Below are 41,065 nucleotides of genomic sequence, written 5' to 3'. Positions count from 1 at the left end.
TGATTTTTTGTTCAGTGCCATCAACACTGTGAACGATTAAGGTGTCAGTAACTGACTCACCTGTTTTAAGGCCTTGAATCGCTGTCTGAGAATTGTCAGCTGTGTAGGTCCAGTGACCTAATTCATTGATTGATAGAGTGCCAAATTGACCTTGTAGGCTTTCAGCGGTGAACTGCGCTTGATTGTTGTCTACATCTGTTACGGTTAACGTCCCGTCAACGCGGAGTTGTCCACCGTGAACGTCTTTATCTTCAGTTAGCTGTGCTGTTGAAGCACCCGCAATCACCGCTTTGTCGTCAGTACCACTGATGGTGACAGTGATTTTTTGCTCAGTGCCATCAACACTGTGAACTAACACTGTATCGGTAACTGACTCACCGGTTTTTAAACCTTGAATGGCTGTTTGTGAGTTATCAGCGGTGTAGGTCCAGTGACCTAATTCATTGATTGATAAAGTGCCGAATTGACCTTGTAGTGAGGTGGCTTGGAATTGATTTTGACCATTATCCACATCAGTAACAGTGAGGGCGCCATCGACGCGAAGCTGCCCACCATGCACGTCTTTATCTTCAGTTAAGCTGGCGGTTGAGGTACCCGCAATCACCGCTTTGTCGTCAGTGCCGTTAATGGTCACAGTGATTTTTTGCTCAGTGCCGTCAATACTGTGAACGATTAAGGTATCGGTAACTGACTCACCGGTTTTTAAACCTTGAATGGCTGTTTGTGAGTTATCAGCGGTGTAAGTCCAGTGACCTAATTCATTGATTGATAGAGTACCAAACTGACCTTGTAATGAGGTGGCTTGGAATTGATTTTGACCGTTATCTACATCAGTAACAGTGAGGGCGCCATCAACTCGGAGCTGACCTGAATGAACATCTTTATCTTCGGTTAAGCTGGCGGTTGAGGTGCCCGCAATCACCGCTTTATCATCCGTGCCATTAATGGTGACAGTGACTTTCTGCTCAGTGCCATCAATGGAATGAACTATGAGAGTATCCGTTAATGATTCGCCTGTTTTCAGGCCTTGAATAGTCGGCTGCGAGTTATCAGCGGTGTAAGTCCAATGGCCTAAACTATTGATACTCAGAGTACCAAATTGACCTTGTTGCACTGTGGCCTGGAGTTGGTTTTGTCCTGAATCTACATCGGTTACGGTGAGGGCGCCATCGACATGCAGTTGTCCTTGATGGACGTCTTTATCTTCGGTTAGATTAGCCGATGAAACGCCACCAATTTGAGCGGTTTCATTGCTACCGTTAATACTAATGGTAACTTGTTTGGATACTGGGGTGCCTGAGCTATCAGTTGCTGTGACTGTGAAAGTTTCAACTGCTACTTCTCCCTGATGTAGGGCTAAAGTCGTTGCTGAATGATTATCTAGAACGTATTGCCATTCTCCAGATTTTGAATCAATGACTAGCTGGCCAAATTGACCTATTCCATTTGAGGCCGACCAAGTGATGCTATCGCCATTATCTGGGTCGGTAGCTATGAGGTTGCCTGAAACGGTATCAATTGAACCTAACTCATTGAGACTAGCATGATGTATACCTGAAATTTGCGGTAAATCGTTACTACCTTCAACCTCTACAGCAATGACCGAGCTCACTTTATTGCCTTGGCTGTCCGTTGCCGAAATGACAAATTGTTCTGTTTGATGAGTCCCTTCAGATAATGCATTTGTTTGCTGGTTATTATTATCAAGTTGGTAATGCCATTCGCCAGTTAACTGGTTTAACGTTAACTCACCATATTTACCTTGAGCATTGTCTGTACTCCACAACACTTGGTTAGCATCAGTGCCTGTAGCTTGCATTACGCCACTCGCAGTATTCACTGCATTATCTTCTTTTAATTGTGGTGCTGATTGTTGACTTGCTATTTCTATTGGGGTTTCATTCGTGCCAGTGCCAGTGCCAGTGCCAGTGCCAGTGCCAGTAGAGGGAGGGGTAATGTCAGGTGTTGGGGTACCTTTTAGTGTCTCAATCACTTCATGTGTTGCAGTTTGTGGTGTGATTACATTTGATACTGAATGAGATGATGAATTAATGGTAAAAGCAGTCTGAAAGTTTTGTTCAGGTAACGAAATTTGAGATGTTCTAAATTGGCTTATGTCTTGGGTTGTGACATTACCATTATGAAAATGTGCACCCGCTGCTAGTCCTGTTGTTTGAGTTGAACCTGTTTCTACAATAAGCTTATTTAATGGCTGCTGCTGACTCGGTTCTATCGGGTTGCTATCAGCGATTTGACTGGCATTTTTAAGTGTTGAGCTTGTTAACTGTTGTGGCGTTGTGGATGTTTTTAAAACGTCTTGCTGAGTAGCTTCTGGATTAGCTTCTGGATTAGTAGCTGCATGAGTAAAATCTGCTTCAGTTGCTTTATCATCCTCAGATGCATTCGCTATATTCGTCTGCCAAGACTTGTCAGCTACCAGATCATTTTGTCTATTTGGGGTTATGTTCCCCGTATCTCGAGATTCTTTTGCCCGCAACTTTTTAGCATCATTATCAATTTTCTTTATTGCTTGCTGGATTTTATTTTCGGGCAGATCTTTTTTGAGTTTATTTTTTTCATTTGGCTTATTTTTATTATCTTTATTATCCGTGCTCATGGGATGCTCCTACCATTTATCTTTCGCCAAATGCTTCGTTAATGTTGGTGAACACTGGTTTCCATAAGTACTGGAAGACACTTTTTTCACCTGTCACAATATCTGCTTCGCCAGTCATTCCAGGAATTAATGCAAAACTATCGGGATTATCCAAAAAGTAGGGCTTATCAATGGCAAGCTGCACTTTATAAAATACACCGCCTTTTTCATCTTTATCTGTGCTTGGTGAAATACGTTTTACGATTCCATCTAACGCGCCATAACGGCTGTAATCAAACGCATCGATTTTGATTCTTGCTGATTGACCAACATGGACAAAGCCGATATCTCTTGGTGACAGCTTAATTTCCATCATACCCGTTTTGGTCATGGGAACAATTACAGCCACAGTCCCACCTGGTTGAATGACGCTGCCAGTTGAAGATGTTGGGATTGATTGAATGATGCCGTCAACAGGCGCGGTTACGGTGTTTTGAGATACCAGTGAGCTGGATGATTTAAGCCTTGCTGTGACACCTAATAATTCAGCTTGGGTGTCAGTACGTTTTTCACCGACTTCTTTTAATAATGAAGCCTGTCTTTGTTTGAGTTGTTGCTGCAGATTTAGCAGGTTCTTGGTGAGAACTTGTTGTTTGCTTTCCATCGCCTTTAGCTCTCGCATGTAAGAATCAAGCTTTTGCTGTGATTCTAAAATGCGTAACTTTGAAACGGCTTGCTCTTCTGTTACTGACAACATCATTTTTAACGTTTGTTCTGCGGTTTGGATTTGATCGCTAAGGGGAGGTATTTCAGTTTTCAAACCATCCAATTCCGCTTGAGATTTGGCTATTTCAGATTCTGATAGCTGCTCAATTGCCACTCGTTCATCGATCATGCGATTAAGCGAAGACTGATGCAGCTTAACCAGTTGCGGGTACTCATAGGCGAACTCATCAAAATTGGCATCGCGAGCATCAATGAAGGCTTCGTAACGTTCAATTCGCATCATTAAGTTAGCACGTTTACTGGATAGTTCTTCCTCAGCTGACAAGCTGTCTATTGAGACAAAGCTTGCCAAAATATCACCTTGTTTAACAACGTCACCTTCTTCGACTACGACAGAAGCAATAGTGCCACCAGCACGGCTTTGAATAACCTGCCTATGGCCTAACGGCACCACTTGTCCTTTGGATTTTGAAATTTCTTCTACGCTGGTAAAAACAGACCAAACCAACATGATTAAAATTGAGCCGGTGATCAATAAGATGATATTTCGAATTAATTTACGCTCAGCAGGGGCTTCAATTGCTTCTGCAAATTCATGTTCTGGCCAGACTCGATTAGCTAGTTGACGATTATCCATTGGTTGGAGACTCCTGCATGACGGTGTTAGTGGCATCTGGCGTTTGAGGTGCTTGGTCTGGAATTGGGCCTGCATAAACCACAGCGCCTTTATCAAGAATAATGACCTTGTCAGCGTGTTTAATTAAATCTTGATCGTGGCTAGTAAACATTACGGTTGATTGTCCTTTTAAGTTTAATAAGGTCTTTATCAACTGCTGTTTTGATTCTGGATTTCGATGAGGTAATGGTTCATCAAGCAATAACAATGGCGATTGTTTTATCAGTGCGCGGGCAAGGTTGATGTAACTCCCTTCGATAGCGGAAAGCATGGCGTTATTCTCACCGAGTAAATCAACCGATAAGTCATTATTGATGCTATTAAAAAAGCTGGCCCCACCAGCGGCAATTATTGCGGTTTTAATTTCATCATCGGTAGCATCTGGTTTCGCTATCCGAATATTTTCAGCTAAAGTCCCTGGGAAAATATCAGGTTGTGATGGGCTATAAGCCACCCAATGCCTAAATATTTCAGTGTCATATTGTTTTAAATTTTTCCCATTCACGGTGACAAATCCAGCTTGTGCTTCCAACACGCCTAAGGCGCTCAGTAGCAAGGTTGATTTACCACAGGCATTGGGCCCTATAACGGCAACTAATTCACCGGGTTCTATGTCTACATTCACACCTGATAGTGCCGGCTCTCCTTCAGCTTTATATCTCAGGGTTAAATGCTGAAATGAAATTGCTGGTGCTTGAGTGTTATCAGGGGTGTCTAAGCGTAATTCTGATTGTTCCGTTGTTGCCTGCATGAACCGATCAAACTGTTTTACGGCAACATCCATCATGGTGAATTTTTGTTGAGATGAAAATGCCAGTTGTGCAGGGCCTGTAATCCGCCAAATCATCATCACACAGGCAATTAATGCACCGGAGGAAATCGTTTGATTTAGTACTAAAAATATTCCCGTAAACACTGTGATGAGTGCAGTGAATAAACTCAGTGAATGAGCAATGGCTGCATTTAGGCCATTTCGTTTAGCATAAAGAAAATTCTGGCGACTATTTTCACGGCATTGACGAATAAATTTTGTTTGCCAGCCTTCAGTATCACCAGCCGCTTTGAGTTGCAGTAGATTTTTCGCTAGTTCGCTTAGGGTATTTTGATACTCGCCACTAATTGTTGGCGAGGCTGCCTGAACATAGCGGCTGACGACTTTCATCACCAAGTAATACAGCATCAACATGCCAATCGGCACTAACACTAACCATCCACTTAAAAACATAATCGCCAGCAGGGCAATAATAGTGAAGGGCAGGTCGACTAAGCCGCCGCCTCCAGGGCCAGATAAGAGCATTCTGACTTTTTCTGCATTACGCATTCTAGCGATATGATTTGAAATGCCGACGCGTGACAGTACCATTAACGGCATGTGTAATAGTCGATAAAAGGTTATCTGGGAAAGGTCTCTAGCAAATCGATTACTGGTGGTGGCAAGAATTTGCGCCCGCGCTAAGCGGGTTGATACTAATACGCCAACAGCAAGCGCTCCACCTAAGGCTATGCTGGGGAGTATGGAGGGTGTTTGACCACCAATGACTCGGTCATATACTGCCATGGTAAACAGAGGTACTGCTAACCCTGTAACACTGGACAGTAAACTCAGCCAGAAAACGGGACGATACCATTTAGTTCTCTTACTCATGTGAGCGGCGAATGCTTGAACACTCTTTTTACTACGAGGTAAGGCATCAATAACAAATAGGTATGCATCATCTGTTAGCTGAGTCATATCGACCGTTTGCCAATGATTATTCTCTAGTTTTTCGAACTGATGTCCCTGTCTTCTTGCTATAAAGGCATTGTCTTTCGCTGGGACAACCAAGAAAGGGTAGATGGTTAAATGCAGGGTACTATCTGACGGTTTAATAACAGAGAAACCAATTTGATGCTTTTTTAATAACCGAGACACCGCCAGAGTATTGAGATCGTTTTCAGTGTCACTGGCAACGTTACTGGCTTGAGTGTAAAGACCTAATTGTTGGAACAGCTCCACCAGTAATGGCTTTAGTTCTAAAGTCTTCATAGGATCACCTCCTGTGAATCACTATTATCCACGTGCGGCGATTTATTAGTTTTTTTAGGCTGAGCATGTCCCTCAATTGTGACAACTTCATCACTAATTTTACCGATTTCAGGGTAGTGGGATGCCGCTACAATGGTCATTTGTTGTTTCAGTTGGGCCAATAAAGTGAGTAGTTTATTTTGGGCATCGGCATCAAGTGAAATCATCGGCTCATCCAATAGCAATATCGACGGTTTTTGGACTATCGCTCTGACTATTGCAATGAGTTTAATTGCCCCTTTATTTAGCATTTGGTTGTCATTTTCACCGACTGAAGTTTGATAACCATTGGGCAATTCGGCAATTTTAGCCGTTAAGCCTAAACTGTCAGCAATTGCCATTGCTTGTGGTTCATACTCTGCTCGGAACATCGTCATATTCTCAAGTAAACTACCTGCAAATAAGGTTGGCCAAGGGGCAACATAGTTAACGGATTGTCGAAATTCTTTACTGTCGTGTGCATGAAGTAAAACCCCATCAATGGCGACTTCACCTGTATTTATCTTTTGAAATCCAGCAATGATACTGAGTAAGTGGCTAGCATGACTCAGGGGATTTGATTGCAGGGTAACTAAGGTTTTAGGGAGGATCTCTAAATTCAACTGTTGAATGACAGTGCCTAAATTACTGCTATCGACTTTTTGAAACCTAATAGGGCCGTTAGGGATTTTTTGTTGATAGATTTTTTCAGCACTAAACGCTTCGGCTGGAATGGCGGTCAAATCATCTACGTGTGACATCGCCGTTTTGGCACTCACAAGTCGAGAACGAAGGCTAATAATTGCACTTAATGGTGCGATGGCGCGACCCGCTAATATTGAACATGCAGCCAGTCCACCCGTTGTAAGCGAACCGTTAAGGACTTCTAAACAACCTAGCATCACTAATATTAGTGTTGTTCCTTGCGATGCTGCTTGGATGACTTCTTGTAACTTAGCTGATAACCAATCGACTTGTTGCTGTTGTGCTAGTCGCTGGTGGTTTATTTTATTATAAATACTGGCTAATCGGTCTTCTAAAGATAGGGCCTTGGCTGTGGTTAGCCCTGATAACACCAGTATCAACATTCGGGTTCGTTCAGCATCTGAAAGAGCGAGATCCTCAGTGGCTATGGCGAGTTTTTTGCCAATGACATAAACCAGAGCGCCAACAAGTACCCAGACGACTATCGGAATGAATACCAGCGGGCCACCAATATAGGCAACCAATGCAAGAAAAATGAGCACAAATGGAAAATCCATGAGTGCCACAATTGCTTGCCCTGAATAGAGCTCCCGCATACTCGCAATACTGGCTAAACCATTAGTGACTTTACCTGTTCCCATGGATTCAACATGGTGATAGTCCGCTTGCATGAGCTTGTTAACCACCTTGGTTGTGGTTTCTAATTCAAAATTGGCTGCTGATGCTGCAAGTAGCCAACTGCGGCCATATCTGAGTAATAATTCCAGTAAAATCGCAATCGCCACACCAGAAACAAGAATAGTGGCAGTACCATAACCTTGATTTGGCAGAATACGATCGTAGATTTGTAGCATGGTGAATGGCAGCGCAAGCGACAATAAATTGATAAATGTCGATGACAATAATAGCTCGGGAAAGGCTTTATTCCTGGAAAATAAACTGAAGTTTTCCTGCATACAAAAAATGTCCTTTTTATCGCAATGCGTAACGACTAAGCAATCAATAAACCAATGATTTAAGCGTAGCTTGTTTTAGTCAGCTTTCCTTACCTTAATTTAACTTAACTTAAACATTAAGCAATTAATATAACATCTTGGGGGTAAATTGATTTTTAATCAGATGCAGCTAGTTTGCTCGAAATGGCGGCATTATTACGAGGGATAAGAGAATGAGTTTGCATGAGGTACGCGTGGAGTATGTAAAGGGAGGCCGCTTATTAAAATTAATGCAAAGATAATAAAAAACCATGAGTAATAACTCATGGTTTTTAGCTGAAATGTAGACCTATCTAGACTCGATATATTCTTAAGGTTGTTGGCGAGTTGGCGCTAAGACAATTTCTCGTACACAAACATTTTGCGGCATTTCAAAGGCAAATACAGCCGCATCAGCAACTGCTGTAGGCTCGATAACGCCGCCCATGAACTCTTTCCATTCTTGGTAGCCGGCTTTAATATCTTCATCGGTTGTGTGGCTAAGCAGGGCCGTTTCAACAGCGCCTGGAGCGATAGTCACCATTCGCACATCATCCATCGCCACTTCTTCGCGGATATTTTCAGTTAGCGCATGCACAGCAAACTTACTGGCACAATATGCTGCATGGTTAGGGAATGTTTTACGACCCGCTATAGAGCTTACGTTGATAATAGTGCCTGTTTTACGGACTTTCATATCAGCAAGCACAGCGTGAATACCATTAAGCACGCCCATCACATTGATGTTGAGCATTTGGCTCCACTGGGCAGGATCTTGTACATCTGCTTGACCAAGTAGCATTACGCCAGCGTTATTGACTAAACAGCCAACAGGGCCAAACTTTGCTTCAGCAGTCGCAATCGCTGTTTTCATCGCTGCAGCATCAGTAACATCAACGCTAACAGATAAGCTGTTGGGCAGGTTAAGTGCTTGCATTGGTTCAACGCGACGAGCAAGTAAAAGTAGTGGGTGACCTTTAGCGCTAAATGCATTCGCCATAGCGGCGCCAATACCTGATGATGCGCCAGTAATGACAACAAGTGATTTCATGATTTTTACCTCGTTCGTTAAGTTGTGTCCATTATAGGTAATGGCTCATTGTTGATATATAATCCACAAAGAACATCATTGTTTACCTGTGGCTCCTAATAACTTGTTGATGACCACAAACTAAAATAGACATTATTATGAACTTAGACATAAATTTGATTGATATCAGAGCCTTTGTGGTGATTGCTGAGCAAGGTAACTTTACTCAAGCTGCACAGGTCTTAGGCTGCTCACGTTCGCATTTATCAAAGCAATTATTAAGTTTAGAAAAATTTCTTGGTGTTAGCCTAATTATTAGAACCACCAGAACCCAAAGACTGACAGAGCAAGGTCAGCAATTGCTGTTGCAATGCCAGCAAGCGTTAGCGCAAATCGATCAGGTGGTGGCAATGACATTAGACAGCGCTGAAACATTACAGGGCAATATTCACATTAATTGCGTTGGCGGGGTGATTGGTGAAGATATTTTAGTGGCCTTGGTGAATGATTTTATTAAACAGTATCCTGAAATTACCATCGATCTTGATTTTAGTAGCCAGCGGGTTGATTTAATCGAGGGCCATTTTGATATTGTATTTCGCATGGGCGAACTGGCAGATTCAAGCTTGGTGGCCAGAAAGCTGATGGATATCGAAAACCGCACTTTAGTCGCCCCTGAATACTTAGCGAAATATGGTCAACCGCAGCATCCAAGCGAGCTTAATAATCACCTGTGTATTACTGGCTCGATCAGCCATTGGCGCTTTGGCCATAGGCAAGATGCTCAAGCTGTAGACGTTGCCATTAAGGGCGGTTTTAAGTGTAAAAATGGCCGCGCTATGAAAGCCAGCGCCTTAGCAGGAAATGGCATTGTGCGATTACCTTATTTATATTGCGCTAATGAAATTGCAGCGGGTCAATTAGTGAATGTGTTTAATGATTGGCATATTCCCGACACGCCTTTTTATATGCTTTACCATAAAGATAAATTCCAACCAGAAAGGCTGAAAAAATTTATTCAATTCACCATGGAAAATTTTAAGCGCTATCTACCTGATTCATAAAATAACATTTAAAAAACGGCTGATTAAATTCATCTATGCCGTAAAAGTCTAACGGGATTGAAGCCTATTTTTAATTTTTTCGACTATCTTTATTAGATAATTAAAAATGAAAATGGTGAATGATGAGATCCTTAGCGCTGCTATTGTTTTTACTGCTGTTTGCGATAAATACGCAAGCGGGTCAGCTTTATTTTGAAGCTCGCAGTGATAGCATGGGCGGTACAGGTGTAGCCTCATCAAGCCGTATCGGCGCAAGTTTTATTAATCCCGCTTTACTGGCTATTTACGCCCCAAAAACCAATGAGTTCTCCTTACTGTTACCGGTTGTGGCTGCTGAAGTGGATGATAGCGACAATATGCTTGATAAGTTTGACTCACTACAAGACAGTTTTGATGACTTAGAAACGGCCATAAACGGCAATGATACTGATGATATTGCTGGTTTTCGTGATGATTTAGTTATTAATTTAAATGCCCTCAACGGCACTAACGCCTCGGTATCAGCCGCAATTGGCGCAGCATTAGTATTGCCAACTCAAACCGTGCCAATGGCGCTATTTTCCAAAAGTCACCTTGACGCTATGGGCGTTGCTGATATTGCTCAAGGTGATATTGATATGCTGACTAATCTCGATCCCGCCAACCCTCCTGCAGATCTCACTGACTTAGACTCTCAAGGCATTGTATTAGCCGCCGGAGTCACAGATTTTGGGGTGGCGTTAAGCTTTCCACTATCTATAGTTAACATGCCTGTAAAAGTTGGGATTTCACCTAAGTTTCAACGCATTGATACCTATCATTACAGTGCCAGTGCCAATAACTTTGATGTCGATGATTTTGATGATGATAAATATCGAAATGATGACAGCTTATTTAACCTTGATCTTGGGGTGGCTATTGAGCCAACAGAAAGCTTAACCTTAGGGCTGTCTGCTCGTAATTTATTCAGTAAAAAAATAACCACAGTTGAAGCTCAAGGACGGACATTTGAATACCAAATTGAGCCGTTAGTCACAGTGGGAGCTGCTTATGATTGGTCCAGAGTCACCTTAACCACGGATATTGATCTGGTGGAGCAAAGCCGTTTTAGCGAGTTTGATGCGGTGCAGTATTGGCGAGTGGGCGGTGAAGTTAAAGCCACTGACTGGCTGTTTTTACGCATGGGCTACCGCCATGACTTAAAAGATAATAGCGTAGATATTTACTCTTTCGGCACCGGCTTTGCCATCGGCCAAGCCTTTAAGCTGGATATGAGCGGCAGCTATGGTGATGATGCCATTGGCGCTGTGCTGCAAACTTCTTATCACTTTTAAGCGTTATCATTTTTAGCTGTCATCATTGTTGCATTTATATCTGCCACAAAAAGATGATCGACTAGCCTGCTGATAATTCAATTAACGACTTAAGGGTTAGCAATAATGCACTTAAGCTACATAACACCATAGTGGCGATGCGAGTCTTATTTTTATCAACCTTATTGGTTAGCTTTCCTGCGGCAATATTTCCGAGTATGACAGATGGCAATAGCATCAATGACAACCACAGATGCTTTTCTTCCACTAAGCCTGCAAGCATTAAAATAATCAGTGCGATCATTGAGCTGAAAACAAAAAAGATCGATAGCGCGGCTCTAAACTTCGGCGCATCTTTACCGGCTAATAAAATCGCTAATGGTGGCCCACCAATGGCGGCAATATTTCCAAATACCCCCGACAAGACACCTGCAATAAATAGCGAAAGCCGATTTACTGGCGCTGTGATCTTAAAAATACTCAGCAACACCGCTGCGCCGACAATAAAGGCAATGGCTAACCCCAGTACTGCTTGGGGGGCAAACAGTAATAAACCTGCGCCCATAAAGCCACCAGGTATTCGCCCCAGCAGCGCATATTGCAGCCCATTAAACTCCAGTTGAGTACGTTCACGCAATAAGGTCAATAAGGCGATGGAAAAACCCATCATAATCACAGGGGCTGGGACTAATTGTGGGTCGATGATATAGAGAAGTGGACTGGCAACAACCGCAAGCCCAAAACCGATAAGGCCTTGGGTTAATGCGCCTAGAAAAATGATAACCGATGCAAGCATCAAGGTCTGCGGATCGATAAATTCCATTGTCGACTCTTTAGGCGCAATACTGCAACTCACTCTCAGCTTGAGAGCTCGATGCGTTAAATGACGAGCAGTGTTTGATTAATTGAGCAGGCTTATGCTTTAGCGCAAGTACTTTAGCGCAAGTACTTTAGCGCAAGTACTTTAGCGCAAGTACTTCAGCGCTAGTCGCTAGCTTGACTTAATCAAGATCTTCCCACTCAATTCCCATGGCATCCATCAAAGCTTTTGCTTCAGATGGGATGCTATCAGGCCCTTCTTTTGATAAGTCACCGTCATTTGGCAGTGGTTGTCCAGTGTAGGCATGCAAAAATGCTTCACACAGTAGTTCACTATTGGTTGCATGACGTAAGTTATTAACCTGGCGGCGGGTACGTTCATCAGTCAATACTTTTAAAACTTTTAAAGGTATGGATACCGTGATTTTTTTAACTTGTTCATTTTTTTTGCCATGTTCGGCATATGGGCTGATATAGTCGCCATTCCATTCAGTCATTAACTCACCTTTATACGATAGATTCGTGGCAGATTTTAACCGCTAAATAATAACAGTCAAATTATTGCGGTTATTCTATAACGAATGGAAATAGATTTCTTTATGTTTAGACGTCTAAACGGCTGATTTGTATTGACGATGTGACTTAGCTTAGGTACATTTAGCCATCTAGACATCTCTTTAGTGTGTATTCTTTAGGAGTTTACAATGAGCAAACATCGCGCAGCTACGCTAGCAGTACGCCAAGGTATCGAGTCAGATACCCAATACGGCGCTGTAGTCCCGCCGATTTATCTATCAACAAACTATTCTTTTGATGGCCATAAAAACCCTAGAGAGTTTGATTATAGTCGTTCAGGAAACCCGACGCGCTGCGTGTTAGGTGAAGCCATTGCCAAACTTGAACATGGCGCTACTGGGGTGGTTACTTGTACCGGTATGGCTGCGATTACCTTGGTCACTAGTTTATTAGGCCCCGATGATTTACTGATTGTGCCTCACGATTGTTATGGCGGTAGTTACCGTTTGTTCACAAATCTTGCCAACAAAGGCCAATTTAAATTACTGGTGATTGATCAAACAGATGAGCAAGCACTCAGTGATGCGATTGCTCAGAAACCTAAAATGGTGTGGTTAGAAACGCCGTCAAACCCATTATTACGTGTTGTTGATATCAAAGCTATTGCTGAGCAAAGCCATAAAGTCGATGCCTTAGTTGTGGTTGATAACACCTTTTTATCGCCAATTTTGCAACAGCCATTAGAGCTAGGCGCTGATATCGTCATGCATTCCACCACCAAATATATCAATGGTCATAGTGACGTTGTAGGTGGCGCTGTGGTGGCAAAAGACCCTGAACTGGGTGAGTTACTACACTGGTGGTCAAACACCTTAGGGCTAACAGGCTCGGCTTTTGATAGTTACCTAACCTTACGTGGCATTCGTACTTTAGCTGTACGTATTCGCGAGCATCAAAAAAATGCTGAGCAAGTTATTGACGTACTTCAGGCCAGCAATCTTGTCGAAAAAGTGTATTATCCAGGCTTAAAAGACCACCCAGGTCACGATATTGCAGCTAAGCAACAACAAGGCTTCGGCGCTATGTTAAGTTTCGAACTTAAAGGTGGTGAAGCAGAAGTGGTCGCCTTTTTAAATGCACTGTCTATTTTCAGTGTTGCTGAAAGCTTAGGCGGAGTGGAAAGCTTAGTTGCCGTACCTGCAACCATGACCCATAGAGCAATGGCGCCTGCAGCACGGTATGAAGCTGGCATTAAAGATACTTTACTGCGACTATCTGTCGGGATTGAAGATGCTGAAGACTTGGTTGCCGATATTGAAGTAGGCTTAGCTGCTGTCGCTGCGCTTTAAGTTAATCTCCCTTGGCTATATTCATGTAGTCAGGCTGGTATATGTTGTTTAAGGAGTGAAAAATGGCCCGCAGTCATTTACATAAATTTGGTGGTTCAAGTCTTGCTGATGCAGATTGCTATCGCCGCGTTGCCCATATTTTACTGACTCATGGCAACAGTGATGATTTAGTCGTTGTTTCAGCTGCGGGTAAAAGTACTAACTTTTTATATAAATTACTCTCCTTAAGAGAAAACGGTGACTTGTGGCAAGAAGAGCTACAAGTACTGGTGAGCTATCAGCAAAACCTGATTGAGCAACTTCTCTCAAACGAACAAGCGCGCGATTTACGTGAGCGCCTATCAACCGATAAATCGCAATTAGTCAGTTTATTGTCCCTTGAAGAGCGCAATGAATTTCAGCTCAATCATGTATTAAGCTTTGGTGAGCGTTGGTCAGCACGATTAATGGCAGCCTTATTAAGAGAGTCTGGCGTTGCTGCCGCGAATATTGATGCCTGCTCACTGCTGGTGGCTGATGAAGGGCCTGTGCCGAATATTCGTCTTGATGAGTCCCGCGAAAAAGTCCAAAAGCTGCTGGATGCTAATCCAAATACACGCTTAGTGATCACCGGCTTTATCTGCGCCAACAGTAAAGGGGATACATTATTACTTGGCCGCAATGGCTCAGATTACAGCGCCACCTTAATTGCCAGCTTAGCGGACATTGAACGAGTGACTATTTGGACCGATGTTGAAGGGGTATTTAACGCTGATCCGAATAAAATTAATGATGCCAAATTACTTGAAAGCATGTCACTTGCTGAAGCCGATCGTTTAGCTAAACTCGGCTCGCCAGTACTGCACAGCCGAACTTTACAGCCCTTATTTGATACTAATGTTAGTCTCGCGGTGCGCTCAAGTTACGCATCACATACTGACTTTACCCTTATTGCGCCCCAAAGTTCGTCAGCTAGCGCTCCAGTGGTTACCAGTTTAAATGAAGTGGTGCTGTTTCGCTTTAAGCAGCAAGCGCTAATTCAAACCACACTCAAATTACTTGAGCAAGCCGGTATTGCGCCGCTAGCATATTGGTGCTCTGCCCATCATAAAGTTGAACTGGCATTCACTGCTGAAAACCAAAAGCAGGTACAAGCGTTACTGGAGCTACATAGTCATGAGCTATTAATTAGCGATATCCATGCTCATACTGATTTAGGTTTAGTCGCTTTGGTTAGTGCTGATGCAGAGCACTACCGCCGCAGCTTTGCCCGATTATTAAGTCGCGATGCCAAACCCCTGTATCAAGATGGTTTGAGTTTAGTGACCTTAGTGCCTAAATCTCAGGTTAATTTACTCACCCAAAAAGTACACCGACGCTGCGCAGGCCCGCGATTGCGTATTGGGGTATTATTGCTTGGGGTCGGTAATATTGGTGAAGCCTGGATTGATTTATTTCAGCGCTCATCCACCATGCTTAACCGTGAACTAGAAGCCAATGTGCAACTTGTGGGTTTAGTGAGTTCAAAAGAGGCGCTCATTTGCCAGCAAGGAATAGATGCCAATAACTGGCAAGATGACTTTGATACCACAGCAACAACATGGGACTACCCTAGTTTATTTGAGCAGCTTGAGCTGCTCGACTGCGATGAGCTGGTGGCCTTGGATATCAGTGCTAGCGCCAGCTTAACCTTACAATACCCAGAGTTTTTCGCTCGAGGGATTCATATGGTGAGCGCCAATAAACTTGCAGGCTCAGGGCCGTTACCTTTTTACCGTGAGCTTAAGCAGCAGCTAAGTAACCGGCGTTTATTTTGGCGTTACAATGCCAGTTGCGGCGCTGGCTTACCAGTACAGCATGCCCTAAACGATTTACGCAATAGTGGCGACAATATCGAAGCTGTTGGCGGTATTTTTTCAGGTACTTTATGTTGGCTGTTTGAGCATTACGATGGGCAAAAATCTTTTTCTGAACTCGTGGTTGAAGCCCGCGGATTAGGCATTACAGAGCCAGATCCTCGAGATGATTTATCTGGCCGAGATATGCAGCGAAAGTTACTTATTCTGGCCCGTGAAATTGGCTTTGAGATTGAGCTTGATGCCATTGAATTAAATTCATTAGTGCCAGCTGAATTAGCCGACTTGTCGTTAGATGACTTTTTAGCGCGCATTGGCGAGTTAGATGAGTTTATGTTGCAGCAATATAGTGCAGCCTTTGAGCAAAATAAAGTCTTAAGGTATGTGGCATCTTTAGATAAAGTCGATGGCAAAATGCATGCTGAAGTAGGCATTCAATGGGTCGACTCGAACCATCCCTATGCCAGTTTAACCCCTGGAGATAATGTGTTTGTCATCCGCAGCACTTTTTATCAGGGCAATCCGTTAATTATTCGCGGCCCAGGTGCTGGCCGAGAAGTTACCGCAGCAGCTGTGCAGTCTGACTTAGTACAAATCTGTAAGGATTTACTGCAGGAGTGATCCTTAAGCGTGAGTTAAACGACGATTAACTTGGTTGAAAGATTAACTTTAAAGGCCTATTCCCTAACGGAATAGGCCTTTTTTATTGTCATAAAATAGCGCTAAAAGCATAAGCTCAGAGTTAACTTCACTCCCAGTTGATTTGCTGATGATTAATCGACAACGACCTTTTCATTATCAGTCTTTAGCCTGCAAATATTCGCTGTCTGTTCTTTGGTAAGCGTATTTGGGTTACTTTTTCTTTGGTGGAGAGTATTCAATTAAGTCACATAAAGTGGATCTGATGGACTACATTTATTATTCCAGTAGCTAAACATCATCCAAGGAGAGGGCGGTATATGAAATTCCTTTTACAAGTCATCACGATAATAGCAATAGGGGCAAGTCGTAACTTGGCTATTGCCGATATTCCTGCTCAATCTCCCAAAGAGTTATTGCAAACCGTACCCACACAGGCGCAAGTTTGTTTAACTTGCCATGGTGTTAATGGTGAGGGTTTAGGTGTTATAGGGCCTAGGTTGGCGGGTTTATCCAGTGAGTATATCGCCTCGCAGCTGGTTAATTTTCAAATGGGTAATCGACAAAGTCCCACAATGTCGGCGATGGCTGCGACAGTACAAGGTGATGCTATCCAAGTCGTTGCTGATTTCTTTGCCGCTAAAACAGTAGCTGAGATCCCATTGCAATACCGCGGTGACAAGGTTGAGATAACTGATACGGCGGAAAAATTGGCTTATCAGGGAGATTGGGGCCGCGATATACCTGCCTGTACTAGCTGTCATGGACCTTCAGGCATTGGCGCAGCCAACTTCCCTCGACTTGCAGGCCAAGAACCTAGCTATTTAAAAAACCAACTATTGGCTTGGCAAAATGGTACTAGAAAAGGTGATGTCGATAATATGATGGCTAATATTGCCGCTAAGCTGACTGCTGATGAAATTGACGCATTGTCAGCGTACTTTTCAGCTTTAAAACCTCTGGTTCAAAATGCTGCTGCTCAACAGCCTTTGGCACAAAAATAAGGACATACCATGAAACTGTTTAATTATTTAGTCGCAGGTGTGTTTATCAGTTCAGTTAGCGCTGCAGAATTACCCGATAGGCAAGCTCAGATCCCCGCTATAGCAAAAGATCCCGCAGCGCAGTATCTGCAACCTAGCGATTTATCAGCTATTCCAGAGGGTGAGTTTGGCGACAAAGTACGTTTGGGCTATCAGATATTTGTTAATACTCAGCAATTAAGAGATAAATATGTCGGCAATGAGCTTAATTGCGTTAATTGTCATATGAACGCAGGTAATAAAGCCAATGCTTCACCGCTATGGGCTGCCTATATGGCTTATCCCGCTTATCGAAAGAAAAATGACAAAGTGAATAGCTACCAGGAACGGATTCAAGGTTGCTTTACTTATTCAATGAATGGTACAGCCCCCGCATCAGGCAGTAAGGAACTTGTGGCTATCTCAGCTTATTCTTATTGGCTAGCCATGAGCGGTTTACTGAGTCAATTTAATCTCGATAGCAAAGTAGCAGAGTTGAGTGATGTAGAACTGGTAAAAGGTGGCAATAGAGAAGAGTTCCCAATTCCAGCTGCAGTGAAAGCTAAATGGGATCAAAAAGCCTTAACTTCACTTGCTGGCCGAGGTTTTCCCAAGTTAGAAGCGCCAGAACAAGCTTATTCAACTGAGCGAGGCGAAATAGTTTATCAAACCCATTGTCAGGCTTGTCATGGCGTTGATGGTCAAGGCATTAAAATGGCTAATGTGAGCGCTTTACCGCCATTATGGGGGCCGCAAAGCTACAACTGGGGCGCAGGGATGCATAGAGTGAACACTGCAGCTAATTTTATCTATGAGAATATGCCGCTGGGTAAAAGTATTCAGCTAACAGTGCAGCAGGCTTGGGATGTGGCAGCTTTTGTTAATGCCCATGAAAGGCCGCAAGATCCGCGTTTTAAAGGAGACCTGCCACAAACCCAAAAAAGTTATCATCAACATGATGGTTTTTATGGCAAGCAGCAGCTTGGTAATGTTTTAGGCGCCGAAGCTTATCCAAATTTTCCTGTTAATAAGTAGGACTTTAACCAGTTTCAAGCTTATGCTTTTAAGCTACAATCGTTAAGGCATAGCCTTATCTCATAAAGCATTTTATGGAAATTAAACCAGTTAACGAAACAAAGTGAACCAGATGAAAGATGTAGAAATATACTCACCAAACCAAGCAAATGAACCATTAGTATCTGAGGCACAAGACGCGATTTTTGAGCCATTAGCGTGCCCCGTTTGCCAGCAGGTTAATCAATGCGCGGTTAGTGCGGGTAAACCGATTGAAGACTGCTGGTGTTTAAGCGCTTCAGCTAAAGCTGTGATCAGTGACAAGCTGCGCACAGAGTTAAAGGGCAAAGCCTGCGTCTGTCAAAGCTGCTATCAAAAACTGTCCCAGTGAAGGCCTTAATGACTGCTTATTCAGGGTGTTTAGGCTAGGTTGTAATGGTTCAATAAGATTTAAGCGCTAATTTAGTTAGCGCTTTTTTTATAATTAAATTAATTTAATTGGCTGATAAAAAACTGTTATTTGCTGATTTGTTCGGTTTGAATCGTACCGATGTTTCCAATTTAGTGCCAATGAAGGTAATCTGAAATTCACGCACTGATGTATTAGTAGTGTGAACGCAGTAACCGTAAAAATAACGTTTAGTGATAACGATTAATAATAACTATAAATATTTAACTCATTATGAGGTTTTCAATGGAAGGATTAACGGCATTTATTAATGCAGTAAACAGCATCGTTTGGGGCGTACCCATGTTGGTGATGATTTTAGGAGTGGGATTATTTTTATCTATCGGATTAAAATTAATGCCAATCCTAAAATTAGGCACTGGTTTTAAACTGCTGTGGTCGGGTCGAGCAACCGACAGTGATAGCACTGATAAAGGTGAAATTAGTCCTTTTAATGCGCTAATGACATCGCTCTCAGCCACCATAGGAACAGGTAATATTGCTGGTGTGGCTACCGCTATTTTTATTGGTGGGCCAGGGGCATTATTTTGGATGTGGTGCACCGCATTAGTGGGTATGGCGACCAAATTTGCCGAAGCGGTATTGGCAGTTAAGTATCGTGAAAAAGACAGTAATGGCAATCACGTCGGTGGACCGATGTATTACATTAAAAATGGCTTAGGCAGCAAATGGGCCTGGTTAGGGACAGCGTTTGCGATACTGGGCTCTATTGCCGGTTTTGGGATCGGTAATACCGTGCAAACTAACTCAGTGGCAGATGCCATGAGTGCTAACTTTGGCGTGCCGAGCTGGGTTACTGGTTTAGTCTTAATGGTACTCGTCGGTGCAGTACTCATGGGCGGTATTAAACGTATTGCAGAAGTTGCTGGTAAACTCGTGCCGTTAATGACCCTGTTTTATATTGCCGCGGGTTTAGCTGTTTTAGTGGTATATGCAGACCAAATTCCTGCAGCATTTGAATTAATTATTCACAGTGCGTTTAACCCAGTTGCTGCTCAAGGCGGTTTTGCTGGCGCAGCTGTTTGGGCTGCGATTCGTTTTGGTGTCGCCCGTGGTGTGTTCTCCAATGAAGCGGGCTTAGGTAGTGCGCCCATTGCTCACGCTGCAGCGCAAACCAATGATCCGGTAAAGCAAGGCTTAGTGGCCATGCTAGGTACATTCATTGATACCATCATTGTGTGCTCTATTACTGGTTTAGCGATTATTGTTTCCGGTGCTTGGACATCAGGTGAGAACGGCGCAGCACTAACTTCATATGCATTTTCACATGCACTGCCCATGGGTAATTATATTGTGGCGGTAGCACTTGCTGTGTTTGCCTTCACGACTATTCTAGGGTGGAGTTTTTATAGTGAGAAGTGTGTTCAATACTTGCTTGGCGATAAAGCGGTAAAACCATTTCGTTTAATATGGACCCTTGTGGTACCCATAGGCGCCGTGAGTTCATTAGAGTTTATTTGGCTGTTGGCTGACACGCTTAATGCAATGATGGCCATTCCTAACTTAATTGCGCTAGTCCTATTAAGTCCTGTGGTCTTTGGTTTAACCCGCGAGTATTTTGCCAAGCAAAAAGCTAAGGCATTAGAGAGCTAATAACGCTGTTGATGAATGATGAAGGCATACACGGGGAGTGTATGCCTTTACTGAGAAGGAATATTATCGATGAAACTTTCAAACCAAATATTTCCATTGAGTTTTTTGCTTATGGCTCGTCGGTGGCTGTAATGGTATCTCTATAAGAACCAATGCTGATAAATATATTACTAATCAAGCGATTGCCTCAACGGTTGAAATCTATCAGCCTAGTGAATTGTATAACCATGACAATGAACCGCTAGGTGAGGTGGTGACGACTTATTGCGCTAACAAACCTGAAGTAATAGAGGTTGGTGTCCCCAGTATCAGCATGCTGAAAAAAGAATTAAAAGTGCAAACCCAACAAAGGGGCGGTAATGCACTCATTATCACAGACTGCGGCAAAAAGATTTACCCAGCCTGTTCAATTTATTTAGAGTGCAATGGTCTTGCATACTTATTAAAGTCTTAATCTTAAAGTGAAGCTTTAAGCTTATAAAAACTATTGGCCTGATGAGCCCGGACAAGGAACTGGGTTAAAAGAAGTCATCTTCCCCTAAGCTTTTTCGCAATTCAGCTTGTTCTAGATAATCATCTAAGCGCCGCTTAACCTGCCTTTTACGTTCAATAATTTCAGCGGAGCGTTGATTTTTTGGTGAAACCATTGCCTCGATTTCAGTATCATTTGGGATAGTCTCAGTAATATTAGCCATCACTTTATCCTCACATGGGTGGTACTCGTAAAGCATAATTAATGGCTTTACATAAACGGTAATCACAGCCTGAACGGCTTGAAACCGTGAGCACAATATTGCTACTTTATTGCTGAGCAATAATTTGCTAGGCAGCAGAAAAATAACCTCATAATTTGAATGTAGCAGCTAATAAAAAAAATGCGCACTTCTGTGGTGAGGATTTTGAGGCTCAGAGCAATAAAAAACGCCACCCTAAGGTGACGTTTTTTGATTTTTTAATAATTTAGATTAAATAGCTAACATCATTTAATACTTTTGATGGTTATAGATCGAAGCTATATGAGTAACCAAGAACAATTTTAGCATCATCATCTTCTAAATCAGTATCTGTTGCCATGAACGAGATAGTACCGAAATCAGTATCAGTGCTTAGTGATACGTTGTACTCAGAATAGCTATCAGTGCCGTACCAGCTGGTGATTACATCACCGTTTGAGTAACCATAATGGAAACCCAGTGACACTTTTTCAGTTAATGGGAAAGTCAGGTTAGCTTGAGCATACATCATATCTTTTGAATCTAATGGGCTTTCAGCAATATCATCACCGCCATTGACTGTGTAAGAGTATGCGACATCTAACCATTTCCACGCGAGACCAACTGTTACTTCACCAAAATCAACACTGCCCGGTGAATCTGGGTAAGCGTAATAAAGGTAGTTAATGTCGTAGCTTAAGTCTTCTGTAATGTCACCACCGAAACCGGCATACACATCAAGCTCATAAGAGGTGCCGTCACCAAAATCTACATTTGATGCCCAACCACCGACATAGAAACCTGACTCATGGCCATAATCAATGCCCCCCTGAACCGCAGCACCACTAGTTTGTGACACACCACGCCAAATATAGTCTGACGTCGCGCCAATATTACCCGTGACTTCAGCTAAAGCTGTAGTGCTTAAAAGTAAACCTGTTGATAGCGCAATAGCTTGATACAGAGATTTTTTCATTTTCATTCCCTCAAAGTTTTATTATTCAATTAGCATCTTGCATAAAGTCGGGTCGACGCTAAATGTTGTTTTATCTGAGGTACGTGTTGCTAATGATGTGCCATGTTTATAAAGTTAAATTAATCAACAGCTTAAAAATTACTGCACATTTATGTTGCATTTATGTTGCCACTTAATGATGCGTAGTTGCACTTTAATTGTGCAGTTTAAGTGTTGTTTTTACTTATTTATGCAAAAAAAAGACATAAAAAAACCTCCAAAAAAGGAGGTTTTATCGTTTTAGCGGTTTTTAGTTAACACTATTTTTTAGCGTTTTACCTGCTTTAAACTTAGGTACTGTTGCTTCAGCTATTTGGATCTCTTGGCCGGTTTGTGGGTTACGACCTGTACGTGCAGCACGAACTGATGTTTCGAAAGAACCAAAACCTACGATAGAAATCTTGTCGCCGTTTTTCATGGCTTCAGTTACCGCTTCTTCAAAAGACTTTAGTGCACGACCCGCTTCAGCTTTTGTTAACTCAGCATTTTCTGCAATTTTTGCAATTAATTCACTTTTGTTCATGTTGTATTCTCTGCTTTCCATAGATGTATTTATTTAGAACTAGATTAACATGCCATAAGCCATAAGGCTTTGAAAGCATTTTATCTGATAAATGTGCTGCTATATTGCAAATAAGTAACTTTTTAGTGATCTAGTTAGCTTAAACTCGGCTGAGTGAATTAACTGCTTCTGCCGTTTTTATCAAGTTTATTGATTTGTTGCTGCTCATTTTGAACTTTAGCCTACAAAAATTTGTTAGCTATCAATCTTCTAACAGTTGATACAGGAGTTGCTTCACTAACTTAGGTTCAAAGGGTTTATCACATAGCGCATTAACACCTGCGCTTGATACGTTGCTTAGGTGGGTATCGTTAGCTTCTGATGACACCATCAAAATCGGCACATGAGACTGCTGGCTTTGGTGGCGTATATATTGGGTCAATGCCAGTCCATCAACACTTGGCATATTGTAATCGGTGATTACTAAATCAAACATTTGCTGTTGCATTAATTCGATAGCTTCAGCGCCATCAGTTGCCTCGCTTATCATCCGAATACCTAAATTAGTAATAGTTCGTTTGATAATGTTTCGCGCCATGCGGCTATCATCAACCACTAAAGTGCGAATATCCTGAACATCAAAATGGCTTAGGTCCAGTTCGTCATTACTGATTAAATCAATAGTGGAATTCAGTGCTGTGGCCAAATGATCGGCATCGAAAGGCTTAGGTAAAATCGCGACGGCTCCAGATTGCCTAAATATTTCCAGTTGCTCACGGCGACATTCACTGGATACCAACATAAATTGAATATCTTGATAGTCAGAGTTTTGTTTAATAAAACTGAGTAGTTCAGTCGCTTCACCGTCAGTAAAGTGTAAAGCGCTGACAATGAGATCTGGCGTGTGTCGAACAATAATCTCTTTAGCTTGAGCAAGATTAGCGGCGGTTTGTATGCTATGTACGCCTTCTTGTTGCAGGCGTGAAATAATTATTTTTCTCTGAACATCAGATGGTTCAACTAGCAAAATGGATAATTCACTGGGCGATAAATGGCTCATTATATAGCTTCTTATTATTCGATCTGAGTTTTATGGGCGCATGTTAACTTATGCTAAGGGATGAATATAGTCAGCAGGGCGCCTTTGTTAACTTTTGGGCTTCAAATAAATCGCTGTTTTTTTACAAAATGCCACCCAGTATTGAAACACCAGCAGTGAAAATAGTACCGCAGCAATGGCAGGAATAGGGATATTAAAGCCATTGAACACCACTTTTACATCTTCAGGAGTGATTTGATAGGCGATAATAGCAGTGGTAGACAGTGCTAATATCGCTAAGGTTTGAATGGCTAAATATACCTTTAAGGCAATGCTGGCCCAGTGGGTTCGCATTAATAAGCCAACCAACACAGGGATAACGCCGATACTGAATAAATCTATACTTTGAATGCTATAAGAGCGCCAAAGGGCCACAATAGACAGTAACACGTACAATGCAATTAATAGGGTTAATCTTAACGGTGGTTTATTCATAGTATTATTATCATTATTGGAACTATGTGAGTGGTCATGTGGTGTAGAATAGCGTGAGTAGAGATAGTTTGTGAAAACGTTTTTTAAGAAATTAGGATAAGTAATGACTGAGGCGGAATTTTGGTCTTTGGTGACCCGTAGCCATCCTGAGCAATCAGAGCAAGCGTGCCATGATCAATTAGTGGAAAAATTGTCGGCGCTCGATGATGCTGACTTAGCGGCTTTTGATAAGATATTTGGCCAACAAATGCGCCGCAGTTACCGCTGGGATATTTGGGGCGCAGCTTACATTGTTACTGGCTGTGATTCAGATTATGGCTTTGTGGAGTTTCGAGGGTTTATTTTATCCTTAGGTGAGACCTGGTATAACAAGATTATTGCTAACCCCGACTGTTTGGGCGAGCTTGAGTTATGGCCAACAAAAGATGACTATGCTTATCCCTTTATTGAAGATTATGATTTGATTGCCGGAAAAATCTATGAAGACCGCTGCGGTGAAGAGCTGCCTTTTGTACCCTCTGGTCAGCATACTCCTCAAGGTAAAAAGTTCAGTACCAAGAAAAAAGATCTCCGTAAAAACTATCCTTTATTAAGCCAGCGTTTTCCATTTTAAATATCGCTGAAAGTTAATTAAGCATCCACAAAAAATGCAGCTTTATAGCTGCATTTTTAGTGTAATTGAGATGTAAGCCTGTCAATCGGCAGACTTAGCTACTGCAAGTTTCTGATTGAGTATCAAACTCTAAACCGTATTTAGCGCAGGCTTGAGTCATAAACTTGTGTGCAGCGGTTTGTAACTGCAGATCAAGGTTTTTCTCTAATTCAGCATTAAACTCTTGCTCAGCGACTTGCATATGCTGGTTCATTAATTGCTGGTGTTGTTTTATCGCTTCGGCGCCTTTTGAATCGATATCAAATTGATGGGCAAAGCTTGAAGATGACACCAGCATGGCGATAAAAACTGTCGCTGCGAGAGCGATAGGCTTAATCATCTTATTGCTGGTAGTTGTGCCGATTGCTGTATTGGTTTCGATGTTATTCATATTAACTCCAGTATTGATACGTTAATTGCTATTAGCGCTGAATCCTTGAGCGATATATATGTCCAAATTTTATTCGTTGGTCAGTCTTTCGCGATATTCACCTTGATATTGTTAAGGGAAATAAGGCGCTAGTACTTGTTGAGATACACATTAACCTATTTTTACTGAATGATTACTGAACAGTTAGTTTGTTATTTGAGCAGATTTTGGGTTGGTCGGTATTAATCTCTATCAAATGTTGTTTCAGCAAGTATTGCTAGAGTAGGTTAAGCTTATATTCAGGTAACTGCTTGTATAATCCGACAAGTATAGAATTGTTGATTTTTTAAACACTAGGTTCATAGCTAGGGGAAAATGATGAAAATGAAATATTTACTATTAGCAGGTGCATTGGTATGTAATGTTGCTGCAGCTAAGGACGAAGTCGTGGTCAACCCAGTGACTGAAGACGGTGTGGTTAAAATTCAATGGCAAGAACCTAAAAAGTACCGAGATTTAAAAACGGCCAATGAAGTGAAATCTCGTTTTCAGCAGCGCTTTTTCGACACTATGACTAAAAATATCAACAAAGAAGCTGAAAAGATTTTAAAACCAGAGCAGAAACTTGAGATGGTGGTTTCTGATGTGGATTTAGCCGGTGATCTGCGGCCAACATTTGGCGCGACCTCCGCTAGTGAACTGCGGATTGTAAAAGACTTATACCCACCACGTATGACCTTTAGCTACAGCATCACTGAAGGTGAGCAAGTGATTATGGCCGGTGATGAAAAGTTAGTTGATATGAACTTTATGTATGGCACCCATTCAACCCGTAATCAAAAGCCGTTTGAGTATGAGACTAAAATGCTTGAAGATTGGTTAAAGAAAACCGTAGCACCTAAGTTATAAATATCTATGATTCAGTAGTTTATGTTATATTTAAAATCTAAAGCGGCTTATTGATAAGCCGCTTTTTTGTGCCTAAACATCACTAAGTGCTGGTGTCAGCTATTTGGTGTTCTGTTTGAATAAGTGCAAGGTTTGCAGCAAAGCACCGAGCTTTTTCACATAAGCCTCTAAGGTTTCAGGCGGAATATGTCTGAGTTCTTGGATCTCATCTAACTCGTCAGCTAATTCTTGTACATAAGGCAAGAAGCGGTTACTACTTTGGCTAAAGCCTTGTTCTTCGGTAAAAATTGCTACAAACTTACCGTGGCCGACTTGGTGTAATTCATCGAGTCTTTTATCGGCATCAATGGCTTGACGGTATCCTGTTTGCAGGCTTTCTTTTATTTGCTGGATAACTTTGGTATACGGCATGATAGCCTCATTCAACATCTTCAAATTAAGCTAAATTATAAGGGTCTGCTATGGGACTAACAAGTCTAATGGATTTTAAATTAACGTTTGCTGCAACAAAGCGTTGCTCTGCTTATTTGAGTTTGTTAATCGTCGCTATTTTAAGCTGTGGTTTAGCGACTGCAGCTGAAACCGACACGCCGCCTTTTTATAAAGTCACTTATCAAGGTAAACAGGCATTCATATTAGGCTCAATTCATGTGGGCAAAGCTGATTTTTACCCGATGGCACCGGTTATTGAGCAGGCTTTTTCTCAGGCTGATGCATTGGTAATTGAAGCGGATGTGACTAAAGCCGATACTCAACAACTATTAGGTCAATATGGCCTAGCAACTCCAGCAAGCAGCGTCGATTTAGGGCAGGCTTATCCAGCTTTTTGTAAACTCAATTTAGCGGTTTGTCAGGGATTATCGCCTTTAGCGCCATGGCTTCAGGCTGCGCAAGTAGCATTAGTGCGTTTCAGTCAGTTAGGGTTTAGCGCTGAAGAAGGGGTGGATGTGACTTTTGTAGCTAAAAATCAAGGGCGCACTTTGTTAGAGCTTGAAAGTGTGGCCTACCAGTTTGAGTTGATTTCATCTTTTAGTCAGCAAACGCAACGGCAAATGTTAGATGAAGCGGTTGAGACAAGTGATGAAGAAATGCTGGAAATGGTGGCCGCTTGGCGCGGTGGAGATAAACAAAAACTTGCCGATATCATGGAGCATCAAAGCGATGATGTAGCCAAAGAATTAGTTGAAAAACTGCTGTGGCAGCGGAATCAGCAAATGAGTCAGCGCACCATAGCGCTATTAAACGAAGGCAATTATCAGCAGCTGTTTATCATTGTCGGTGCAGGCCACTTGGTGGGCCGCCAATCGATGCCGATGATATTAAAGCAAACAGGGGCTGAGGTAACAGATTGTTGGCATGCCCAGTGTTTATAAACGCCAGTGAGTAAACTTTGGGGCTGTGCGGTATTTTTACACTGTAGTATAATGCGCGCATTAAAGCATTTGTGAGTAGTGTGAAACGGAGAAATACCGTTATTTTGCACAGTAATTTCACCGTATAAAAAGGTAAGCCACTTGAGTAACGATTACTCTATAGCATTAACGTCAATGCCGTCGTTGTTGTCTTTATACCGCAAAATATTATTATCGCGTAAGCCTGGTTGGGATCAGCAACCTTTACCAAAGATCCATGTACAGACGGATGGCATTAGATTATCAGATAAGAAAATTCGTCAATATGCTGAGGTATGTCAGTTTGATTATGATGGCAAAGTGTTACCGCCAACATTTTTGTACGTGCTTGCATTTAGATTACATGCCACCATTTTTACCCATAAAGCGATTACCTTTCCTTTATTGGGGATGATCCATCTTAAAAATAGCATTAGCTTGTATCGGCCTATTAACGCTGATGAGGTTTTTAAGGTTGAGTGCAACCTTATTACTAGCCAAACCACGGATGCAGGACTTGAATTTGAACTAGAATCTAAAGTCTATGTTGGTGATGAACTCGTGTGGCAAGCCTTATCAACTTACCTATACCGTATTGAGTCTAAAGGCCGCAGAGCAAGACCACCGCGAGCTTCTGATATGGTGTGGGAAGACGTCAATACCTGGTCATTAGCTGAAAATTTAGGCCGTCAGTATGCCAAAGCCTCAGGTGATTATAACCTGATCCACCTGCACCCAATGGTGTCTAAGCGTTTTGGTTTTGATCGTGTTTTAGCCCATGGAATGTGGTCTAAAGCCCGTTCACTTGCTGGGTTGATGCAATTTATTGGTGATAGACCATTTAAGGTGGACGTAGAGTTTAAGTTGCCAGTATTTATGCCTTCGGATGTCACCTTTGCTTTTGAAAGCATAGAAAATGGTAAGCGTTTTGAAATGCGTGATATTAAAGGCCGCAGACCACATCTAATGGGTACCATGTCGTACTTAGATTGATACCCTAGCGTTATCGGTAAATGCATAACAAAAAAGCCCGCAGCAAGAAATTGCAGCGGGCTTTTTAGTATTTTAAGGCTATTAGATTAACTTGTCACAGCTTAGTCTGCCGCCTTTTCATGATAAATATGCACATCTCGTTGTGGGAATGGAATACTGACGCCTTGGGCATCAAACTGCATTTTCACTTCACGAGTAATATCCCAATAGACTTCCCAGTAATCCACTGGATTTGCCCAAGGGCGAACCACAAAGTCTACTGACGATTCACCGAGTGTATGTAACTTAATCGTCGGCTCTGGAAACTTTTTCACTTTTGGGTGAGCCATAACAATATCGGTTAAGATTTTTTCCGCTTTAGGAATATCATCGCCATAGCCAATGCCAAAGGTCATATCCACACGACGTTCTTGCTCGGCGGTGATGTTATTGATGGTATCGCCCCAAATCTTATTATTAGGAATAATCAAGCGTTGGTTATCTAAGGTTTTCACTGTGGTAGAGACTAAGCTCATATGGCTAACACGCCCCGTAACACCTGCAGCATTGATTAAGTCACCGACATCGTAAGGGCGGTAGATTAAAATCATCATTCCTGAGGCAAAGTTAGATAAGGTATCTTGCAAGGCAAAACCGATAATCACACCAGCGATACCAAAACCTGCCAGCAGTGGTGCTAATTCAAAGCCAAGTTGTGATAGTGCGATAAGCAAACCTAACGCGAAGATGACGTTACCAGAAATAGAGGTGAAGAAATCTTGCAATAGCATGCTGAAATTAAGCTGGGAAGAATTAACTGCTTTGCGAACCACTTTTTTAACTAATTTAGACACTAAGCTGGTTAAAAATAAAATGATGATGAAGATAACCACTTTAAAGGTAAGCCCTGTGCCATTTTCCAGCGCTTGATTTTTAGCTATATCCATCCAGTCATTCAGTAAACTTGACGCTACATCAAAGTTTAAAACATCTTGAGTAATATCCCCTGAAACACTAAATAGCGTTTGCTTAATTTGCGCAGTGTCTTGGCCTAAGTCATCAAGCATATCGGCGGCAATACTTAAACTGCTGCTGTGCTGTGATAATCGCTCTTTGAGTTCAATAACTTTGGATTTTTGCTCGGCAGTGATATCAGCGCCAGCAGTTGATGCGTCACTAATCGCTTGTTTAAGTTGGTTTTGGGTATAGTTGACGATACTTTCAAGATAGTCAGCCCGCAGGGTTAGCTCATTGGTTAATGCTGTTTTGGCACTGTCGACATTAATATTTAAGGTGTTGGCCCAATTGATTGTTTGTAGTTCAGCCTGTAAGTAAAGATCCCTGTCGGCTTCACGATCAATAACCGCTTTCATTGTTTGAGTCTGATTTTCGTCATCTAATGCCAGTTTCAGGGCTGTGATGTCATCATCTAAATATTTACCGACATTATCTAAAAAGCCCAATTGTTGCTGTATTTGCGGGGTGAGATAGGCTAAATCCGGGTTTTCTTGATTAACTAATGAATCTAATTTTTCTCGTAGTTGATTGTTTTTATTTAGAATGCGGAATTCACTGATTGCTTTTAATTCACCTTTTGCGGTTTTAAGGTAGCTTACATCGGCATCAATGCGTTGTTGTAGTTGGGCTATTTTATTAATGGTTGCAGGGGCAGCTGGCGCTGCAACACTGCTTTGTGAAAAGCTCATTAAGCTGACGAAACAACATAAGATAAGCAAGATTCTAGGCATGATAAACGTCCTGTATATTGATAATGACTTTATCATAAGTTATTGAAGGAAGTTTGACGATAATTTGCTAGACTAACGCACTTTTTATTTTCAGCTACAGGTTGCTCATCATGGCACTGCAATGCGCACATTGTCACAAGCCTATGTCGATTAGTAAGATCAGTGGAACTCGAGGTAAGGGGTTCTCATCGCATATTCAGTGCTATCACTGCCAGGCTTGGCTTGGTCGCCATCGTTATCTTACGATGTTAAAAATACTTGGCTTTTATACTGCGGTAGGTGCGGGGCTGACAGGCTATTTTGTGGCAGGATTAGCCAATATCATTACCCCCGTAATCATGCTGTCGCTGATCCTTACAGGGGTAACGCATTTAATGGATCATTTATTGGTTATTGAAGCGCCTGAAGAGGGCTCTCAAACAAATTAATCTACTACTTGAACTTGATTTTCTAGTGATGTTTCAACGTAGTAAATACCGCCAAGAACTACAACACCGATGATCACCATTGTTAAAATAATGCCCACATTGTCTTTTAATAAATTCATCATAGATAATTCCTCTGTCATTGGCAGATTAAATTGGTATTTATAGTAAATATATTAGCCTTTTCAGCTTAAGCTAATCTTAAAATAGCATAATGTTGAGAGGGTTAAAGCGCCCTTGTTGATCACAAATTTTCAGTAGAAGTGATTTGTAACAAACTTGTAGTTGATTTTTTAGTTTTAATTTATAAGAATAGCAGCCATTGTTACTGGGTATTCGCTGATATGATTTAATGGATGAGACTAGTTAAGTGAGATTTGCTTTGCACATAAGACGAAATATTGCGATGTGGCTTTGCGCCATGCTCGTATTATTGTCTTTTGCCGCATCCGCTCACGAATCTGTTCATAAACATGAAAGCATTAACACTCACTGCAGCTTATGTTTTCATAAGCATCAGGTTCACAAAACCCTTCCAAGTATTGAATTTAGCATTCCGGTTGTACGTCAAGAGTATGAACTCACACCGTTAGCCAATTCAGAATCTCTTAGTTCACATCAGGCTTATTACCATAGCCGCGCACCGCCAATCTTTATTTAATTCAACAGTTTAATTAATAATTATAAATTATATTTCCCGACTATTAAGTAAAATAGCCGGGTGTTTGTTGTATTTTGGAGATTTTATGTTTAGTTCAAATAAACGACTGTCAGCAGTCGCAATCGCGTGTGCCTTTTCTTCAAGCTCTGTTTTTGCAGAAGATTCAAGCTTAACCAATCCTAATATCAGTGCGGTGTTAGATGGTTTTTATCAATCAGGTGATCGTGGTTTAGGTGGCAGAAGTGAAGGCTTTGGTTTGGGTGAAACTGAATTTGCTATCAGCGCTAATATCGATGATATGTTCTACGGTAAAGTCACTGCGATATTAGAAGTGCATGACGGCGAAACTGAACTTGAGCTTGAAGAAGCCTTTATTCAAACCATGGGTATGCCTGGCGGTTTTGGTATTCGCGCTGGTCGTTTCTTGTCTGATGTGGGTTATTTAAATAATCAGCACATTCATACCGACGCTTTTGCTGATCGTCCTGGGGTTTATCGCGCCTTTATGGGCGGGCATTACTTTGATGATGGTGTCAGATTAACTTATGTAGCGCCGACAGATTTGTATTGGACTATGGGTGTTGAAGCCTTTAGTGGTAAAAAAATGCGCGCTGAAGATGAGCATGACGAACGTGACTTTAGTTCAGTAGGGGTGTATTCGGCATTCACCAAGTTTGGCGGTGATATTGGTATCTCGAGTTCTTGGCAAGTGGGTTTAAGTTACTTACGTAATGAAAACGGTAAAACTTATCTAGAAGATGAGCATGAGCCCCATGTTGATGACGATCACGACCATGAAGGTCATAGCCATAGCGCAGCCTATACTGGTGAAAATACCTATATTGCAGACTTTGTCTACAAGTGGGCACCAAATGGTAATTACAAATACCAACACTTAACTGTTAGCGGCGAGTACTTCCGGGTAACTGATATTTTCTCATTTGAAGAAGATCATGAAGAAGATCATGAAGATGAACATGAGATACTCAGTGCTGAAGGCCATGACGATTACCATCAAGGTTGGTACTTAAGTGGCGTGTATCAGTTCTCGCCAAATTGGTCTGCTGGTTTACGTTATGGTGAAGTGGATAGCTTTGAAGCCCACGGCGATCACTTAGACCCACAAAAGCTAAAAGAAACCGAATTAAGTTTGGCGTGGCATCAGAGCCATTTCTCCACCGTACGTCTACAATATACTAACCAGAAAGGCACCAACTTTGATGGTTTTGAAGACGATAATATCATTACTCTACAATATGTTATGTCATTAGGAGCTCACGGTGCGCATCAATTCTAAAAAACTAATATTAGCAGCTGGCATATTTGCCAGCTTGTTAACGAGTTCTGCAAATGCAGCGCTTAATGTATTTGCTTGTGAGCCTGAGTATGGCGCATTAGCAAAGGCATTAGCTCCTGATGCTAAAGTCTATTCAGCCACGAGTGCGCAGCAAGATCCACATCAAGTGCAAGCGCGTCCAAGCTTAATTGCTAAAATGCGTCAAGCTGACTTAGTGGTGTGTGCTGGCGCCGATCTCGAAATTGGTTGGTTGCCAATGTTGCAGATGAAAGCCTCAAACAACAAAGTGCTTTCAACTGATACTGGGCTTTTTTATGCCGCGGATCATATCGAGACCTTAGATCAACTTGAGCAAGTGGATCGCTCTATGGGTGATGTCCATGCCAAAGGTAATCCGCATTTACATTTTGACCCTAGAAAGTTCCTTAAAGTGGCGCAGGCGTTATCAGCGAAAATGATTGAGTTAGATCCTAACTCAAGTGCTGAGTATCAAGTTGCATTAACTGAGTTTACTGAGCAGTGGCAGCAAGCTATTCCGCGCTGGGAAGCGCAAGCGCAATCGCTGAAGGGCAAAAAGGTCATTGCTTACCACTCAAGCTTTCGATATTTGTTTAACTGGCTCGGCATGGAGCAAGTGGCAGATCTTGAGCCGAAGCCGGGCATCCCACCCAGTAGTAGCCATTTAGCTAAACTTGTAAGTCGCAGCCAACAAGGTGATGTGATGGCGGTGATAGTGGCCTCATATCAGGATGAGCGTGGCGCACATTGGTTAGGTGAGCGCACTGATTTGCCTGTGGTGATTTTGCCAATGTCAGTAGGTGGCAACAGTCAAAGTCAGGATTTGATTAGCTTATATGACAGCGTACTGACGTTATTAACTGAGGCGCAATAAGCCTATGCTAGATATCGAGCTGCTATTGATTTTGTTTCCGGCATTTATTGCCGGAATCATCATTTTGTCTACCCATGTGGTGTTAGGTCGACAAGTACTTAAACGCGGTATTATTTTCATCGACTTAGCGATTGCCCAAGTGGCTGCGCTGGGGGCTATTGTGGCTCATATGGATCATAGAATTGAAGATATTCCTTATTCTCATGTGTGGATGCCTGCCATATTTGCCTTGGGCGGCGCTGGGCTTATTGCTTGGTTATCCAAGCGTTTTGCCGATGAATTAGAAGCCTTTATTGGTTGTTTTTATGTGCTTAGCGCGGTTGGGGCAATGTTGTTATTGTCTAATGATCCCCATGGCGCAGAGCTGTTAAAGCAGCTAATGTCGGGGCAGATATTGTGGGTAAATTGGTCGCAGCTTGTGCTGCCGGCTTTGGTGTCAGTAGCGATCCTCGCTTTAATTGCATTGAAGCCTCAGATCCTCGAAGGCGCAGGTTTTTACTTTCTATTTGCCATAGTGATTACACTATCGGTTGAATTAGTGGGTGTTTATCTTGTTTTCAGCACCTTAATTTTGCCAGCGTTAGCGTTAAATCAGTATGTGGGTAAATATACCTTGCTGCTGGCTTATGTGGTGGGATTTGTTGGTTACCTAGCAGGGCTTATACTTTCGGCTAGTTATGACTTACCTAGTGGCGCAGCCATTGTTGCGGCATTAGCGGTCAGTGCTGTGTTAATGCGTTTACTGCTCAGTAATCGTTCTAATAAGGCTGAAATGTAACGCTGCAGAATTAATGATGCGTTAATGTTTAAGGCATCATTAATTCACTTTTAGCAGTGTATAATGCCAAGCATATTAATTATCTGAGCTATTCAGAGCATTAATCCGCTTGGTATAACTACTTTAAGCTTACATTTGTACACCGAAATTAACTTAAGCTATTGAGTCCAGCAGATGTGCTGGCTATACTGTCGCCACTTTATTTGTAGGAGTCTGCTGTGCTGTTAATTGCTCGTTCAATTATTCTAGCAGTGTTACTAACACTGGCGTTTTTTTTCGCAATCATCCTTTGTATTGTTAGACCTATGCATCGTGATAATGTCCATGTGATTGCTAAACTATTTTCATCTGTTGCTCCTATTTTAGGGATTAAAGTGATTACCCGTAACGCGGTGATTAACCCTCAAGTAGACACTGGCGCTGAGGCTAACGCTGGTACTGACACTGAAACCGAAGCAAGCCTTAAGCAACCTAAGATCTATTTAGCGAATCATCAAAATAATTTTGATTTATTTACCCATACCTCTGCAGTGCCGGAAGCCACGGTGAGTTTAGGTAAAAAAAGCTTAGCTTGGATGCCATTATTTGGGCAGATTTATTGGCTATCAGGCAATATTCTGATTGACCGTAAAAACCGTCATAGTGCCTTTGATACTATGGCCAAGACTGTTAAGAGAATGAAAGAAAAACTGTTATCTGTATGGATTTTCCCTGAGGGGACACGCTCTAGAGGGCGCGGTCTACTGCCGTTTAAAGTCGGCGCATTCCATACTGCTATCGCCGCCAAAGCGTCAATTGTGCCAGTATTAGCATCTTGCCAAAATCATATTAAACTTAACAAGTGGAATAATGGTGTGGTCATTGTCGAAATGATGGCACCTATGTCGACCGCAAACGTGGATAAAGCCGATGCGAAAAAGCTTTGTGCTAAGGTGCATCAAGTGATGTCACAGCGTTTAGCTGAATTAAATCAAGAAGCATCGCTATTAATGGCTAAACCTCAGTAGCTTTATCACGTATAATTAGCCCTATAGCGTATTTAAATTTGTTAACGGAGAGAATCCATGTCTATTGAAGCTCAACTTAAAGAGCAATTTGCCGAGAACCGTGAAATTATTCAGGCGCTGCTTGATGATGGTTCACAAGCTGATGCTGAATATACTATCGAGCATCATTTCTCTTCGACTAACTTTGATCGTTTAGAAAAAGCCGCAGTTGATGCTTTCAAATTAGGTTTTGAAGTTAACGACGCTGAAGAGATGGAGCTTGAAGATGGCTCAACCATTATTTGCTTTGATGCTATCGCCAATCATGCTCTTGAAGCATCGTTACTTGATAAAGCATGCGAGCAGTTAATGCTGCTTGCTGCCAAGCAAAAAGTTGATTATGACGGCTGGGGCACCTTCTTTATTGGTGACGAAGAAGAGCTTGATGAAGATGAAGACCAAGATGACGACGGTTTCTAAATCATTAACGACTATCGCTTAACTAGCGTCACTCGTTTAATAAATAAGCCCACTTAATTGTGGGCTTTTTAATGGCTTATCGCGGTGGGGATAAAATGAACCTCTGCAGGTTATTTTTCAAATACCGTGGTTTGATTACGGCCATTTTCTTTCGATTGATATAAAGCTTTATCGGCGCCAGATAACCAACTTACACTGCTAGTGGTGGCAGAGGATAAATCATTAACGCCAATACTGATGGTCATTTTAATGATTTGATTGTTATAAACCACTTGCGAGGCTTCGACTTTTTTACGCAGTCGCTCAGTGAAGTATTTTGATTCAGCAGCGGTGGTATAAGTCAATACTACCGCAAACTCCTCACCGCCATAGCGGCCGGCAAAATCAGTTTCACGTAATGATTGCTTTAATATGTTGGCGAGGCTTTGAATGACTTTGTCACCTGCAGGGTGGCCGTATTTATCATTGATGGCTTTAAAATGATCGATATCAATCATTATCATACTGGCTTTTTCACCATAACGGGCAAAGCGCTCGTATTCTTTTTCAAAGCAAACTTGCCAATGACGGCGATTATACAACTGGGTTAAGCTGTCGGTTTGGCTGAGTGTTTCTAGTTGCTCATTGACTGATTTTAGCTGTAATTTATTGATGGCGATATCAGTCACATCATAAACGATAATACTAATATGGGTGATTTCACCCGTTAGCGACGCCAGTGGCAGCAAAGTAATGTTTTGGTACATGTAATCAGCGCGGCCAGTGATCGGGCGATAATTTTTAAACTGGAAGACATAAGGGCGCTGCTCCCAGCTGATGAAAGATCGGTTTTTGAGTAGAAATACCGACTCCATTTTTTGCTTAAGCCATTCAGAGGGTAAATCGTTAAACGCTTCAAAAAGATTGCGACCTTTAATACTGTTAGGTGACACACCGCTATGGTTTTCCATGAAACCATTCCAAAGCTGGATATTGTAGTCACGATCTAACACCACCAAGCCAACTTCAATGGTTTGTACCATATCAATAAGCCAGTGTAGCTCGTTCATTGCGCTTTGATCAGTAGCCATGCTCTAACATCCGTATTGTATTATTCTTTTTATATGCAATGTTAAGTCATTGCAATTAACTAACTGTTTATATGATTATTATCTTAATCTATTCAAATATATAGTGAAGCTTTGCATTCAATGTAGGGATTGAGTCTTCCGTAAATAACAGTAATAAGTCACACTGAATATTGTGGTCTTCAATCTGATAATTGATTTCCATGGCAAGGGTGCGTTGCCATTTTTCTGAGTTGTCATGGATAAGCTCATTTACCGTGCAGTGGCGACCAAGTACAACGGGGTGACCTTGACTAAATTTCATATCAAGCTGCTCTGAAATGCCATTCAAGAATGCCCCAATAAGCACATTACCAGTATCAATGAGCACTTCAATTTCATTGTTAGCATCTTCAGGATCACTGTGGCCCATGAGTTTAGCCATGTCAGCAAAGCTTGAGTCATGGAACAGTAATAACGCCTCACCAGCAACCCCAGCGCCAATAAAACCTTGGCATAATGCAGAAATCTTCGAGCTTTCTTCGGTGGCTTTAAGTGCCATGGTCAGTTCGCTGACTTCTAAAACATTGACGTTGGGGATTGGCAGTTTTACAAAAACATCGAGTAGTTTCGCTAATAAGTCGGCAGCGCGGCCCATGGCGACATTGGCAATTTCTTGGCAAGCGTCACGTAAATCAACTTTAAACATCGGCGTGTCATTGGTTGATTGTTTAAGGGCTAAAGTTAAAATGCCGTATTCTTCTAAGATATTGCTGATGGACTCAGCACTAACCGGCTTTTGAATAAAATCTAATGCGCCAAGGGCTTTTACTCGCTCATGGGCTTTTAATTGAATATCACCAGAGACCACAATGACTAAGGCGGGCAAGTCTTCTCGCTGAATGGCTTCTAGTACTTCATAGCCATCCATGACGGGCATATTAAGGTCGAGAAAGACAATTTCCCCTTTTCCTTGACGGATCACCTCCAAGCCTTCTTCACCATTGGTGGCGTAACTGATTTCAACATCCCAATGTTTGGGAAGTGTTCGCGCCATTTGTTTTCTGGCTAATCCTGAGTCATCACAGATTAAAATAGGAATAGTCATGGCTACAGCAGATCCTTTTACAGGGTATTATTATTTTGAATGCATTAGCTATTACTCGATCGAGCACTTAAACGAACTCCGATTAAACAAGAAAAATGAGTCGATGAGTAATGTTACTTTTTATGGGCAAACATACTACAACTTATTGCTGACTTTTCGCACCAAAAATCGACAATTTTTTGGCGTTTAACGAAAAAATGCTCTTAAATTCAGTAAATCTGAATTTTGACGGCACTTTTGTTCCTGCGGGAACATATATATTGTTGTAGTTTTAGCAGCTTATGAAGAATATCAAATTAGCTTAACTATTCGCCAGTAAGCCAATTTATGCTAACGTAACTTCTGGACTGACCAGTTATTATTTATATTAAGGATGAACAATGAATAAGAAGTTAGTGGCGTTAAAAAAACAAAACGGTATTGCTTTTGTGACGCTAAACCGACCAGATAAATATAACGCGCTCAATTATGAAATGTTTAAAGCCATTGATAAAACCATTAAAAATATTAGAAAAGATAGCGAAATTAATGCGGTCATATTATCCGGCGCCGATGGTAATTTCTCTTCGGGCTTAGATGTTAAAGCGATTGCTAAATCCCCCTCCATGATTGCCAAATTGCTGTTCAAATGGCTACCAGGTAATGCCAACTTAGCCCAGCGGGTGTCTATTGGCTGGCAGCGTTTACCCATCCCTGTGATTGCAGTATTAGATGGCTGCTGTTTTGGTGGCGGTATGCAAATTGCGCTAGGGGCAGATATTCGTATTGCAAGTGATGATGCCAAGCTGTCTATTATGGAATCAAAATGGGGCTTAGTTCCTGATATGGCAGGACTGGCAGCGCTTAGACAGGTGATGCCCAAAGATAAGGCCTTAAAAATTACCTATAGCGCAGAAGTGCTATCAGCCGCACAGGCGCTAGATTTTGGTTTAGTGACCGAGAAAAGTTCACAGCCATTGCAGCGTGCTATTGAGCTTGCCGAGCAGTTTATGACCCGCTCTCCTGATGTGAATGCGGCCATTAAAATGAGCATTAATCATAGTTGGTCAGCCTCAACAAGGCGGTTATTAAGTCGTGAGTCTTTAAGCCAAGTTCGCCTGTTAGCGGGTAAAAACCGTATCATTGCCGCTAATCGTGAAATAAAGCAAACCGAGCAAGCTTATCAGTCTCGTCAGCCTTGGTGGTGATAATGAGCGAGTCAGTTGTGAGTTAATCAGCTTTTAGACTAGTGCGGCCAATACTGCATTACACAAATTTAGTGAATAGCTGAAAGGCCATTGGAGTTTGATTATTATGCGATGTTATTGAAAAAATTGAAAATACGCTTTATTACTCAGTCTTAAAATAAGCAAATAGCCATTAAGGGGCAGCAATATGCTGGCCCTTTTTATCGTGCGGTAATGACTTTACTAAAGCCTGCAATATGATGCAGCACTTGCTCCCAACCACTTTGATTATCGAGATTAAGCGCTAATTGATATTGGCGGTAATACTGGCTCGATTTAGCTTTATTGAGTGCTTTTCTGCTAGCACTTTCAGTCATAGATATTTGATGAGCATCGGCTGATTGCAGATCCAGTATTGGGATATCGATTTCTCTGAGCTGTTGGGCAATGGATAAACCGCGATGTTGCGGCGCAATAATCTGCTCATATTCACGATAGGGGTTGATCACCACTAATAAGTCGGGCTTGGCTAGCTTAGCTTCAAAAAGTAAGTTAATGACCATGCCCGCACTATCATCGGTGACGATTAATAGTCTTTTTCCTGGGAACTGCGCCTCAATAGCTTGCAATTGGTCGAGACTGTCCACCATAAGTTCTTGCTGAAAGTTACGCAGTTCAAGTAGTTGGTTTGAGCTAAATTTGGGGGCTTGCTGGTGACGACTCAGGGTTAACTGCGCTTCACCGGCTTTGGGAATTTCTTCGGCGTCAGTTGCAAAATTTGGTCGGTATAAACCTTCAGTGGGTTTTATGCTCAAGCTTGCCCAGCCAAATGCGGGGATCTCATCACGTAAATAGCGAATTAGGCCACTGCCACTGGCGGGGGAATCGGTTGGACCGACGATAATAGCTGCGCCGCGCTGGTGCGGGCCTTGCCAAGGTTTGACCCAAACTGGCTGTTGTTGATCTTGGACGCTGATAAATTGTTTTCCAGCATTAGCAGTAGGCAACTCACTGGCTGCCATAGCATTGTGACAGAAAAGGCTGAGGCTAAAAAGACTGGTAACAGATAAAACAAACAGAGGCTTTAGCAGCAATGTGGCTTCCTTAACGAATCTTGCGATGTCATCACTATAGACTTGTGCGCTTATGTTTATGAGCTTATGTTTATGAGCTTATGTTTACGCTAAACACTTAAAACAATGACAAAAAATAGATACAAAAAAGCCCTGAAGTTCAGGGCTTTTTGCTTCGAATTAGCAGTGTATTATACGTGGCTAACTAATACCATTCTAATAGCGTCAAGTTGGAATTGACTATCATCAATATAGCCATTTAATTCAGCCATTTGATTGCGAATAAAGTCCACTTCAGAATCTCGAATATTCGGATTCACGGCCTTTAGCGCTTCAAGTCGGGTCAACTCACTAGTTAGCTGGGTGGTCATTTTTTCACGGGCTTGCTCAACCAGTTTGGCTAATTCTATTTCAGCCTGTTGCTGACCTTTGGCCAGTAACGGGTGCAAAATAGGTTGTGATGCATTCACAAGCTTACTGGCAATATGACGGTTAACCGCACTTAACTGTTTATCAAAGCTCTTATAATCGACTTTGTCAGCTAAGTTTTGGCCACTTTTATCCAATAACACTCGGATAGGGGTTGGTGGCATATAGCGATAAAGCTGTGATGACTTAGGTGCCGAAACATCAGCCATGTAAATTAACTCAAGGAACAAGGTTCCAGCAGGTAAGGCTTTGTTTTTAAGCACTGCAACACTGGTGGTTCCGGTTTCTGAGTCAGTGATTAAGTCTAACGCCGTTTGCACTAATGGATGCTCTTGGGAGATAAAGGCAATATCATCACGTGATAGGGCAGTTTCACGATCAAATGTCACAGAAATACCATCTTCAGGCAGACCTGGGTACGATGGGAATAGCATGTGCTCACTTGGGCGTAATACGATTGAGTTCTCGCCGCGATCTTCTTGATCCACACCGATAATGTCCCACAAGCGGATCACCGAACCAATTAAGTGGGTATCTGAGTCTCGCTCCGCTAAG

At 42.1% G+C, this 41,065-nt stretch carries 40 protein-coding genes (1 of these 40 only partly in view); 20 read left to right on the top strand and 20 right to left on the bottom strand.

Annotated features, from left to right (window positions below; translation table 11 throughout):
• The 5 genes from AB4160_RS08785 to AB4160_RS08765 form a co-directional block, all read right to left on the bottom strand.
• Positions 1 to 2,617: VCBS domain-containing protein (locus tag AB4160_RS08785; protein WP_372004240.1), on the bottom strand; the 2,617-nt coding region annotated here is incomplete at its 3' end.
• 16 nt (positions 2,618 to 2,633) lie between these two features.
• Positions 2,634 to 3,959 (bottom strand): HlyD family type I secretion periplasmic adaptor subunit, encoded by a 1,326-nt coding sequence (locus tag AB4160_RS08780; RefSeq protein ID WP_102475370.1) that lies wholly within the window; start codon positions 3,957 to 3,959, stop codon positions 2,634 to 2,636.
• On the bottom strand, positions 3,952 to 6,024 hold the full coding sequence (locus tag AB4160_RS08775) for a peptidase domain-containing ABC transporter (RefSeq protein ID WP_372004238.1): 2,073 nt from the start codon (positions 6,022 to 6,024) through the stop codon (positions 3,952 to 3,954). Before AB4160_RS08775 ends, AB4160_RS08780 begins: the two co-directional genes overlap by 8 nt.
• Positions 6,021 to 7,703: an ABC transporter transmembrane domain-containing protein gene (locus AB4160_RS08770; protein ID WP_372004236.1), complete on the bottom strand. Its 1,683-nt coding sequence runs from the start codon at positions 7,701 to 7,703 to the stop codon at positions 6,021 to 6,023. The genes AB4160_RS08775 and AB4160_RS08770 overlap by 4 nt, the downstream gene beginning before the upstream one ends.
• 349 nt (positions 7,704 to 8,052) lie before the next feature.
• A complete protein-coding gene (locus tag AB4160_RS08765; RefSeq protein ID WP_372004235.1) occupies positions 8,053 to 8,772 on the bottom strand; it encodes an SDR family oxidoreductase in 720 nt (239 codons plus the stop codon).
• A 137-nt stretch (positions 8,773 to 8,909) separates the two neighbouring features.
• Here AB4160_RS08765 and AB4160_RS08760 point away from each other — a divergent pair, with 137 nt between their 5' ends.
• Complete coding sequence (locus tag AB4160_RS08760) at positions 8,910 to 9,815, top strand: LysR family transcriptional regulator (protein ID WP_102531229.1); 906 nt, start codon at positions 8,910 to 8,912, stop codon at positions 9,813 to 9,815.
• A gap of 119 nt (positions 9,816 to 9,934) precedes the next feature.
• Entirely contained in the window at positions 9,935 to 11,128 is a 1,194-nt protein-coding gene (locus AB4160_RS08755; RefSeq protein ID WP_372001530.1) for a conjugal transfer protein TraF, read from the top strand.
• 61 nt (positions 11,129 to 11,189) lie between these two features.
• Here the strand turns inward: AB4160_RS08755 and AB4160_RS08750 are convergent, their stop codons facing one another.
• Both AB4160_RS08750 and metJ read right to left on the bottom strand, forming a co-directional pair.
• Positions 11,190 to 11,930 (bottom strand): sulfite exporter TauE/SafE family protein, encoded by a 741-nt coding sequence (locus AB4160_RS08750; RefSeq protein WP_372004233.1) that lies wholly within the window; start codon positions 11,928 to 11,930, stop codon positions 11,190 to 11,192.
• A 178-nt stretch (positions 11,931 to 12,108) separates the two neighbouring features.
• Positions 12,109 to 12,423, bottom strand: a complete 315-nt coding sequence (gene metJ / locus AB4160_RS08745; RefSeq protein WP_076538901.1) for a met regulon transcriptional regulator MetJ — start codon at positions 12,421 to 12,423, stop codon at positions 12,109 to 12,111.
• 207 nt (positions 12,424 to 12,630) lie between these two features.
• Here metJ and metB point away from each other — a divergent pair, with 207 nt between their 5' ends.
• From metB to AB4160_RS08715, 6 genes are all read left to right on the top strand, one after another.
• Positions 12,631 to 13,791 carry a cystathionine gamma-synthase gene (gene metB / locus AB4160_RS08740; protein WP_102436608.1) on the top strand — a complete coding sequence of 387 codons (1,161 nt, stop codon included), beginning with the start codon at positions 12,631 to 12,633 and terminating at the stop codon, positions 13,789 to 13,791.
• 62 nt (positions 13,792 to 13,853) lie between these two features.
• A complete protein-coding gene (locus AB4160_RS08735) occupies positions 13,854 to 16,247 on the top strand; it encodes a bifunctional aspartate kinase/homoserine dehydrogenase II (protein WP_102436610.1) in 2,394 nt (797 codons plus the stop codon).
• Between the two features lie 338 nt (positions 16,248 to 16,585).
• The gene (locus AB4160_RS08730) at positions 16,586 to 17,269 is read left to right on the top strand and encodes a cytochrome c (RefSeq protein ID WP_372004232.1); all 684 of its coding nucleotides are present in this window, start codon (positions 16,586 to 16,588) and stop codon (positions 17,267 to 17,269) included.
• A gap of 9 nt (positions 17,270 to 17,278) precedes the next feature.
• Entirely contained in the window at positions 17,279 to 18,322 is a 1,044-nt protein-coding gene (locus AB4160_RS08725) for a c-type cytochrome (protein WP_372004230.1), read from the top strand.
• A 112-nt stretch (positions 18,323 to 18,434) separates the two neighbouring features.
• Positions 18,435 to 18,692 (top strand): cysteine-rich CWC family protein, encoded by a 258-nt coding sequence (locus tag AB4160_RS08720; protein ID WP_102531227.1) that lies wholly within the window; start codon positions 18,435 to 18,437, stop codon positions 18,690 to 18,692.
• A gap of 303 nt (positions 18,693 to 18,995) precedes the next feature.
• Positions 18,996 to 20,363, top strand: a complete 1,368-nt coding sequence (locus AB4160_RS08715; protein ID WP_102436618.1) for a sodium:alanine symporter family protein — start codon at positions 18,996 to 18,998, stop codon at positions 20,361 to 20,363.
• Positions 20,364 to 20,881: 518 nt separating this feature from the next.
• On the opposite strand, the gene AB4160_RS08710 is transcribed toward AB4160_RS08715, so the two are convergent.
• The 5 genes from AB4160_RS08710 to AB4160_RS08690 form a co-directional block, all read right to left on the bottom strand.
• Positions 20,882 to 21,058 carry a PA3496 family putative envelope integrity protein gene (locus AB4160_RS08710; protein WP_198589379.1) on the bottom strand — a complete coding sequence of 59 codons (177 nt, stop codon included), beginning with the start codon at positions 21,056 to 21,058 and terminating at the stop codon, positions 20,882 to 20,884.
• 304 nt (positions 21,059 to 21,362) lie between these two features.
• Positions 21,363 to 22,052 (bottom strand): TorF family putative porin, encoded by a 690-nt coding sequence (locus tag AB4160_RS08705; protein WP_102436622.1) that lies wholly within the window; start codon positions 22,050 to 22,052, stop codon positions 21,363 to 21,365.
• 289 nt (positions 22,053 to 22,341) lie between these two features.
• Positions 22,342 to 22,614 (bottom strand): HU family DNA-binding protein, encoded by a 273-nt coding sequence (locus tag AB4160_RS08700; RefSeq protein WP_102436624.1) that lies wholly within the window; start codon positions 22,612 to 22,614, stop codon positions 22,342 to 22,344.
• A 241-nt stretch (positions 22,615 to 22,855) separates the two neighbouring features.
• Positions 22,856 to 23,653: a response regulator gene (locus tag AB4160_RS08695; RefSeq protein ID WP_102436626.1), complete on the bottom strand. Its 798-nt coding sequence runs from the start codon at positions 23,651 to 23,653 to the stop codon at positions 22,856 to 22,858.
• 87 nt (positions 23,654 to 23,740) lie between these two features.
• On the bottom strand, positions 23,741 to 24,127 hold the full coding sequence (locus AB4160_RS08690) for a hypothetical protein (RefSeq protein ID WP_372004228.1): 387 nt from the start codon (positions 24,125 to 24,127) through the stop codon (positions 23,741 to 23,743).
• Between the two features lie 103 nt (positions 24,128 to 24,230).
• Here AB4160_RS08690 and AB4160_RS08685 point away from each other — a divergent pair, with 103 nt between their 5' ends.
• Positions 24,231 to 24,740, top strand: a complete 510-nt coding sequence (locus AB4160_RS08685) for a DUF4240 domain-containing protein (RefSeq protein WP_102436630.1) — start codon at positions 24,231 to 24,233, stop codon at positions 24,738 to 24,740.
• Between the two features lie 94 nt (positions 24,741 to 24,834).
• Here the strand turns inward: AB4160_RS08685 and AB4160_RS08680 are convergent, their stop codons facing one another.
• A complete protein-coding gene (locus AB4160_RS08680) occupies positions 24,835 to 25,170 on the bottom strand; it encodes a hypothetical protein (protein WP_372004227.1) in 336 nt (111 codons plus the stop codon).
• A gap of 357 nt (positions 25,171 to 25,527) precedes the next feature.
• On the opposite strand from AB4160_RS08680, the gene AB4160_RS08675 reads away from it, so the two are divergent.
• Positions 25,528 to 26,058: a DUF3016 domain-containing protein gene (locus AB4160_RS08675; RefSeq protein ID WP_102436634.1), complete on the top strand. Its 531-nt coding sequence runs from the start codon at positions 25,528 to 25,530 to the stop codon at positions 26,056 to 26,058.
• A gap of 99 nt (positions 26,059 to 26,157) precedes the next feature.
• Here AB4160_RS08675 and AB4160_RS08670 read toward each other — a convergent pair whose 3' ends face one another.
• Entirely contained in the window at positions 26,158 to 26,469 is a 312-nt protein-coding gene (locus tag AB4160_RS08670; RefSeq protein WP_076540628.1) for a prephenate dehydrogenase, read from the bottom strand.
• 50 nt (positions 26,470 to 26,519) lie between these two features.
• On the opposite strand from AB4160_RS08670, the gene AB4160_RS08665 reads away from it, so the two are divergent.
• Together AB4160_RS08665 and AB4160_RS08660 are read left to right on the top strand one after the other, a co-directional pair.
• Positions 26,520 to 27,431: a TraB/GumN family protein gene (locus tag AB4160_RS08665; protein ID WP_102475361.1), complete on the top strand. Its 912-nt coding sequence runs from the start codon at positions 26,520 to 26,522 to the stop codon at positions 27,429 to 27,431.
• A 141-nt stretch (positions 27,432 to 27,572) separates the two neighbouring features.
• Complete coding sequence (locus AB4160_RS08660; RefSeq protein WP_241901136.1) at positions 27,573 to 28,442, top strand: MaoC/PaaZ C-terminal domain-containing protein; 870 nt, start codon at positions 27,573 to 27,575, stop codon at positions 28,440 to 28,442.
• A 101-nt stretch (positions 28,443 to 28,543) separates the two neighbouring features.
• Here AB4160_RS08660 and AB4160_RS08655 read toward each other — a convergent pair whose 3' ends face one another.
• Positions 28,544 to 30,169, bottom strand: coding sequence for a mechanosensitive ion channel domain-containing protein (locus AB4160_RS08655; protein WP_372004225.1), 1,626 nt, complete (start codon positions 30,167 to 30,169; stop codon positions 28,544 to 28,546).
• 110 nt (positions 30,170 to 30,279) lie between these two features.
• On the opposite strand from AB4160_RS08655, the gene AB4160_RS08650 reads away from it, so the two are divergent.
• Complete coding sequence (locus AB4160_RS08650; RefSeq protein ID WP_102436642.1) at positions 30,280 to 30,597, top strand: hypothetical protein; 318 nt, start codon at positions 30,280 to 30,282, stop codon at positions 30,595 to 30,597.
• Here AB4160_RS08650 and AB4160_RS08645 read toward each other — a convergent pair.
• Positions 30,594 to 30,719 (bottom strand): hypothetical protein, encoded by a 126-nt coding sequence (locus tag AB4160_RS08645; protein WP_277869338.1) that lies wholly within the window; start codon positions 30,717 to 30,719, stop codon positions 30,594 to 30,596. The genes AB4160_RS08650 and AB4160_RS08645 overlap by 4 nt on opposite strands.
• A gap of 296 nt (positions 30,720 to 31,015) precedes the next feature.
• On the opposite strand from AB4160_RS08645, the gene AB4160_RS08640 reads away from it, so the two are divergent.
• From AB4160_RS08640 to rraB, 6 genes are all read left to right on the top strand, one after another.
• Positions 31,016 to 31,255: an ABC-type zinc uptake system zinc chaperone gene (locus AB4160_RS08640; protein WP_157936424.1), complete on the top strand. Its 240-nt coding sequence runs from the start codon at positions 31,016 to 31,018 to the stop codon at positions 31,253 to 31,255.
• A gap of 85 nt (positions 31,256 to 31,340) precedes the next feature.
• Complete coding sequence (locus tag AB4160_RS08635; protein WP_303459621.1) at positions 31,341 to 32,552, top strand: hypothetical protein; 1,212 nt, start codon at positions 31,341 to 31,343, stop codon at positions 32,550 to 32,552.
• A complete protein-coding gene (locus tag AB4160_RS08630; RefSeq protein WP_102436646.1) occupies positions 32,536 to 33,444 on the top strand; it encodes a metal ABC transporter solute-binding protein, Zn/Mn family in 909 nt (302 codons plus the stop codon). Before AB4160_RS08635 ends, AB4160_RS08630 begins: the two co-directional genes overlap by 17 nt.
• A 4-nt stretch (positions 33,445 to 33,448) precedes the next feature.
• Positions 33,449 to 34,222: a metal ABC transporter permease gene (locus AB4160_RS08625; RefSeq protein WP_102436648.1), complete on the top strand. Its 774-nt coding sequence runs from the start codon at positions 33,449 to 33,451 to the stop codon at positions 34,220 to 34,222.
• Between the two features lie 218 nt (positions 34,223 to 34,440).
• Positions 34,441 to 35,229, top strand: coding sequence for a 1-acylglycerol-3-phosphate O-acyltransferase (locus tag AB4160_RS08620; protein WP_303459618.1), 789 nt, complete (start codon positions 34,441 to 34,443; stop codon positions 35,227 to 35,229).
• A 57-nt stretch (positions 35,230 to 35,286) separates the two neighbouring features.
• On the top strand, positions 35,287 to 35,688 hold the full coding sequence (gene rraB, locus AB4160_RS08615) for a ribonuclease E inhibitor RraB (RefSeq protein ID WP_102436652.1): 402 nt from the start codon (positions 35,287 to 35,289) through the stop codon (positions 35,686 to 35,688).
• Between the two features lie 110 nt (positions 35,689 to 35,798).
• Here rraB and AB4160_RS08610 read toward each other — a convergent pair whose 3' ends face one another.
• Positions 35,799 to 36,758, bottom strand: coding sequence for a sensor domain-containing diguanylate cyclase (locus AB4160_RS08610; RefSeq protein ID WP_102436654.1), 960 nt, complete (start codon positions 36,756 to 36,758; stop codon positions 35,799 to 35,801).
• 88 nt (positions 36,759 to 36,846) lie between these two features.
• On the bottom strand, positions 36,847 to 37,842 hold the full coding sequence (locus tag AB4160_RS08605; protein WP_102436656.1) for a response regulator: 996 nt from the start codon (positions 37,840 to 37,842) through the stop codon (positions 36,847 to 36,849).
• 380 nt (positions 37,843 to 38,222) lie between these two features.
• On the opposite strand from AB4160_RS08605, the gene AB4160_RS08600 reads away from it, so the two are divergent.
• Positions 38,223 to 39,029, top strand: coding sequence for a crotonase/enoyl-CoA hydratase family protein (locus AB4160_RS08600; protein ID WP_102475359.1), 807 nt, complete (start codon positions 38,223 to 38,225; stop codon positions 39,027 to 39,029).
• A 200-nt stretch (positions 39,030 to 39,229) separates the two neighbouring features.
• On the opposite strand, the gene AB4160_RS08595 is transcribed toward AB4160_RS08600, so the two are convergent.
• Positions 39,230 to 40,102, bottom strand: coding sequence for a DUF3530 family protein (locus AB4160_RS08595; protein ID WP_102436662.1), 873 nt, complete (start codon positions 40,100 to 40,102; stop codon positions 39,230 to 39,232).
• Between the two features lie 170 nt (positions 40,103 to 40,272).
• Positions 40,273 to 41,065: the 3' portion of an RNA polymerase-associated protein RapA gene (rapA, locus tag AB4160_RS08590; RefSeq protein ID WP_102436664.1), read on the bottom strand. The gene runs 2,114 nt beyond the window's last position; 793 of the gene's 2,907 nt are visible here — the last part of the coding sequence; the start codon falls outside the window, past its right edge; the stop codon is at positions 40,273 to 40,275.

The sequence above is a fragment of the Shewanella sp. 10N.286.51.B8 genome (assembly GCF_041469325.1).
Lineage (GTDB): Bacteria > Pseudomonadota > Gammaproteobacteria > Enterobacterales > Shewanellaceae > Shewanella.
This window is presented reverse-complemented; position numbering and strand designations above follow the sequence as displayed.

Coding starts and splice junctions, on each gene's coding strand:
- AB4160_RS08600 (WP_102475359.1), top strand. CDS start 38,223: ATGAATAAGAAGTTAGTGGCGTTAAAAAAACAAAACGGTATTGCTTTT.
- AB4160_RS08715 (WP_102436618.1), top strand. CDS start 18,996: ATGGAAGGATTAACGGCATTTATTAATGCAGTAAACAGCATCGTTTGG.
- rraB (WP_102436652.1), top strand. CDS start 35,287: ATGTCTATTGAAGCTCAACTTAAAGAGCAATTTGCCGAGAACCGTGAA.
- AB4160_RS08710 (WP_198589379.1), bottom strand. CDS start 21,058: ATGGCTAATATTACTGAGACTATCCCAAATGATACTGAAATCGAGGCA.
- AB4160_RS08645 (WP_277869338.1), bottom strand. CDS start 30,719: ATGATGAATTTATTAAAAGACAATGTGGGCATTATTTTAACAATGGTG.
- AB4160_RS08650 (WP_102436642.1), top strand. CDS start 30,280: ATGGCACTGCAATGCGCACATTGTCACAAGCCTATGTCGATTAGTAAG.
- AB4160_RS08780 (WP_102475370.1), bottom strand. CDS start 3,959: ATGGATAATCGTCAACTAGCTAATCGAGTCTGGCCAGAACATGAATTT.
- AB4160_RS08665 (WP_102475361.1), top strand. CDS start 26,520: ATGGGACTAACAAGTCTAATGGATTTTAAATTAACGTTTGCTGCAACA.
- AB4160_RS08635 (WP_303459621.1), top strand. CDS start 31,341: ATGTTTAGTTCAAATAAACGACTGTCAGCAGTCGCAATCGCGTGTGCC.
- AB4160_RS08625 (WP_102436648.1), top strand. CDS start 33,449: ATGCTAGATATCGAGCTGCTATTGATTTTGTTTCCGGCATTTATTGCC.
- AB4160_RS08610 (WP_102436654.1), bottom strand. CDS start 36,758: ATGGCTACTGATCAAAGCGCAATGAACGAGCTACACTGGCTTATTGAT.
- AB4160_RS08605 (WP_102436656.1), bottom strand. CDS start 37,842: ATGACTATTCCTATTTTAATCTGTGATGACTCAGGATTAGCCAGAAAA.
- AB4160_RS08695 (WP_102436626.1), bottom strand. CDS start 23,653: ATGAGCCATTTATCGCCCAGTGAATTATCCATTTTGCTAGTTGAACCA.
- AB4160_RS08765 (WP_372004235.1), bottom strand. CDS start 8,772: ATGAAATCACTTGTTGTCATTACTGGCGCATCATCAGGTATTGGCGCC.
- AB4160_RS08755 (WP_372001530.1), top strand. CDS start 9,935: ATGATGAGATCCTTAGCGCTGCTATTGTTTTTACTGCTGTTTGCGATA.
- metJ (WP_076538901.1), bottom strand. CDS start 12,423: ATGACTGAATGGAATGGCGACTATATCAGCCCATATGCCGAACATGGC.
- AB4160_RS08670 (WP_076540628.1), bottom strand. CDS start 26,469: ATGCCGTATACCAAAGTTATCCAGCAAATAAAAGAAAGCCTGCAAACA.
- AB4160_RS08705 (WP_102436622.1), bottom strand. CDS start 22,052: ATGAAAAAATCTCTGTATCAAGCTATTGCGCTATCAACAGGTTTACTT.
- AB4160_RS08770 (WP_372004236.1), bottom strand. CDS start 7,703: ATGCAGGAAAACTTCAGTTTATTTTCCAGGAATAAAGCCTTTCCCGAG.
- AB4160_RS08655 (WP_372004225.1), bottom strand. CDS start 30,169: ATGCCTAGAATCTTGCTTATCTTATGTTGTTTCGTCAGCTTAATGAGC.
- AB4160_RS08760 (WP_102531229.1), top strand. CDS start 8,910: ATGAACTTAGACATAAATTTGATTGATATCAGAGCCTTTGTGGTGATT.
- AB4160_RS08730 (WP_372004232.1), top strand. CDS start 16,586: ATGAAATTCCTTTTACAAGTCATCACGATAATAGCAATAGGGGCAAGT.
- AB4160_RS08735 (WP_102436610.1), top strand. CDS start 13,854: ATGGCCCGCAGTCATTTACATAAATTTGGTGGTTCAAGTCTTGCTGAT.
- AB4160_RS08700 (WP_102436624.1), bottom strand. CDS start 22,614: ATGAACAAAAGTGAATTAATTGCAAAAATTGCAGAAAATGCTGAGTTA.
- AB4160_RS08685 (WP_102436630.1), top strand. CDS start 24,231: ATGACTGAGGCGGAATTTTGGTCTTTGGTGACCCGTAGCCATCCTGAG.
- AB4160_RS08675 (WP_102436634.1), top strand. CDS start 25,528: ATGAAAATGAAATATTTACTATTAGCAGGTGCATTGGTATGTAATGTT.
- AB4160_RS08680 (WP_372004227.1), bottom strand. CDS start 25,170: ATGAATAACATCGAAACCAATACAGCAATCGGCACAACTACCAGCAAT.
- AB4160_RS08640 (WP_157936424.1), top strand. CDS start 31,016: ATGCTCGTATTATTGTCTTTTGCCGCATCCGCTCACGAATCTGTTCAT.
- metB (WP_102436608.1), top strand. CDS start 12,631: ATGAGCAAACATCGCGCAGCTACGCTAGCAGTACGCCAAGGTATCGAG.
- AB4160_RS08720 (WP_102531227.1), top strand. CDS start 18,435: ATGAAAGATGTAGAAATATACTCACCAAACCAAGCAAATGAACCATTA.
- AB4160_RS08775 (WP_372004238.1), bottom strand. CDS start 6,024: ATGAAGACTTTAGAACTAAAGCCATTACTGGTGGAGCTGTTCCAACAA.
- AB4160_RS08690 (WP_372004228.1), bottom strand. CDS start 24,127: ATGAATAAACCACCGTTAAGATTAACCCTATTAATTGCATTGTACGTG.
- AB4160_RS08750 (WP_372004233.1), bottom strand. CDS start 11,930: ATGGAATTTATCGATCCGCAGACCTTGATGCTTGCATCGGTTATCATT.
- AB4160_RS08725 (WP_372004230.1), top strand. CDS start 17,279: ATGAAACTGTTTAATTATTTAGTCGCAGGTGTGTTTATCAGTTCAGTT.